At 59.4% G+C, this 57671-nt stretch carries 46 protein-coding genes (1 of these 46 running past the window's edge); 18 read left to right on the forward strand and 28 right to left on the reverse strand.

Features of this window, described 5'->3' with window-relative positions; genetic code table 11:
• The coding region (locus tag RRU01S_RS26370) for a hypothetical protein (RefSeq protein WP_045231922.1) at positions 1-259 on the forward strand (259 nt) is incomplete at its 5' end.
• Between the two features lie 62 nt (positions 260-321).
• Positions 322-2259, forward strand: a complete 1938-nt coding sequence (locus tag RRU01S_RS19650) for a M23 family metallopeptidase (protein ID WP_045232031.1) — start codon at positions 322-324, stop codon at positions 2257-2259.
• A gap of 17 nt (positions 2260-2276) precedes the next feature.
• Here RRU01S_RS19650 and RRU01S_RS19655 read toward each other — a convergent pair whose 3' ends face one another.
• The 7 genes from RRU01S_RS19655 to RRU01S_RS19685 form a co-directional block, all read right to left on the reverse strand.
• The gene (locus tag RRU01S_RS19655; RefSeq protein ID WP_045232032.1) at positions 2277-3194 is read right to left on the reverse strand and encodes a S66 peptidase family protein; all 918 of its coding nucleotides are present in this window, start codon (positions 3192-3194) and stop codon (positions 2277-2279) included.
• A 71-nt stretch (positions 3195-3265) separates the two neighbouring features.
• Entirely contained in the window at positions 3266-5884 is a 2619-nt protein-coding gene (clpB, locus tag RRU01S_RS19660; RefSeq protein WP_045231923.1) for an ATP-dependent chaperone ClpB, read from the reverse strand.
• 2224 nt (positions 5885-8108) lie between these two features.
• On the reverse strand, positions 8109-9020 hold the full coding sequence (locus tag RRU01S_RS19665) for a DUF4167 domain-containing protein (protein ID WP_045231924.1): 912 nt from the start codon (positions 9018-9020) through the stop codon (positions 8109-8111).
• 387 nt (positions 9021-9407) lie between these two features.
• Entirely contained in the window at positions 9408-10262 is an 855-nt protein-coding gene (prmC, locus tag RRU01S_RS19670) for a peptide chain release factor N(5)-glutamine methyltransferase (RefSeq protein ID WP_045231925.1), read from the reverse strand.
• On the reverse strand, positions 10259-11338 hold the full coding sequence (prfA, locus tag RRU01S_RS19675; protein ID WP_045231926.1) for a peptide chain release factor 1: 1080 nt from the start codon (positions 11336-11338) through the stop codon (positions 10259-10261). The genes prmC and prfA overlap by 4 nt, the downstream gene beginning before the upstream one ends.
• A 29-nt stretch (positions 11339-11367) precedes the next feature.
• Positions 11368-13635 carry a phosphoenolpyruvate--protein phosphotransferase gene (gene ptsP / locus RRU01S_RS19680; RefSeq protein ID WP_045231927.1) on the reverse strand — a complete coding sequence of 756 codons (2268 nt, stop codon included), beginning with the start codon at positions 13633-13635 and terminating at the stop codon, positions 11368-11370.
• Between the two features lie 168 nt (positions 13636-13803).
• On the reverse strand, positions 13804-15081 hold the full coding sequence (locus RRU01S_RS19685) for an aspartate kinase (protein WP_045231928.1): 1278 nt from the start codon (positions 15079-15081) through the stop codon (positions 13804-13806).
• A gap of 355 nt (positions 15082-15436) precedes the next feature.
• On the opposite strand from RRU01S_RS19685, the gene RRU01S_RS19690 reads away from it, so the two are divergent.
• Entirely contained in the window at positions 15437-17284 is a 1848-nt protein-coding gene (locus RRU01S_RS19690; protein ID WP_045231929.1) for a DEAD/DEAH box helicase, read from the forward strand.
• Between the two features lie 87 nt (positions 17285-17371).
• Here RRU01S_RS19690 and RRU01S_RS19695 read toward each other — a convergent pair whose 3' ends face one another.
• Entirely contained in the window at positions 17372-18211 is an 840-nt protein-coding gene (locus RRU01S_RS19695; protein WP_045231930.1) for an SH3 domain-containing protein, read from the reverse strand.
• A gap of 207 nt (positions 18212-18418) precedes the next feature.
• On the opposite strand from RRU01S_RS19695, the gene ubiG reads away from it, so the two are divergent.
• On the forward strand, positions 18419-19165 hold the full coding sequence (gene ubiG, locus RRU01S_RS19700) for a bifunctional 2-polyprenyl-6-hydroxyphenol methylase/3-demethylubiquinol 3-O-methyltransferase UbiG (protein ID WP_045231931.1): 747 nt from the start codon (positions 18419-18421) through the stop codon (positions 19163-19165).
• 4 nt (positions 19166-19169) lie between these two features.
• Here the strand turns inward: ubiG and RRU01S_RS19705 are convergent, their stop codons facing one another.
• From RRU01S_RS19705 to RRU01S_RS19720, 4 genes are read right to left on the reverse strand one after another with little or no spacing between them, the layout of a single operon-like run.
• Positions 19170-19598 carry a DUF1178 family protein gene (locus RRU01S_RS19705; RefSeq protein WP_045231932.1) on the reverse strand — a complete coding sequence of 143 codons (429 nt, stop codon included), beginning with the start codon at positions 19596-19598 and terminating at the stop codon, positions 19170-19172.
• Positions 19595-20455: a carbon-nitrogen hydrolase family protein gene (locus tag RRU01S_RS19710; RefSeq protein WP_045231933.1), complete on the reverse strand. Its 861-nt coding sequence runs from the start codon at positions 20453-20455 to the stop codon at positions 19595-19597. The genes RRU01S_RS19705 and RRU01S_RS19710 overlap by 4 nt, the downstream gene beginning before the upstream one ends.
• A 47-nt stretch (positions 20456-20502) precedes the next feature.
• The gene (gene grxC / locus RRU01S_RS19715; protein ID WP_045231934.1) at positions 20503-20757 is read right to left on the reverse strand and encodes a glutaredoxin 3; all 255 of its coding nucleotides are present in this window, start codon (positions 20755-20757) and stop codon (positions 20503-20505) included.
• Positions 20758-20803: 46 nt separating this feature from the next.
• Complete coding sequence (locus tag RRU01S_RS19720) at positions 20804-21535, reverse strand: ComF family protein (protein WP_045231935.1); 732 nt, start codon at positions 21533-21535, stop codon at positions 20804-20806.
• A 106-nt stretch (positions 21536-21641) separates the two neighbouring features.
• On the opposite strand from RRU01S_RS19720, the gene RRU01S_RS19725 reads away from it, so the two are divergent.
• Complete coding sequence (locus RRU01S_RS19725; RefSeq protein ID WP_045232033.1) at positions 21642-22535, forward strand: methyltransferase domain-containing protein; 894 nt, start codon at positions 21642-21644, stop codon at positions 22533-22535.
• 10 nt (positions 22536-22545) lie between these two features.
• Here the strand turns inward: RRU01S_RS19725 and RRU01S_RS19730 are convergent, their stop codons facing one another.
• Positions 22546-22743, reverse strand: a complete 198-nt coding sequence (locus tag RRU01S_RS19730; protein WP_045231936.1) for a Flp family type IVb pilin — start codon at positions 22741-22743, stop codon at positions 22546-22548.
• Between the two features lie 228 nt (positions 22744-22971).
• On the opposite strand from RRU01S_RS19730, the gene RRU01S_RS19735 reads away from it, so the two are divergent.
• On the forward strand, positions 22972-23712 hold the full coding sequence (locus RRU01S_RS19735) for a FadR/GntR family transcriptional regulator (protein WP_081880134.1): 741 nt from the start codon (positions 22972-22974) through the stop codon (positions 23710-23712).
• Here RRU01S_RS19735 and RRU01S_RS19740 read toward each other — a convergent pair.
• Together RRU01S_RS19740 and RRU01S_RS19745 are read right to left on the reverse strand one after the other, a co-directional pair.
• Positions 23709-24497 carry a DUF7402 domain-containing protein gene (locus RRU01S_RS19740; RefSeq protein ID WP_045232035.1) on the reverse strand — a complete coding sequence of 263 codons (789 nt, stop codon included), beginning with the start codon at positions 24495-24497 and terminating at the stop codon, positions 23709-23711. The genes RRU01S_RS19735 and RRU01S_RS19740 overlap by 4 nt on opposite strands.
• Positions 24498-24509: 12 nt before the next feature.
• Positions 24510-26288: a heparinase II/III domain-containing protein gene (locus RRU01S_RS19745; protein WP_045232036.1), complete on the reverse strand. Its 1779-nt coding sequence runs from the start codon at positions 26286-26288 to the stop codon at positions 24510-24512.
• A 222-nt stretch (positions 26289-26510) separates the two neighbouring features.
• Here RRU01S_RS19745 and RRU01S_RS19750 point away from each other — a divergent pair, with 222 nt between their 5' ends.
• The 7 genes from RRU01S_RS19750 to RRU01S_RS19780 all read left to right on the forward strand — a co-directional run bounded on the left by RRU01S_RS19750 (position 26511) and on the right by RRU01S_RS19780 (position 34538).
• Positions 26511-27455 carry a carbohydrate ABC transporter permease gene (locus RRU01S_RS19750; protein ID WP_045231937.1) on the forward strand — a complete coding sequence of 315 codons (945 nt, stop codon included), beginning with the start codon at positions 26511-26513 and terminating at the stop codon, positions 27453-27455.
• Positions 27456-27459: 4 nt separating this feature from the next.
• On the forward strand, positions 27460-28296 hold the full coding sequence (locus RRU01S_RS19755) for a carbohydrate ABC transporter permease (protein WP_045231938.1): 837 nt from the start codon (positions 27460-27462) through the stop codon (positions 28294-28296).
• Between the two features lie 4 nt (positions 28297-28300).
• Positions 28301-29473 (forward strand): glycoside hydrolase family 88 protein, encoded by a 1173-nt coding sequence (locus RRU01S_RS19760; RefSeq protein ID WP_045231939.1) that lies wholly within the window; start codon positions 28301-28303, stop codon positions 29471-29473.
• 15 nt (positions 29474-29488) lie between these two features.
• A complete protein-coding gene (locus RRU01S_RS19765) occupies positions 29489-30598 on the forward strand; it encodes an ABC transporter ATP-binding protein (RefSeq protein ID WP_045231940.1) in 1110 nt (369 codons plus the stop codon).
• An 18-nt stretch (positions 30599-30616) separates the two neighbouring features.
• A complete protein-coding gene (locus RRU01S_RS19770) occupies positions 30617-31306 on the forward strand; it encodes a DUF624 domain-containing protein (protein ID WP_045232037.1) in 690 nt (229 codons plus the stop codon).
• Between the two features lie 38 nt (positions 31307-31344).
• Entirely contained in the window at positions 31345-32625 is a 1281-nt protein-coding gene (locus RRU01S_RS19775) for an ABC transporter substrate-binding protein (RefSeq protein WP_045231941.1), read from the forward strand.
• Positions 32626-32690: 65 nt separating this feature from the next.
• Complete coding sequence (locus RRU01S_RS19780; RefSeq protein WP_045231942.1) at positions 32691-34538, forward strand: DUF2264 domain-containing protein; 1848 nt, start codon at positions 32691-32693, stop codon at positions 34536-34538.
• Positions 34539-34540: 2 nt separating this feature from the next.
• Here the strand turns inward: RRU01S_RS19780 and RRU01S_RS19785 are convergent, their stop codons facing one another.
• Genes RRU01S_RS19785 through kdpF form a run of 6 tightly spaced genes read right to left on the reverse strand, consistent with a single transcriptional unit; the run spans position 34541 to position 42392 of the window.
• Positions 34541-35227: a response regulator gene (locus RRU01S_RS19785; RefSeq protein WP_045231943.1), complete on the reverse strand. Its 687-nt coding sequence runs from the start codon at positions 35225-35227 to the stop codon at positions 34541-34543.
• Positions 35224-37917, reverse strand: coding sequence for an ATP-binding protein (locus RRU01S_RS19790; RefSeq protein ID WP_045231944.1), 2694 nt, complete (start codon positions 37915-37917; stop codon positions 35224-35226). Before RRU01S_RS19790 ends, RRU01S_RS19785 begins: the two co-directional genes overlap by 4 nt.
• Before the next feature lie 5 nt (positions 37918-37922).
• The gene (kdpC, locus tag RRU01S_RS19795; protein ID WP_045231945.1) at positions 37923-38492 is read right to left on the reverse strand and encodes a potassium-transporting ATPase subunit KdpC; all 570 of its coding nucleotides are present in this window, start codon (positions 38490-38492) and stop codon (positions 37923-37925) included.
• Positions 38493-38494: 2 nt separating this feature from the next.
• Positions 38495-40531, reverse strand: coding sequence for a potassium-transporting ATPase subunit KdpB (gene kdpB / locus RRU01S_RS19800; RefSeq protein WP_045231946.1), 2037 nt, complete (start codon positions 40529-40531; stop codon positions 38495-38497).
• Positions 40532-40544: 13 nt separating this feature from the next.
• Positions 40545-42254: a potassium-transporting ATPase subunit KdpA gene (kdpA, locus tag RRU01S_RS19805; RefSeq protein WP_045232038.1), complete on the reverse strand. Its 1710-nt coding sequence runs from the start codon at positions 42252-42254 to the stop codon at positions 40545-40547.
• 18 nt (positions 42255-42272) lie between these two features.
• On the reverse strand, positions 42273-42392 hold the full coding sequence (gene kdpF / locus RRU01S_RS25540; RefSeq protein WP_081880135.1) for a K(+)-transporting ATPase subunit F: 120 nt from the start codon (positions 42390-42392) through the stop codon (positions 42273-42275).
• A 335-nt stretch (positions 42393-42727) separates the two neighbouring features.
• On the opposite strand from kdpF, the gene RRU01S_RS19810 reads away from it, so the two are divergent.
• The 5 genes from RRU01S_RS19810 to ssuD are packed head-to-tail and all read left to right on the forward strand — an operon-like array spanning position 42728 to position 47961.
• Positions 42728-43693: an aliphatic sulfonate ABC transporter substrate-binding protein gene (locus tag RRU01S_RS19810; RefSeq protein WP_045231947.1), complete on the forward strand. Its 966-nt coding sequence runs from the start codon at positions 42728-42730 to the stop codon at positions 43691-43693.
• Positions 43694-43699: 6 nt separating this feature from the next.
• The gene (locus RRU01S_RS19815; RefSeq protein ID WP_052816132.1) at positions 43700-44542 is read left to right on the forward strand and encodes an ABC transporter permease; all 843 of its coding nucleotides are present in this window, start codon (positions 43700-43702) and stop codon (positions 44540-44542) included.
• Positions 44542-45297, forward strand: a complete 756-nt coding sequence (locus RRU01S_RS19820) for an ABC transporter ATP-binding protein (protein ID WP_045231948.1) — start codon at positions 44542-44544, stop codon at positions 45295-45297. The genes RRU01S_RS19815 and RRU01S_RS19820 overlap by 1 nt, the downstream gene beginning before the upstream one ends.
• Positions 45298-45330: 33 nt before the next feature.
• On the forward strand, positions 45331-46770 hold the full coding sequence (locus RRU01S_RS19825) for an FAD/NAD(P)-binding protein (protein WP_045232040.1): 1440 nt from the start codon (positions 45331-45333) through the stop codon (positions 46768-46770).
• A gap of 21 nt (positions 46771-46791) precedes the next feature.
• Positions 46792-47961: an FMNH2-dependent alkanesulfonate monooxygenase gene (ssuD, locus tag RRU01S_RS19830; RefSeq protein ID WP_045231949.1), complete on the forward strand. Its 1170-nt coding sequence runs from the start codon at positions 46792-46794 to the stop codon at positions 47959-47961.
• A gap of 57 nt (positions 47962-48018) precedes the next feature.
• Here the strand turns inward: ssuD and RRU01S_RS19835 are convergent, their stop codons facing one another.
• From RRU01S_RS19835 to RRU01S_RS19865, 7 genes are all read right to left on the reverse strand, one after another.
• Positions 48019-50751, reverse strand: coding sequence for a LuxR C-terminal-related transcriptional regulator (locus RRU01S_RS19835; protein ID WP_234936225.1), 2733 nt, complete (start codon positions 50749-50751; stop codon positions 48019-48021).
• 63 nt (positions 50752-50814) lie between these two features.
• Complete coding sequence (locus RRU01S_RS19840; RefSeq protein WP_045231950.1) at positions 50815-51903, reverse strand: S-methyl thiohydantoin desulfurase family protein; 1089 nt, start codon at positions 51901-51903, stop codon at positions 50815-50817.
• Between the two features lies 1 nt (position 51904).
• The gene (locus RRU01S_RS19845) at positions 51905-52993 is read right to left on the reverse strand and encodes an S-methyl thiohydantoin desulfurase family protein (protein WP_045231951.1); all 1089 of its coding nucleotides are present in this window, start codon (positions 52991-52993) and stop codon (positions 51905-51907) included.
• Positions 52994-53004: 11 nt separating this feature from the next.
• On the reverse strand, positions 53005-54546 hold the full coding sequence (locus RRU01S_RS19850; RefSeq protein ID WP_045232042.1) for a hydantoinase/oxoprolinase N-terminal domain-containing protein: 1542 nt from the start codon (positions 54544-54546) through the stop codon (positions 53005-53007).
• A gap of 104 nt (positions 54547-54650) precedes the next feature.
• Positions 54651-55709: an ABC transporter ATP-binding protein gene (locus tag RRU01S_RS19855; RefSeq protein ID WP_045231952.1), complete on the reverse strand. Its 1059-nt coding sequence runs from the start codon at positions 55707-55709 to the stop codon at positions 54651-54653.
• 73 nt (positions 55710-55782) lie between these two features.
• Positions 55783-56886: an ABC transporter substrate-binding protein gene (locus RRU01S_RS19860; protein WP_234791212.1), complete on the reverse strand. Its 1104-nt coding sequence runs from the start codon at positions 56884-56886 to the stop codon at positions 55783-55785.
• 64 nt (positions 56887-56950) lie between these two features.
• On the reverse strand, positions 56951-57671 hold the 3' portion of the coding sequence (locus tag RRU01S_RS19865) for an ABC transporter permease (RefSeq protein ID WP_045231954.1). 83 nt of this gene lie beyond the right edge of the window; only the last 721 of its 804 coding nucleotides appear in the window; its start codon lies beyond the right edge, outside the window; its stop codon occupies positions 56951-56953.

A 57671-nucleotide genomic window follows, 5' to 3' on the forward strand; every position in this document is an offset into this window, starting at 1 on the left:
GGGGCCTAACAAGAAAAATACCTTTTTTAATAGACACCTGATTTTACAACATAATTTCAAAATGAGCGTGATATTCCGCCTCAAAACCCCTGGCGACCTTACCCATAGGCAGCGCAAATCACGCTTTCTCAACAATCCCTTAACGACCGCCACGTTTTGGACATTAGCGCATCATATCCCGAAATGGCACGAAGCTGACACTATAAAGGCGGGGAACACTCAACTGAGCGCATCGCTCTCGTTTGACTCCGGACTTTGAAAGTTGCACATCTTCGGCTTGAAGGTTTCTGGAGATCCAATGAACGACTGGTCGCGACAGGCATGATGACGGATCGAGACATGGTCCGCTCGCTTGGAACCGAGCCGCCTATTCTGGCGGAAGGTCGGCGAGCTCCTGACCGGCGTGAAATCTCCCTGCGCTGGTTGAGCGGAACGTTTCTGACAGGCATCACCTCTTCCATTCTTATGGGTGTTGCTCTTTTTGCAGCACTTGATGGACGCCAACAGCTTGCCATTCCAGCCGAAGCCTTTGCGCGGGCTGATATGGAGCAGGACGCGTCCGAGACCGTTCGGCGTGGCACACGGTTGCTGGGTCAAAATATAGCCGCACGTCCCTCGGACCGTTCCGTGATGGAAGTCTCGACCGTCATTCATGACGGTGACAAGGAAGTGGTGCGCAAGGTCCCCTTCTCCCACGTGAAAATCGCGCTGGCTGCCAATTACAACAATCAGGAGGATTACCCTCCTTTCGATCCGCTGAATATCTTTGCAACGAATGACGACGCCTCGCCTGCTGCCAGCAAGACCGGCACGATCTATGGTTCCGAGGTGGAATCCGAAGTTAGCTTGAAGACAGTGGCCTTTCCGACGAAGAACAGCCCCTTTGCTTTTGCCGGTTCGATGAGCTTCGACGAAGTCGAAGAGGCAGTTCGGTCAAATGGTTCGATGTTGACCGATGGCAACGAACAGTTGTCTGCGCTCTATTATATCGATCCGCGCCGCTTTGAGGCCACAGAAGATGTGGACATGACCGCTGGTCTCGCGGCGCGCGTGGTCGAACAGAACATGTCCGTGTCGACGCCTCAGGCTTCGACGGTCAAATTTCAGGAATATGCCGACGACGTGATACCGGTTCGCCAGGCCGAAACGATGGAGGAAGCGCTGTTTGGTGCCGGTTACTCCAAAGAGCAGGCCAAGCAGACCGCGGCTGTTCTGAGTGTTGAAAACGGATCAGCCGATGTGCAGGCGGGGGACGTGCTGCGGATCGGCATTCTTCAAAGCGACGAGAAGAGCGATATCGTCCGCGCCAGTCTCTACCGCAAAGGCCGCCATATGGTGACCGTGGCGACCGACGATACCAAGCAATTTGTGCGGGCCAGCGAGCCGCCGCATCTGGATGCCGTTGCGACAGCCTTCGACAGCAGCAATGCACCATTGACGGCCAACCGCGATCTGCCGCGGGTCTATGATGGTGTCTACCGCGCCGCCCTCACCTATGGCATGAACCAGACCATGGTTGCGCAGCTCGTCAAGCTTCTGGCCAGCAGCGTCGATTTCCAGGCCCAGCTGAAACCGACGGATTCACTTGAAGCCTTCTTCTCGGTTCAGGGACCAGACGGAAAAGCGACGGACCAGTCCGAACTGCTTTATGTCAACGCCAAGTTCGGCGACAACGAGACGCGCTTTTATCGTTTTCAGAACCCGGATGATGGCAGCGTCGATTATTTCGATGGTCAGGGGAAAAGCATTCGCCAGTTCCTGATCCGCAATCCCGTGCCGAACGGTCGCATGACCTCCGGCTTCGGCATGCGTCGTCACCCGGTTCTGCGCTTCAGCCGCATGCACACCGGTACGGACTGGGCGGCCCCACGCGGAACGCCGATCATTGCGACCGGCAACGGCATTGTCGAAAAATCGGGCTGGGCATCCGGTTACGGAAACCAGACGCTGATCCGCCATGCCAATGGGTATGTTTCCTCGTACAATCACCAGAACGCCATTGCCAAGGGCGTTACCGAAGGGGCGCGTGTGACGCAGGGGCAGGTGATCGGCTATGTTGGATCGACGGGTCTTTCGACCGGCGCGCATCTGCATTACGAGCTTATCGTCAATGGCACCAAGGTGGATGCCATGAAGGTACGCCTGCCGGGCGGCAAATCGCTTTCGGGCGAAGCGCTGGCGCGCTTTTCCGATGAACGGCGCCGTATCGATACGCTGCTGAACATCGAAACCAAGCCAGACCAAGTGGCGAGCCGTTAAGGCTTTCCTGAACCCGCTCAGTGGGCGACAGTCAGCGTACCCGCAGCTGCGTCTAGTCGTGCGAGGGTGCCAAGCGGTATGCTCAACGGTTTGTCGCCGTGACCGAACGGTAGACCGCCGAGCACGGGAACATCCAGTTTTTCGAAATGATCCCGCAAAAGAGAGACGAGGCGTTTGGACTGTGTGCCATCCGCTGTCGTGAACTGACCTATGGCAACACCAACGATGCCCCTGAGATGCCCGCCTTTCTGAAGCGTTGTCAGCACACGGTCTATTCGTCCAGGCGTACAATCGACCGCTTCGATGAGGAGTATGTAGCCAGACAGATCTGGCAACCCCCAGCCGGCCATGGTTCCGATGATATCGAGATTGCCACCAATCAACCTGCCTTGCGCCTCACCCTCCGTCGTCAGAAAGGCCGTCGGCTCTTCAGGTCGTGTTTTGAAGACCACTTCTCCGTTGCTGGTCAACATCCGATAGAGCAAATCGAGATTGTCTTGGTCGATGCCGCTCGTCTCATCACCAAACACCGCGCCGTGAAATCCCACCGATCCACACTGCTTCGACAACATCAGGTGCAACGCGGTGATATCGCTGAAACCAAGCAATGGTTTAGGATCACGACGAACCGCATCGAAATCCAGCAGATCGGCAATCCTGTACGATCCTTTGCCGCCGCGTGTAGCGAAGACGGCCCTCACCTGTGGATCGCGAAAAGCATTGTTGAGATCGGCGATCCGTTCATCGTCTGTGCCAGCCATCGAGGCATATTTCGAAAAGGCATGCGGCCCGAAATCGACCTGAAACCCCAGAGCCTCCAGGGCCTGCGCACGTTTTAACGTCGTCTGCTTTTCCGGTGTGCTGGCGGGAGAAACATACCGGATCAGATCACCATCTCTTAGTTTTCCGCAGGCAAGTATCGATGTTTCACTCACGACAGACGGCTCCGCTTGTTGGCGACCTGTGACGAAAAAGGGCTCCATCGCTGGAGCCCTTTTCATTGTCATCATGCCGCGTCGGCGGTTTCGACATCCAGATGCTGCGGCTTGACCTTGAACAGCAGCCTGTCGGTGCCGGAGGTGACCTTGACGCGTGAGCCATCAGGGATTTCGCCACTGAGGATCAGCTCGGCTAGACGGTCCTGCACGTTTTTCTGGATAACGCGCTTGAGCGGACGAGCGCCGTAAGCGGGGTCGTAACCCTTGTCGGCCAGCCAGTTGCGCGCATCCTCGTCCAGTTCCAGCAGGATCTTGCGATCGCTGAGCAGCGCCACCAGGCGGTGCAGCTGGATTTCGACGATGGCACCCATTTCATTGCGATGCAGGCGATGGAACAGGATGATGTCGTCGATGCGGTTGAGGAACTCCGGCCGGAAGTGGCTGCGAACGCGTTCCATCACCAACTCGCGCACCGAGCCCACATCGTCATTGTCGCCCATCTGCGTCAGGAACTCCGAACCGAGGTTCGAGGTCATGATGATGATGGTGTTCTTGAAATCGACGGTGCGGCCCTGCCCGTCGGTCAGACGGCCATCATCCAGCACCTGCAACAGAACGTTGAAAACGTCCGGATGCGCCTTTTCGATCTCGTCGAACAGCACGACTTGATATGGCCGACGTCGAATGGCCTCCGTCAACGCGCCGCCTTCTTCGTATCCGACATAGCCAGGAGGCGCACCGATCAGCCGGGCCACGGAGTGCTTCTCCATATATTCCGACATATCGAGGCGAACCATCGCGGTCTCGTCATCGAAGAGGAAGCGTGCCAGCGCCTTGGTCAATTCGGTCTTGCCGACGCCGGTTGGGCCGAGGAAGATGAAGGAGCCAATCGGGCGATTGGGATCCTGCAAACCGGCGCGCGACCGACGAACCGCCTTCGACACAGCCTGGACCGCCTCGCCCTGCCCGACGACGGACTTGGCAAGATCGTCTTCCATGCGCAGCAGCTTTTCGCGTTGACCTTCCAGCATTCGGTCGACCGGAATACCCGTCCAGCGGGACACGACATGGGCGATGTTGTCGGCCGTCACCACTTCCTGAACCATGGACGCAGCACCGCCGCTATCGCGAGCTTCGGCATCTGCCAGCTCTTTTTCAAGGCCGGGGATAATGCCATAGGTCAACTCACCAGCACGCTGGAATTGGCCGTTGCGCTGGGCTGTCGCCAACTCGTTGCGGGCTTCGTCCAGTTGCTTCTTCAGGTCTGCGGCAAGGCCGAGCTTCTGCTTTTCCGCCTGCCAGCGGGCCGTCAGCGCATCCGCCTTTTCTTCGGTGTCGGCCAGCTCATCCTCGAGCTTCTTCAACCGATCAGCAGATGACACATCGGTCTCCTGCTTCAAGGCTTCGCGCTCGATCTTGAGCTGGATGATCCGGCGATCCAGTTCGTCCAGTTCCTCGGGCTTCGAATCCACCTGCATGCGAAGGCGTGACGCGGCTTCATCCATAAGGTCGATGGCCTTGTCCGGCAGGAAACGATCGGTGATATAGCGGTTGGACAGCGTTGCCGCTGCCACAAGTGCCGAATCCGAGATGCGGACCTTGTGGTGCTGCTCGTATTTTTCCTTCAATCCGCGCAGGATCGAGATCGTGTCTTCGACCGTCGGCTCGCTGACGATGACCGGCTGGAAACGACGGGCCAGCGCCGGGTCTTTTTCGACGTGCTTGCGATATTCATCCAGCGTGGTCGCACCCACGCAATGCAACTCGCCGCGCGCCAAAGCGGGTTTCAGCAGGTTGGACGCATCCATCGCGCCATCCGCCTTGCCCGCACCAACCAGCGTGTGCATTTCATCGATGAAGAGAATAATGCCACCGGCTTCAGCCTGCACTTCGTTGAGAACAGCCTTCAGACGCTCTTCGAACTCACCGCGATATTTCGCACCGGCAATCAGCGCGCCCATATCGAGCGCCATCAGCTTCTTGTCCTTGAGGCTTTCCGGCACGTCGCCATTGATGATGCGCAAGGCGAGACCTTCCGCAATCGCGGTTTTACCGACGCCGGGTTCACCGATCAGCACGGGGTTGTTCTTGGTGCGGCGCGACAGAACCTGCATGGTGCGACGTATCTCATCGTCGCGGCCAATAACCGGGTCAAGCCGACCATCGCGCGCTTCCGCCGTCAGGTCACGCGCATATTTTTTCAAGGCGTCAAAGCCCTGTTCGGCATTGGCACCATCGGCCGTGCGGCCCTTGCGGATATCGTTGATGACCTGATTGAGGGCTTGGGCGGTGACGCCAGCCTTCTTCAGCGACGCGGAGGTCGATGCCGACGTTTCCACCGACAGAGCCTGCAGCAACCGCTCGACGGTGACGAAACTGTCTCCAGCTTTCTTGGCAATGTCTTCAGCGGTGGAAAACACCTTGGCAAGCGGGCCGGTCAGCGACAGGCCACCATTGCCACCGGAGACCTTCGGCAATTTGGCGAGAGCCGCGTCATTGGCAAGGCGCGCTTCCTTGGCATTACCGCCAGCGCGCTCGATCAACGCCGCAGCCATGCCCTGGTCATCATCCAGCAGCACTTTCAACACGTGTTCGGCTGCAAATTGCTGGTGGTTTTCGTTGAGCGCATAGGTCTGCGCCGATTGCAGAAAACCGCGAACACGCTCGGAATATTTTTCAATGTTCATCTCATAACTCCTTTTACCGCCCTGCCCGTCTTCGGCACAGTTTGGAATGTTAGGGTTGAAGCTCCCTGAAGCGGCGAGCCCCGCTACGATAACAGGCCTTGGTGTGCCTGCATCGCCTCGAACGGATGGCCTGGCGCCTGATCCATTCTTATGGGTTTGATATGGTGGGGGAAATGGTGGGTTTAAAGAGGTGGTGAACGGGGGCTGGGTGATTTTTTGGGTTGGCGACGGTGGCGACAGCTATCGCCGGCGCTGGAGCAAGCCCGCCCCCCCTCTGGCCTGCCGGCCATCTCCCCCACAGGTGGGGAGATCGACTCGTGGATGGCGCTCGATCATCTCTGCCGCTTCGGACAGAGTGGGGAGCATGCGCCCAGCCGATCTCCCTCCTCGTGGGGGAGATGGCCGGCAGGCCAGAGGGGGGTGAGCGGCGTACTCTGACTTTTGTATATTGGCGGCCGCCACACCCTCCAACCTCATGCTGAGGTGGGAGCGAAGCGACCCTCGAAGCATCCGCCGCGGACTCCCGCCCCAAGCCCGCAACCCTCGTCCTTCGAGGCCCCTGCGGGGCACCTCAGGATGAGGGTTGCTGCGTAGTGGCCCGCAGCCCAGTACCTTGTACCCTGTACCCAGCATCCAGCCACACCCACCAAAATCCAATTCTATCAAAAACCCCGGCCACCGCTTACGCAAGCTTCGCCGTTCACGCGGCAGCACCTGCCCGTGGTTTGCTTTATTCTCTGGTCCCATAACCATTCGCGGCCACGGGTATGTCGGACGGGGCGCTGCAAGCTGCCTCGTTGGGTAGTCTAAGAATGGCACCTTTCAGCGCCCCGTTCGGCTCTTTTGGCCAAACAGCAATCCACTTGCCACGGCTGGCAGAGCCCGGACGGCGAAGGGGGAACCTTGCCGGAGAACCGGTCGGACGTGTTCAAGGTTCGACCCTTCCCATCCGGGTGGCGATGGCCTGTTGCCAGATCATCGCCCTGCCAGTTCGGCTGCATCTGCCTTCGATTTGCCTCCGCGCCGATAATCGAGGGGCGGAAGGATCGATCCGTTTTTCGCAAGCTCTTCATCCGCCAGACCCGGCCAGGTGCGCCCCTTGCGATCCGTCCGCACTGTTTGCCGACAGTGCGGGGCAGATGCAGCGTGTTCCTGTGTACCGCATGACTTTCGCTTCAATCCCTTATGGTCGCGTTCGACCAGGGGACGATGAGCTGTCGGTACACCCGGCGACTAAGTTCCTGGCGGATGCATCGCGGGTCAGCAAGACGGTCAGTCTTGGCACCCGTGATGCGGCCAGGTCGGGCATCGGGAGATGACACCGGCCGGTCCGAAACCGGTGTCATCCTCCCGTGCCGCCGGGGGAATTGCTGCTCGACCCCGATGGCAAAGAGGATGCGTAACCTCTCTCCCACCAGCGCCGGTCCCGCCTCGCCGCAACCCCTTGCGGTGTATCCGAGGGCGGAACGGAGCAATTGTGCGGGTGATTCGCGCGCCGTGGAGAAAGTTGCGGGGGGACTTTTGGTGTTTTTTGCGGATTTTCGGGTAAGAGATTGATTTGGTTGGGAAGTATTTTTGTTGCGGGCGGTTTTGGCGGCCTGTTGTGAGACCTGAGGGTGCCGCTTACCCCCCTCTGCCCTGCCGGGCATCTCCCCCTCAGGTGGGGAGATCGGCTGGGGGCTCGCTTGCCGGTCATCTTGAGCGTTGCGCTGCTGCACTGGGTACGTCGTGTATTGCCGACCAACCGTCTAACGGCTGCGATTGGAGCGATGATGGCGCCTCTTGCCGATCTCCCCCCTTGAGGGGGAGATGCCTGGCAAGGCAGAGGGGGTGAGCGGCATACTCCGCTCTCATGCATCATCCTAAGCTTGTCGAAGAAGAGGTGGCACGTTGTGCTTTCGAAGCATCCGCCGCGCACTCTGCCCCAAGCCCGCAACCCTCGTCCTTCGAGGCCCCTACGGGGCACCTCAGGATGAGGGATGCTACCAATGCGACCTGCGGGGCACCTCTCTCCTTCGACAGGCTCAGGATGATAGATAAGGGTTGCTATCGTTGTGTCCGTCCTGCCGCCGTCTCTAGCAGCTAGGGCCAAAGCCGCCGCACTCACATGCCATACCGAGTTTACCGAAGGAGGTAACTCGTGGCGCCCTTGAAGACTCCATCCAAACGAAAAAACCCCGGCGAACCGGGGTTTCTCAATAAATGACATGACAAAACGCCCGGACTATTCGGTGGCGTTTTCCAGGGTTGGGGCTTCGCCGCCTTCCGCGCCTTCGGGGGCTGCTTCGCCATCTTCGCTGCCGGCCGTGCGGCGGGGGCGACGGGGGCGGGGGCTGGTGCTGCGGGCGCGGCGCGGGGCGCGCTCGGTTGCAGCCGTGCTGACCTGCTGTTCCTCTTCGACGGCAACTTCCTTCGGTGTGCCTTCGATGACGGGCTGCGGAGCCGAGCTTGCGTCGTAGACGGGGGCTGCGGCAACCGGAGCGGCAGCAACAGGAGAAACAGTGGTTTCATCCTGCTCTTCGCGCGGCTGGCGTTCCTGGCGGGCAGGACGCTCGCGACGGTCGCGGCGTTCGTTGCGGTCCTGACGCTCGGGGCGATCTTGACGCTCAGAGCGTTCCGGGCGGTCCTGTCTGTCCTGGCGATCCTGCCGTTCCGGCTGGTCATTGCGCTGGGACTGATCGTTGCGCTGCGCGCGCTGCTGATCCGGCTGATCATAGGAGGCGGGCATGGATACGACGACGTCGTCGTTATCATCGCCGTCGATATCGTCGCCGTCACGGTCCTGCTGGAACTCGCCGCGCTCATCGCGCTGGAAGCGTTCCTGCATCTGGGCCTGGGCAGAGGCGATGATGCGGTTATAATGTTCGGCGTGCTGCAAATAGTTTTCAGCCATGACGCGGTCGCCGGAGCTTTGAGCATCGCGGGCAAGCGTCGAATATTTCTCGGCTATGTGCTGAGCCGTGCCACGGATCTTAACGTCCGGGCCGGAGCTATCGTAGCTTCTGGTGAGCGGATTGCCGCCCTTGCGGTTGAAGTTGTTGTTACCGCCACCATTGTTGCTGCCGCCACCGCCGCCGCCATTGTTGTTGCTACCACGCCCCCGGCCGCGCTTGTTTTGCTGCTGTCCTGGCCTCATCAATTGCTCACCTGAATTCTGTTTTGCTGATAATTTCGTTGTTTCGATACAATGACGGAAGGACGCATATCAAAGTCCGGTTTTCCGTGATTGCTCCCATTACGCGACTTGCACCAAAGGACAAGACCTCGCGTATAATGCCCGGATGCGCAAATGCTGCATCGAGCCGCCTGCGAACAAAGTTTCCTGAATCACATGCCGGGAATGCCCAGCCTTCAGGGTTTCCATAAAACCCGCTTCGGGACTGATCCATACCCTGGCGAATCTAAATTCGCCCTCAGCCACCCAACATGTGGCGGCAAACTAGCCCGCTTCCTGCAGAAATCCAAGCCTTTTCTTTTGCTGTGCAAAATATCCTTGCACAAAACCAATATTAACCTGAAAGCTTCAGGTTCCAAAGATCAAAGCGCGGTCATTGCCGCCATAGTCTTTGAATGCATTGAGCAGATCATAGCCTTCATCTGCGAATATTGCTGTGACGTCGATCTTCTGGTCGTAACCGATTTCCACACCGATAATGCCGCCAGCGTTCAGGAAACGCGGTGCACCCCTGGCAATGGCACGGTAAGGATCAAGGCCATCCTCGCCGCCATCCAAAGCGGCCATCGGATCGAACTGCCGGACATCTCGCTCCAGCGTTGCGATCACGTCTCTTCGAATATAAGGCGGATTTGACACGATGATGTCGAAGCTGTTTTCGATGGCGTCGAACCAGTTGCTGAGCTGCGTTTTGAAACGGTCTGCAAGCCCGTTACGCTTTGCGTTTTCAGCGGCCGTGACCAGTGCGCCCTTAGAAATATCCGTTCCCACTCCGGTCGCGGCGGGACATTCGTTGAGCAAGGCAAGGCAGATGGCGCCGGTGCCGATGCCCATATCCAGAATGCTGGCCGAGCCATGCAGGTTGACGATATCATCGAGGTAAGGCAGCACGGCATCGACAAGGATTTCGGTATCCGGCCTCGGCTCCAGCGTTTCGGGAGACAGGAGGAGATCGAGGCTGTAAAACTCTCGGTGGCCGAGAATGCGGTGAACCGGTTCGCCATTTTCGCGCCGGGCGATCATGGCCTCGATCGTCGAGAGCTGATCATCGCTTAAAAGGCTGTCGCCCTTCAGAACGAAATCCGTCAGCGAGAAGCCGGTGGCAGCCCCGATCAGCAGCCGTGCATCGGTGACGGGGTCTGCGACGCCAGCGGTTGAAAGACGCTGACGCGCAGTCGTCAGGTGATGGGCGAGCGTGGTCACTGCTGTTCGCCGAGCTGGGCCAGCTGGCCTGCCTGATAATCGGCGATCAGTGCATCGACCATCTCATCGATATCGCCTTCGATCATGCGGTCGAGCTTGTAAAGCGTGAGGTTGATGCGGTGATCGGTGACGCGTCCCTGCGGGAAGTTATAGGTGCGGATTCGCTCGGAGCGATCGCCGGACCCAACCTGGCTCTTGCGGTCAGCCGAGCGTTCATTGTCGACCTTCTGGCGTTCGATATCATAAAGGCGCGAGCGTAGAACCTGCATGGCTTTCGCACGGTTCTGGTGCTGCGATTTTTCCGACGAGGTGACGATGAGGCCGGTGGGCAGGTGGGTGATGCGCACCGCCGAGTCCGTGGTGTTGACGTGCTGGCCGCCGGCACCCGACGCGCGCATCGTATCGATGCGGATGTCTTCGGCGCGGATTTCGATATCGATCTCCTCGGCTTCCGGCAAAACAGCGACGGTTGCTGCCGATGTATGGATGCGGCCGCTGGCCTCGGTATCGGGCACGCGCTGCACGCGGTGGACGCCGGATTCGAATTTCAGCTTCGAGAACACGCCGCGACCGGTAATCGTGGCGATGATTTCCTTGTAGCCGCCCGCCTCGCCTTCGCTGGCCGAGAGGGTCTCGACCTTCCAGCCCTTGGTGCTGGAAAAGCGCTCATACATGCGAAACAGATCGCCGGCGAAGAGTGCCGCTTCCGAGCCGCCGGTGCCAGCGCGGATTTCAACGATGGCGCTTTTTTCGTCGGCGGCATCCTTGGGCAGAAGCAGGATCTGCATGTCTTTTTCGAGCTGCTCAATGCGCTCATTCAGCTCCGGCAGCTCGGCCTCGGCCAGATCGCGCATGTCCTTGTCGACAGATTTGTCGGCGAGGATGGCTTCCAGATCGGAGGTCTCGGCCAGCGCCTTTTCATATTCGCGGATGGTTTTGACGACCGGCTGCAGTTCCGAATATTCCGAGGCGAGCTTGACATAGACATCGGCGGCAGGGCCGGACGCCATGCGCGCTTCGATTTCACCGAAACGACGCTCAAGCTCACGCATTTTTTCGACGGGGAGCTTGGCCACCTGTCAGACACTCCAATTACTGTTGGCTTTCAGATAGGGATAGAATGGGCCGCGGCAAAGCGCAAAAGCAGCTGACGCGGACTTTCCACCGACTTTTGGTCGTCCAGTGCCGCTTCCAGCGCCTCAGACAGGGTCGCAACGTCAAGACCCAGCAACATGGCCTTGACCGGACCGATGGCGGTTGGCGACATGGACACCGAGCGGAAGCCGAGCCCGATCAGGGCCATGGCCGACAAGGGCTTGCTGGCCATTTCTCCGCACAACGTCACCTTCGTGTTGTTGCGAATACCGGCGCGAACGATATCGCGCAGGATGCGCAGGAAGGGTTTGCTCAGTGTGTCGAAACGATCCGACACGCGCGCATTGCCGCGATCCACCGCCATGGTGAACTGGAAGAGGTCGTTGGAGCCGACAGAGACGAAATCGACCTCGGCCATCAGCTCATCCAGTTGCCACATCAGCGAGGGCACTTCGAGCATGGCACCGAATTGCAGCTTGCGCGGCAGGGAGTGGCCGAATTTCGAAAGGTGCTGGACTTCCTTCTGGAAGAGTTCGCGGGCGGCACGGATTTCGGCCACTTCCGTAATCATCGGCAGCATGATGCGCAGCTCGGCACCGGATGCGGCACGCAGGAGCGCCCGCATCTGGGTGCGCATGAGGCCGGGACGGTCCAGCGACAGGCGGATGGCGCGCCAGCCGAGAGCCGGGTTTTCCTCTTCCTGACCGCGCATATAGGAGACGACCTTGTCGCCGCCGATATCGAGCGTGCGGAAGGTGACCGGCTTGCCCTTGGCGTTGCGCAGAACGCTGCGATAAAAGGCTTCCTGTTCCTCGCCCTTGGGCATGGTCGAGGCGATCATGAATTGCAGTTCGGTGCGGAAGAGGCCGATACCATCGGCACCGGATTCTTCCAGCTGCGGCAGATCGACGAGAAGACCGGCATTCATCTTCAGATCGACGCGCACGCCATCCTTGGTGACGGGCTCGACATCGCGCAGCGCCCGGAACTGTTCCTGGCGCTTGGCGCGCAGGCGGACTTTTTCCTCATAGGCGCGCTGCAAATCGATGACGGGGCGCAGGTGCACCTGCCCGTCATCACCATCGATGATGATCGGGTCGTTGTTTTCGGCCAGCGCGACGATACCGGCAGCCTGACCGATGATGGGGATGCCCATCGCGCGGGCAACGATGACGACGTGGCTGGTGACGGCACCGTCTTCCAGCACCAGACCGCGCAGCTTTTCACGCGGGTAATCCAAAAGTTCGGCAGCACCCATGGCGCGGGCGAGAACAATGGCATCGGCTGGAAAATCTTCCTCCGGCGGGCGTCCGCCATAGCCGATCAGCTGGCGCAGCAGGCGGTTGGCCAGATCGTCGAAATCGTGCATCCGCTCGCGCAGATAAGGATCGGTCAGGCGCATCATGCGCGCCTTGGTGTCGCTCTGGACCTTTTCGACTGCGGCTTCCGCTGTCAGGCCGTTACGGATCGCCTCTTCCATGCGCCGCACCCAGCCCTGATCATGGGCGAACATCCGGTAGGTTTCCAAGACTTCGCGGTGCTCACCTTCGGTGGCGACATCACGGCGATTTAGCATGTCGTCGATGGACAGGCGCAGAGAGCCGATAGCCTCGGCCAGACGCCGGATTTCAGTGTCGGCGTCTTCGTTCAACAGATTGGTGACGACGATGCGCGGATCGTGCAGCACGACATGGCCGAGGCCGAGGCCTTCGCCATAGGCATCGCCATCGATGGACACAGCCCTTGTCAGGTCCAGTTCCACGCCGGGACGGGTAATGGTTTTCAATTCACCGCTCGCTACGATTTCTGCAATGAGCATCGCGGTTGTTTCGAGTGCCTCAACTTCATCCTCCCGGTATGTTCGGCTGGTCTTGTTCTGGACGACAAGAACGCCAAGAGTGCGACCGGATCTCAAAATCGGTACACCAAGGAAGGAATGATAAATTTCTTCGCCAGTTTCAGGCAGATAGCGGAAAGCGGGGTGGGCCTGCGCGTCGGAAAGATTGAGCGGCTGGGCCGATGCGGCGATGGTGCCGACCAGACCTTGCCCCATTTTCAACTGGGCAAGGTGGACTGCGTCCTTATTCAAGCCTTCGGTGGCATAAAGCTCGAGCACGCTGTCGGACCGCAGCACGTAGACGGAGCACACCTCCGCCACCATGTTACTGGCAATCTGCCGGACAATCTGGTCGAGGCGCTCCTGCGGCTCAAGATGCTCCGCCATCATTTCGCGAAGCCGCTTGAGAAGAACGCGTGGACCTGCGGAAAGGTCTCTCATCGCGGTGCTCCCTGACACCTTCACATGCGGGGCGAGATGACCCGCATGAAAGGATCCACCAAAACAAAGCCTGCACAGCAAGCCTGACGGCAGGGATGCGCAGTCGATGCACCGTCAACCACCCAACGTCACCAAAAGAATCGGATGACGTGTATCGACGTTACAGAATCAACTCTTATCCAGACCGTAAGCAGAATGCAAAGTACGAACTGCAAGTTCCGCATAGGCGCCGTCAATAAGAATGGAAATCTTGATTTCCGAAGTCGTGATAGCCTTGATGTTGATATTTTTTTCAGCAAGTGCCTTGAACGCACTTGCGGCAACACCGGCGTGGCTGCGCATGCCGATGCCGATGACCGACACCTTGGCAAGGCCGGTCTCGTTCTGCACGACATCAAAGCCGATCTGCGCCTTGTTGTCTTCCAGAACCTTGATGGCTTTCGGCATATCGCCCGACGGCACCGTGAACGTCATGTCGGTGCGCGAACCATCTTCCGAGATGTTCTGCACAATCATGTCGACATTGATATGGGATTCTGCGAGCGGCCCGAAGATGGCGGCAGACACACCCGGCCGGTCCGACAGGCGGCGCAGCGAAATCTGTGCTTCATCCTTGGCATAGGCGATGCCGGTTACGACTTCCTGTTCCACGATTTCTTCCTCGTCACAAATCAAAGTACCGGGCGGATTGATAAGGTCACCCATGCCCGGCGCATCGGGATCCTCGAAACTGGAGCGCACGAAGGTTCGAACCTTGTGCACCATAGCAAGCTCGACCGAGCGAACCTGCAAAACTTTTGCACCGAGAGATGCCATTTCGAGCATTTCCTCGAAGGCGACCTTCTTCAGGCGACGTGCCTTTGGCACGATGCGCGGGTCCGTGGTGTAGACGCCATCGACATCGGTATAGATATCGCAGCGATCAGCTTTCACGGCAGCGGCGATGGCAACGGCAGACGTATCGGAGCCGCCACGACCGAGGGTCGCGATGCGGTTATCCGGGCCCAAACCCTGGAAACCGGCAACGACGGCGACCTGTCCCTCGCCCATGCGGCGAACGATATCGGAACCATCGATTTCCAGAATGCGGGCAGCGCCATGGGCGTTATCGGTGCGAATGGGGATCTGCCAGCCCTGCCAGGAACGGGCGTTCACACCCATGGACTGCAAGGCGATGGCCAGAAGGCCCGATGTGACCTGTTCGCCAGACGCGACGATCGCATCATATTCGCGCGCATCGTAAAAGGATGTTTCCTTCGAACCGGCCACCTTGGGCGTGTTCTGGACCCAGTCCACCAGCTCGTTGGTCTTGCCGGACATGGCGGACACGACAACGGCCACTTCATGGCCAGCATCCACCTCACGTTTCACATGCCGGGCGACATTATGAATTCGTTCTAGATTTGCGACGGATGTACCGCCGAATTTCATGACAATGCGAGCCATAGTTTGACCAGTACCATCCCATTTTGCCGCCTGATACGACGGACAAGAGCACAACCCAGTCGGCCCCTCGTTAAAAAAGGCCTCAAGTTGCGGGTCTCATAGCGAAAAGGCATGGGCCACGCAATGCCGTTTATGGACTGCGCGGTACGCCTTTTACGGCAGGCTGGACCTCACGAAGGGCGTTTCGATGCCACGAGCGTACCGCTTTGGTCTGTACAAACGCCGCTATTCACAGTATGAGCGCGTCAATTCAACTGGCTGAATGGCCGAAATGGCCCGTATCGGCTGCTTTATGACCCTTATGATCTAATGGTTTTTAGCGGATGCAGGCAGCCCAATATCCGAAAGACGGTAGATGACAGAAACCCAGGGTATCGCCCCGGCGATTGCACAGGCGTTGGAAAAACGCGGCTACAAAGATTTGACCCCTGTTCAGAAGGCAATGCTTGCCCCTGAGCTGGACGGACAGGACGCGCTGGTTTCCGCCCAGACCGGCTCTGGCAAGACCGTCGCCTTCGGGATGGCTATTGCGCCGACGTTGTTGCAGAAGAATGGCCGCTTCGCTCAGGCCGGTGCGCCGCTTGGCATAGCAATCGCCCCGACCCGCGAACTGGCCATGCAGGTGATGCGCGAGCTGGAATGGCTTTATGAATTTACGGGCGTTTCCATTGCGTCCTGCGTTGGCGGCATGGACATCCGTGCCGAGCGCCGTGCGCTGGAGCGCGGTGCCCATATCATCGTCGGTACGCCGGGTCGCCTTTGCGATCACATCAAGCGCAAGGCGCTGGACCTCTCGTCCATTCGCGCCGTGGTGCTGGATGAGGCCGACGAAATGCTCGACCTCGGTTTCCGCGAAGATCTGGAATTCATTCTCGAGGAATCACCATCCGACCGCCGCACACTGATGTTTTCGGCAACGGTTTCGCGCAGCATCGCCAAGCTTGCAGAGAGCTACCAGAAGAACGCCGTGCGCGTTGCGACGACATCCGAGCAGAAGCAGCACGTCGATATCGAATATCGCGCCATGGTGGTTTCGCCATCCGACCGCGAAAACGCGATTATCAATGCGTTGCGTTTCTATGAAGCCCGCAATGCCATCGTGTTCTGCTCCACCCGTGCAGCCGTCAACCATCTGACAGCGCGCCTGAACAATCGCGGTTTCTCCGTTGTGGCCCTGTCTGGTGAATTGAGCCAGAACGAACGTACACATGCGCTTCAGGCCATGCGTGACGGTCGTGCCCGCGTTTGCGTGGCAACCGACGTTGCAGCACGCGGTATCGATCTGCCAGGTCTCGAGCTCGTCATTCACGCTGACCTGCCGACCAACTCGGACACGCTTCTTCATCGCTCGGGCCGTACGGGCCGCGCCGGACAGAAGGGCATCAGCGCGATTATCGTGCCAATGAGCCAGCGTCGCAAGGCCGAGCGCCTGTTGGAAGGTGCCAAGGTCAGCCCCGCCTGGGTTCGCCCACCGTCTGCCGAAGAAATCACCCAGCGGGATGGCGAACGCCTGCTGGCCGATGCTTCGCTGACGGAAAACGTCAATGATGACGAGCGCGATTTTGTTGCCAAGCTTCTCGAACAGCACGGTGCCGAAAAGGTCGCAGCTGCTTTCGTGCGTCTCTACCATGCGGGTCGGTCCGCACCGGAGGACATTGCCGAGGTTTCGATTGATGGCGCCCGCAAGCCGCGTCGCGACGGTTTCGAAACCGTTGAAAACAACGAGCCACGCCGGGATCGTTCAGACTTTTCCGATAGCGGTTGGTTCACGCTCTCCGTTGGTCGCAAGCAGAATGCCGAGCCACGCTGGCTGATCCCCATGCTGTGCCGCTTCGGCAAGCTGACGCGTCAGGATATCGGCGCGATCCGCATGCAGCAGACGGAAACCTATGTGGAGCTGGCCGCCGATGCTGTGGACCGTTTCACCTCCGCGCTTGGCAAGGACATGATGCTGGAAAAGGGCATCCGCGTCAAAGCCATGGAAGGCAAGCCGGACATGACCGGCGGCAACCGCGAAGACACGCGCCCTGCAAAGGCACAGCGGAAATTCGCCGCCAAGCCTGCAGCCGGTGGCGAACGCCGCACGGAAGACAAGCCCTGGAAAAAGAAGCCCGCCCCTGCCGGTGACAGACCGGCGCAGTTCGATGGCAAAAAAGACAAGCCCTTCGAAAAGCGCGCGCCTAAGAAAAAAGATCGCACCTAACAAAAACCCGGCGGAGATGATCCGCCGGGTTTTTTCGTTTTTTGGTCAAGCTGTATCGCCAGGCTCAGATCGCCCGACGTTCATCGCTTATTGGCCATCTGACGGCAGAATGCGTCGCACATCGACGTCCGGCTGGCGACCTGCATTATCGTCCTCACGCAGCTTCTGCCACTCACGTGCAGCGGCGCGCCCACTGTTCTGATCATTCTGGCCGCGCTGTGGCTGCTGGTTGACCTCGCGGTTGCGATCTCCGTTGCCATCACGATTGCGGTCGCGCTCGGCATTGCGATCCCGATCGCCGCCGCGATTGTCATTATCCCAACGCTGGCGGTCGCCATCACGATCGCGCATGGGTGGGCGCTGACGGTCGTTCTGGTTCCAGTCGCCGTGGCGCTGTTCCCAACGACCATCGTTCGGACCCCGGTCACGGCGGTCATCACGGCCACGATCGTCGCGCCAATCGTCACGCGGACGTGGGCGGTTGAAATCACCGCGTGGTGGCGGTGCGTTCCAGTAACCGCCGGATGGACGGCGCCAGCGATCACGCTCGCGGTAGAAATCGCGGTCGCGGTAGTTCTGGTCCCAATAGCGTCCAGCCTCGAACGTGATGATGGGAACGCCGAGGTCACGGTAATAGCGCGGCTCTACATAGACGCGGTTCTGACGGTAGACGGCCTGAACATAACGGCCGGCAACCCAGCCACGACCATAGCTGAACGATACGTCGCACCACGGCGTATCCGACAGGCAGCCATGGATGGTCAGCGGCGCGCCGTTGGGAATGACCACGACGGCGGGATAGGCGGTGCTGGGACCGGAGCGCATATTGACGTTTGCGGTGGAAAAACCTTGTGTCGCCGCTTCGGCGAGCGCCGGGGCGGCGACAAGCGCAAGCAGCGCTAAGGCACCAAACAGTTTCTTCTTCACGTTTATTCTCCCTCAAGCAAAGGCTTGGTCACCGATATCGGCATTTAACTCTTTGAAAATACGCGCACGATGATGAACGCAGCATGAAACGAGATTCCCACGATATCGGTTCCTTCACGTAGCCACCGGCGCCACGGGCGAGCGGGCCCCTTGACTTCGCGGGTCAAGCATCCGACTTCAGGGGCAGGATATGAAGGAGCAAGACCCATGAGCGAAGCCGCAAAGACGACCGTCGACCAGAGCGAAGTGGACCGGTTTTCCGCCATGGCTGCGGAATGGTGGAGCCCGACGGGTAAGTTCCGGCCTTTGCACAAGTTCAACCCGGTGCGGCTGGACTATATTCGCAACCGCGCCTGCGAAAATTTCGGCCGCGACGTGAAGGCGCATCGCCCGCTTGAAGGCCTGCGCGTGCTCGACATCGGCTGTGGCGGCGGGCTTTTGTCCGAACCCATGGCGCGCATGGGTGCGGATGTGGTGGGCGCCGATCCTTCCGAAAAGAACATCGGCATCGCCTCCACGCATGCGCGGGAAAACAATGTCAGTGTCGATTACCGCGCCGTGACGGCAGAGCAGCTTTTCGAAGCGGGCGAGACCTTCGACATCATCCTCAACATGGAAGTGGTGGAGCATGTGGCCGATGTCGATCTGTTCGTCGGCACCTGCGCCAAGATGGTGCGCCCCGGCGGCCTGATGTTTGCCGCCACCATCAATCGCACGCTCAAAGCGCGTGCGCTGGCAATCTTTGCCGCCGAAAACGTGCTGCGCTGGCTGCCGCGCGGTACGCACCAATATGAAAAGCTGGTGCGCCCGGACGAACTGGAAACGCCAATCGTTGCCAACGGCATGCACATTATCCACCGCACCGGCGTATTCTACAACGTGTTACAGGACCGATGGAACCTGTCGCCGGATATGGACGTGAACTACATGGTGCTGGCGAAACGTCCGGCCTGACGCGTCAATTCACATCATCGGGCAGAACGGGGAGTGGCGCGACGGCGATGCCCTCCTCGATCAGCGCCTTGGCTTCCTGAGGAGATGCCTGGCCGATGATGCCGCGCTCTTCCGTCTCGCCATAGTGGATCTTGCGCGCTTCCTCGAAAAATTTATCGCCGACATCGTCCGCATTGGCGCGAATGCTAGCGAGCGTTTCCTTGATTTTCGCGAAGGCCTGTTTCTGCGCCGCATCCATGGCGAGCGTGCGCGTGGCTTCGCGTTCGCGTGCGGTGGAAACGGATGGTGCCATCAGCATCTTGCCGACGTTGGGTGAACCGCAGACCGGGCAGGTGATCAATCCGCGCTCGAGCTGCGCATCGAAATCGGCGCTGCCGGAAAACCAGCCCTCGAATTCATGGGCTTTTTCGCAATTGAGCGCGTAGCGGATCACTGCGAGGGCACCCCGAGAACGACGGTGTTTTTGACCGTGTCCATATGGAACTCGCGGGCATTCTTGAGGTTGGGGATTTTGCCGCGCGCGCCTGTGACGGCGGCTGGATCGATATCGGCAAGCACGATCTGCTCGCCCTCCCCGCCTGCACTTGCCAGCACATTGCCCCAGGGATCGATGATCATGGAATGACCGTAGGTTTCGCGGCCGTCCTCATGCGTGCCGCCTTGGGCGGCGGCAATGACGAAGGCACCGTTTTCGATGGCGCGCGCCCGCAACAGGATTTCCCAATGGGCCTCGCCGGTCTGCTTGGTGAAGGCGGCGGGGACGGTGAGAACCTCGGCACCGGCCATGGCTTCTGCGCGGAACAGCGCAGGAAAACGGACATCGTAGCAGATGGCAAAGCCGAATTTAGCGAGCGGCAGGTCTGCGACGCGCGCTTGCGTGCCGGGCTCGTAGGCGGAGCTTTCGCGCCAGCTTTCGCCATTGTCGAGATCGACATCGAACATATGGATCTTGTCATAGGTGCAGATGCGCTCGCCATCAGGGGCAAACAGGAAGCCGCGATTGGCGATCTTGCCATCGGTGCGGGCAATGGCCGTGGAGCCGACATGGACGTAGATGCCGAGTTCACGCGCAAGCTTGCCCGCCGTCAGGACGACGATGTCGCCCTTCTCGTCTTTGAGCCAGGCACGCAGGGCATCGCGATCCTTCTGGATCGCACCGGTCATCTCCGGTGTCTGCACATAGACCGCGCCCTGCTGTGCCGCATCACGAATAAGGCGTTCCATATTTTCGGCATTGGTCTTGGGGTCTACGCCCGAGCACATCTGGATTGCGGCTGCCTTGAAGCTCATTTCGTCTTGTCCCTATCTCGTCTTTGTCTTCAAACGTCGTCGCGGTCTCAAGCGGCCAGAAGCGGGTCCAGCTTGCCATCGCGGTCGAGCGCGTGGAGGTCATCGCAGCCGCCGACATGGTTTTCGCCGATGAAGATTTGCGGAAAGGTATTGCGGCCGGATTTGTCGATCATCTCCTGACGATAGTCTGGATTTGTGGTCGCATTGTATTCGGTGAAATCCACGCCCTTGCTGTCCAGAAGGGACTTGGCGCGGGCGCAAAAGCCGCAGAAATCGCGTGTGTAGATCGTGACGGATGCCATTGTTCTCAAACCCTTGCCATATCGAGGAAATCAAATTCGTGAGGTGTCATATAGGACCGGAAATCGCCATTGCAAAGGTCAAAACGGTCACATCCGAGGCACCTGCCTTTTTGAGGCGGCGGGCGGCGGCGGCAACCGTGGCGCCGGTGGTGTAGACATCGTCCACCAGAACCACGCGCTTGCCGATGATGTCGGCCTCTCGGCCCGGCGCAATGGCAAAGGCACCGCGCACGTTCTGTTTGCGCGCCCGTGCCGACAGCCCGACCTGCCGGCTGGTGGGTTTGATGCGCACCAGCGTGGAGGCGAGAAACGGCTTGTTCGATAGGACAGACAGGTGGCGGGCAAGTTCGGCGGACTGGTTGAAGCGGCGCGCCAGAAAACGGCGCCGATGCAAGGGAACGGGCACGATGCAATCGCATGCCGCGACCGTGCCATCACTTGCCCGCAGCATCCATGATGCCATGAGGTGGGCAAGGTCAGTCCTGTCGAGATATTTCAGTTGATGAACGAGCCGTCTGGCGGGGCCATCATGGACGGCGGCGGCGCGCAGGCGGGCAAAGGGTGGCGGTTCGGCGATGGCTTCGGCACTGAGAATGCCCGGTCCATGATCTCGTGCAAAGGGAATGCCCAGAACTTCGCAATAGGGCCGCTCGATGAACTGCACACCCGCCCAGCATTCGACGCACAGCGCGCCGCCCGATGTCGTCTTGCGCCCGCATCCGACGCAGGACGGCGGATAGACGACATCGGCCACCGCAGGCCATATAGCGCGCAGCATCGCTACGCCAGCATCGCTCGAAAATGGCTTTTCCCTTGGGATCATGAGGTTGACAATAGGCGCGAACGGGTGCCTTTGCGACAGCAAAGTTTGGATGGATGACGGCATGGATATTGTTTTCGACGCGGCGCTGATCGAGCAGAACCGCAAGCGCGCCTTGCGTTCCAGAGACGACAAAGCCCTGTTTCTGCTGGATATCGCCGCAGAGGAGATCGCCGACCGCATTGCCATCGTTGAGCGACACTTCGACAGCGCCGTCGAACTGCATGGTGCGACGGGCATAACGGCGCAGCGCATCAAGGAGACCGGCAAAGTCGGCACTGTTACACGTGTGGACATCGATGCGGCTTTCGCAACGAACAACGAACCGCTTGAGATCGCACCCATCGAGCACCTGCCGCTTGAACCATCATCCGCCAATCTGATCGTTTCGCCGCTCAGCCTGCACCTGACCAATGATACGCCCGGCACACTGATCCAAATTCGCCGCGCATTGAAGCCCGACGGTCTGTTCATGGCCGCCATTCCCGGTGCTGGCACCTTGCAGGAGTTGCGCGACGTGCTGCTATCCACGGAAGCGGAATTGAGCGGTGGGGCAAGCCCGCGCGTCATTCCCTTTGCCGATGTTCGCGATGTCGGCGCCCTGTTGCAACGGGCGGGCTTTGCGCTGCCGGTAACGGACACGGAAACCTATACGGTGCGCTACGATTCGATTTTGCCGCTGATGCGCGATCTCAGGGCCATGGGGATGTCCAACCCGCTGGCGGGGCGAAGCCGAAAACCGCTGAACCGCCGGTTCTTCATGCGTGCGGCCGAACTCTATGCCGAAAAATACAGCGATCCCGATGGTCGCATCCGCGCGACGTTCTCGATCATCTATGTCTCGGGATGGGCGCCGCATGAGAGCCAGCAGAAGCCGTTGAAACCCGGCTCTGCCAAGGTGCGTCTGGCCGACGCGCTGAAGACGGCCGAAATAAAGCTACCGTCGAAGGACGAATGAAACGACGCGCTCAGGCCATGGCGTTGGTGAAGGTATCGGCCAAGAACTGAAAGATCGCATTGATATTGGTGCCGATGGCTTGCATGCCCAGAATGACAGCCGTCGAAATGAGCGCGACGATGAGGCCGTATTCGATGACGGTCGCGCCTTGCTGATCCGCGTAGAGCGCGACGAGCTTTTGCACCACAAACTCCGCCCTGCCTGCCATTCGTACACCCTTCAAACCGCCGGTATATTCAATGGGGTGAATGTTAGCGCAATTGTATGTCCAATTGGTTACGGCTTGCGTGCAATGCCGCTCACAGGGGCAGCGAGCCCTGCCTACGGCTCAAAACAATCAATCATCTGACAAATATAACAATGATTGATATTCATCAAAATTCATCATATGTATTTCTGCACATACATCTGTCTTTAACGCCGAGCGATCCTTAATATGCGTCAAATTGGAAAAGAGCGTCCGAAAAACGGAGCCTCGCTCGTCAGCCAGCTCAGCGGCATTCTGCGTGACGTAATCGCCTCTGGGCGATACGGCCCTGGCGACAGACTGCCCAGTGAGATCGAGTTGACCGAGGAGCACGGCGTTAGCCGCACGGTTGTGCGCGAGGCGGTCGCTGCCTTGCGCCATGACGGGCTTGTTGAGGTGCGCCAAGGGGCTGGCATCTTCGTTTTGAAGACGGACAAGGGTACACGCCCCACCATCAGCGTGGATAAGGCGAGACTCTCTTCGGATCTCGAAGTGTTGGAAATTCGCACCCCGCTGGAAATCGAGGCTGCGGGGCTTGCTGCACTTCGCAGGTCGCCGTCTCAGGAAGAGGCGATTTTCGAGTGCCACGCCAAAGTGCTGGACTGTCTCGAGAACAACCAGTCCATCCGCGAGGCGGATCTGGCGCTGCATTTTGCGATTGCGGCGGCGACCAACAATCCGCTGTTTACGCAGTTTCTGGAGCTGCATGGACCCGCGGCCATCCCGCAATCCCGCTTCGTTCCCAAGCAGCAAGAGGTCGACCAGACCGCCTATCGACGCCTGATCCACAGGGAACATGAGGCGATCATCGTTGCGATTTCAGACCGGGACGAGCAGGCGGCAAAGCTGGCCATGCAGGAGCATCTGCGCGGCAGCCAGCTTCGCTACCGCGAGATGATGCGCGATCTGCGCGGTATCGCCGCTAACTAGGACACGTCCGCGCCCCAGACCTCGAATTGGGTAAGCGCCGGAAAAGGCGATGGATCGCCAGCCTTTTTCAGGTCGTGCAGGCGCACCCATTCCACCGTGCGCGGCGGCATGGCGAAGGCTTGAGCGGCACCGGATTTGACCAAGGGGACCGTCAGCACGTGGCCATCTGAAAAGGTCATGCTGGCCTCATTCCACCAGGCATCATGGGGAAAATCTGCCCTGAGATACAACGTGATCTGATCAATCCGCACGGGACGCCCGAACGCCAAAGTGAGCGTTGCCGCCGGGTCCTGATTGATGCCCCAGCTGGTATAGGGCCAGAAGCCGTGATCCGTATTGGCCTTTTCACCATCGATGGCATTGCGGGCGGCAAAGACGGCCTCGCCGCGCGTTTCCACATTGGCTTTCGCATGGGGAAAGAGCGTCGTGTTGTCGTGATGATCGAAGGGATTGAAGGCGAGGTTTCGACGTATCGAAGCCTCATCTGGGTGAACGCGACAGGCGGATATGCGGTGGAGGTTACCCAGGAAAGCCTGTGGCGGATAGGTCTTGCGTGTGAGTCCGAAGGGGACAGGAAGGGAGAAATTCGTGCCCGCCAGGAAGACACGGGCGGGCGGGATGCCGGCATCGAGACTGAGATCGATATGGCCTGATTCTGCCGCTTCGACCACGATCCTGTCACCTTCAGTATATTCGCTGCGATAGACCAGAAAAACTTCGTCGTCGGAACTCGCTTGCGACAGGACCGTGCCAGCGGCGTTGATGACTTTCAGTGTGAGCTTCATCGGCATTCTCCCTTAGCGGATGACGAGGCGAAGGCGTTTGCCTTGGAGCGGAATGAGGGTGCGGTGGATGGCGTTCGGCCATGACTGGCGCAAGCGCGGATCATCGATCTCGATCGTTTCGATAGTGGGCACCGCCGCACCTTCGATATCGATGGAACCGAGGTCACCCAGAACCAGCGCGTCGCCAGCAATGCGGGGCTTTTCGACCGTCATGAGCGACAGAACGGCATCACGCTCGCCTTCATGATTATCGATAATTTCGACATACTGACCACGGACAAGCCTGATGGTTCTGGTGTAGCTTTGCACACCCGCCGCCGGCGGATAGGCATCGGCGAGATCAAGAGAGATTTCGGCATGCTGTTCGGTGAAATCGACACGGAAATCGCGGGCCGCGAAGGCTTCGCCATCCATTTGCATCATGCCACCGAAACTCGGCAGGTTGTGGAAGGCCGATTGCATGGTCCAGATGTCGTAACGCTGCGGCGAAAAGGTTTTGGCCGTGTAGGTCTCGACGCCGACATCGATGAGGAAGGGACGCCCATGCTTGTACAGCGTGATGCTGCCGACATCATTGTGGTTATGGCTTTCGCCATTGTTGCCGCCTTTGACGGCGAGATCGAAGATATCATCGCGGGCGATGGCGAGTTCTATGCCGGGGTAGAACATATCGACTTTGGCGGGTGGCGGGAGAGATGCCTCGGACAGTTCCTGCTCTGACAGAACCGCTTGTACGCGATACCAGAGGTTCCACTCATCCTGCATCAAGCGCTTGGACGAACGCTGCCAGCAATCTACGGCGAAGACCTGAAGCGCAGGGGATGCGATGGTTTTGCCGACGAGATACTCACGCAGGCCACTCGTCTCGAACCGGGCGGGGGCGTCTGCGAAGTTGAAGAACTGGTCATCGGCGACATTCATATGCCGGATGAATTCGGCCATATTGCGCAGCTTCTTTTCGCGCAGCAGGGGGCCGGTCACGCCGGGAGCCGACTCCTCCAGAACCGCGAGCCCCGTGAACATGCAAAGTGTCGCATGGCCGTAATAGAGTGCGCCCTCTTCACAGGCCCCGTCCTCCGCATAGTCCTTCTGGAAGGCATCGAGGCTCTTAAAGGCTTGCTCGGCAACGGCGCGGCGGGTCGGTTGATCGGTGGGCTGCAGGAATGTGGATAGGAGGACGTTCTGCGTGATCCACGCCGTCCAGTTGTTCATCCGCTCATCGCCATTGCCCATCCACCAGAAGTGGTGCGAGAGGTAGGGCCGGGTGATGCGCTGGTCGATTTCGCTGGAAATCCGCGCGACAAGGGTGGCGTCCAGTTGGGGGGCGAACAGGTGCGAGACCAGCGCCAGATTGGCCGCCGTCTCGGCTGCGAAGAGATCGATCACCGGGTTTTGCGGATCGGGAAGTGGGGTGCGCGAACCGCCACGGACATGGGAATTATGCGCGGGCAGCTGCCAGCCGCTTTCCTCGCAGATGAGCCATAGGCCGTTGGCGATCTCGGCTAAGAAACGCCCCTCGCCTTCGATGCATTCTCCCAGAACCAGCGCGTTCAGCTTGAGGCGGCGCGCAAAATAGAGCGCTTCGAAGCGCGAGCGGTTGCCGTTCTGGGTATATTCCATGTAGTCGCTGGCGAGGATGATGGACCATGACTCACCAAGCGCCTTCACGGCAGCATCGATCAGCTCTGCGCGGCTGGTCTGCGATGCGGAGCAGCGGATGCGTTCAGCCGTGACAGCGGCTGCAAAATCACCCAGCCTGCCCGGCAGGAGCGCTATCAACTCTGCAAACACGCCCTGACCTCCCGCGCGTTCGATATTCGTTAGCAAGGTTCCTATCATACGTCTTTTCGAATCTCCAGAGAATTTGTCTGACTTTAAGTGAGGTTGTTTGACCAATGCGAATTTTGTGCTATCAAAACGGCAGGAGGCATCAGGTGAAAATCTGATGGCAGGAGATGTTGCAGCGGTCTGCGCCGGTCATGACGACGGCTGGCCGACAATGGGAGGAATGCCGTGGCCATTGTGACCGCGTCCGACACACAGGCGGCCCCATACCGCAAGAAAAAGGTGCGGATCGTTTCCAAGAGACGACGCCGGATCGAAAATGCGCTGATCGCCTATTCCTTCATTGCCCCGAATTTTCTCGGCTTTGCCATCTTCACGCTCGGCCCCATTCTTTTCGCCTTTGCGCTCGCCTTCATGCATTGGGATGGCTCCAATGCCATGAGCTTTGCGGGACTGGATAATTTCTGGCGCTTGTTCGAAGACAAGGCGTTCATCTCCGCCTTCTGGAATACGATCGTCTATACCGTCGTGTCCGTGCCTGCGACGCTGGCCTGCGCGCTGGGACTGGCCGTCCTTCTCAACCAGAAAATTCTCGGTCGCGATTTCTTTCGCACCGCGATGTTCTTTCCCTATGTTGCGTCGCTGGTGGCGGTGGCCGTCGTCTGGAACATGATTTTCAACCCCGAAATGGGGCCGGTCAACATGCTGCTCTATACGCTGGGCATGGACCCCGCCGATATGCCCGGCTGGGCGGCGGACCGGCACTGGGCAATGGTCACCGTCATTCTCTTCGGCATCTGGAAGAGCATGGGTTACTACATGGTGATCTATCTGGCCGGGCTTCAGGGCATCAATTCCGAGCTTTACGAAGCGGCCGGTCTGGATGGCGCCAATGCCTGGCAGAAGTTCATCCACGTCACGCTGCCGCAACTGGCACCGACGACGTTTTTCGTCACTGTCATGCTGACCATTCAGTCGTTCAAGGTGTTCGATCAGGTCTACATGATCACGCAGGGCGGACCCGGCACCTCCACGCTCGTTCTGGTCTACCACATCTATAACGAAGCCTTTATTTCCTGGGATCTCGGCTATTCCAGCATGATTGCGCTCGTTCTGTTCTTCCTCGTGCTGGCCGTGACGGTCGTCCAGTTCAAACGGCAGCGGGAGGACTGAGGCGATGCGCATCATGGGCCGGAAAGTGACCGTTGGAACGATTGCCGTCTATGCCACGGTCATCGCGATCACCATCGTCATGCTGTTGCCGTTTGCGTGGATGCTGTCGGCATCGCTCAAGCTCAGCCGCGATGTCTTCGCCTTTCCCATCGAATGGATACCGGCACAGCCGCGCTGGGAAAACTACACGGAGATATGGACGAAGATACCGCTGGCGCTGTTCATTTATAACACGTCCAAGCTGACGATCATCGTCACGATCATGCAGTTGCTGACATCGAGTTTTGCGGCATACGCATTTGCCAAGCTGCACTTTCCCTACAAGAACACGCTTTTTTTAGGCTACATCGCCACCATCGCCATGCCGTGGCAGGTCTATATGGTGCCGCAGTTCCTGCTGATGCGCGAATTCGGCCTCAACAACACCCATCTGGCGCTGATCCTGTTGCAGGCTTTCACCGCGTTTGGCGTGTTTCTGATGCGCCAGTTCTATATGTCGATCCCCAACGAGTTGTGCGAGGCAGCCCGCATTGATGGCATGAACGAATACCAGATCTGGGCGAAGATCATGCTGCCGCTATCCAAGCCCGCGCTCTCGACGCTGACGATCTTCACCTTCGTCACGACTTGGAACGACTTTCTGGGGCCAATGATCTATCTGACGAAAACGGAACTGAAGACCATCCAGATCGGGCTTCGCATGTTCATTTCGCAATATTCGGCGGAATACGGACTGATCATGGCCGCGTCAGTGGTGGCGCTGATCCCGGTTCTCATCGTTTTTCTGGCGCTGCAACGCTTCTTCGTCGAAGGCGTCGCTTCCTCGGGGATCAAGGGTTGATATCATGCTGAATTTTACCGACACCCAACCGAACCCGATTACCTCTGCCGAAATCGATGCGGCGATGGCAACGGCTGTCGAACAGGTGCGGCGCAACCTGCCGGAGTTTACCTACAAGGCACAGAACCATTCCAGCGTCGGCAATTTTTATCCAGCCGTTGCCAACGACCAATGGACCGCCGGTTTCTGGCCGGGGCAGATCTGGCTCGCCTTCGAGCATACGGGTGATAAGGTTTTTCAACACGCCGCGCAGATACAGGTGCAGAGCTTTCTGCACCGGATCGAAAACCGCATCGAGACCGACCATCACGATATGGGCTTTCTCTATTCGCCCTCCTGCATCGCTGCGTGGAAATTGGTGGAGGATGAGGATGGCAAACGTGCAGCCCTGATGGCTGCCGACCAATTGATGGAGCGGTTTCAGCCCGTAGGCCAGTTCATTCAGGCATGGGGCCGCAAAGGCAATCCGAATGAATATCGGTATATCATCGACTGCCTGTTGAACCTGCCGCTGCTCTACTGGGCCGCTGAGCAGACGGGTCGCGAGGATTACCGCGATATTGCACTAGCGCACGCCCGCACCACGCTTGCGCACTCCGTTCGGGCGGACGATTCCACCTATCACACGTTCTATATGGACCCGGAGACCGGCGCGCCGGTACGGGGTGTGACGAAGCAGGGTTATAGCGACGAGAGCTATTGGGCGCGCGGACAGGCCTGGGGCGTTGCCGGAATGGCGTTTTCTTATCGCTACGAGCGCCTGCCCGCCTATCGCGACGCTTTCGAGCGGCTGCTGACCTTTTATCTGAAGCGACTGCCGCCCGATCTCGTGCCCTATTGGGACCTCGTCTTTACGGAGAAAGACGGCGAGCCGCGTGACAGTTCGGCAGCGGCCATTGTTGCCTGCGGCCTGTTGGAAATGGCCGATCTGGAGGAGGCTGAGAAGGCCGAGCAGTATCGCGACCTCGCGCGACGCATGGTGAAAAGCCTTGTCGATTCCTACTCGGTCAAGGACCCCACGGTTTCTAACGGGCAGCTTCTGCACGGCACCTATTCGAAGAAAACGCAGCACAACACCTGCCGCGGCGAAGGCGTCGATGAGTGCGTGTCCTGGGGCGATTATTATTATCTGGAAGCACTGACGCGATTGTCGCGCAACTGGGCATCCTACTGGTGAGCGCGTGAGGACGATATGGCAAGTATTTCGCTGAAAAAACTCAACAAGACCTTTGGTGCGCTCAAGGTCGTCCACGATATCGATCTGGAGATTGCCGACAAGGAATTTATCATTCTGGTCGGCCCATCCGGCTGCGGCAAATCCACGACGTTGCGCATGATTGCCGGGCTGGAGGAAATCTCCGGCGGCGAACTTCGCATCGGCGAGGACGTGATGAATGACGTGCCCTCCAAAGACCGCGACATCGCCATGGTGTTCCAGAATTATGCGCTCTATCCGCATATGACCGTTTACAAGAACATGGCATTCGGGTTGCAACTGAGAAAGGCACCGCGCGACTTCATCGATGAAAAAGTGAAGGAAGCCGCCAATATTCTCGACATCACCCACCTGTTGAACCGTAAACCGAAAGCGCTTTCCGGTGGGCAGCGGCAGCGTGTGGCGCTGGGCCGCGCGATGGTGCGAAACCCCGAAGTCTTTCTTCTCGACGAGCCGCTCTCCAACCTCGACGCCAAGCTTCGCGGCACGATGCGGGCTGAGATCAGCAAGCTCCACAAGCGGCTGAACGCGACCTTCATCTATGTGACGCACGACCAGATCGAAGCGATGACGATGGCCGACCGTATCGTGGTGATGAAGGACGGCCACATTCACCAGGTGGATACGCCGCAGCAGCTTTATGACCGGCCTATCAATATGTTCGTTGCCGGTTTCATCGGCGCGCCGCAAATGAACATGCTGCCGGTGACCTTGAAGCGCGACGGTGAGCGTTTCACCGCCGTGTTCGATGGCACGCCGATGCCTTTGCCTGCCAGCATCGATATTGAGCGGCTGCGCCCTTACGAGAACAAGGATGTTATTCTCGGCATTCGCCCGGAGAATTTTCACGAGTTTGCACCTGCTGACATCGACGCGGCCAATACCGTGCCATTCAATGCCACGCTGGAACTGGCCGAGCCGATGGGATCGGAGGTTCACCTCAATCTCGTTGCAAGCGGAAAGGCGCTGATCGCGCGCGTGTCTCCACGCTTCAAGGGCAGACTGGGCGACGATATCACCCTCATTGCCGACCTGACTGGCGCGCAGGTGTTCGACCCGGAAACGGAACGCTCCATTCTCTACTAACCCGCTGGGAGGCGCATGATGCAATGGCTTGAAGGACTGTGGACAAGGGAGGGAGCCGGGATCGACAAGGATGCCCCGCGTCCCACCGGCCTTGCCCTGTTCTTCGACATTCTGAAACGCGAATGGTGGGAGCTGGTGAAGCTCAATTTGCTGTTCCTGATCGCCAGCCTGCCATTGGTCACGATTCCTGCGGCGACGTTCGCCATGGCGCGAGTGTCCCGCTCCATCGTATCGGATGAAAACACCTATCTGCTGCGCGATTTTGTTGAGGCGTTTCAGCGCTATGCGGTGCGTGGAACGGTGCTGATGGTGGCCTGTGCCGCCATACTAGCCGCCAGCACCTATGCCGTTATCACCTACGCAAAGGCGATGCCGGATGGGCTGATCTACAGCCTGCCCTTGGCGATCAGCATTGTCATGACGCTGTTTGTCAGCCTCTTATCCGCCTATGCCATCGTGCTGACAGTGACACGCGATCTGCCACTTTCCAGCCTGTTTCGGCAAGCGGCATTGCTGGCGCTGGTGAAGCCGCTGCCGATGTTGGCGGCCTTTGCTTTCGTCGTAGCGCTATGGCTTGCGCATATCCTGTTTTATCCGGTGTCAGTGTTCATGCCTGCCACCATTAATTTCTCGCTTGGCATCTTCGCTATCTGCTTTGCAGCACGGCATATCGAGACCTTTGACCTCAAAGGGACGCGCTACCGATAAGATCAATAAACTACACACAGTCCGGGAGGAAACCGACTATGGAATTCAACACGACACGACGAGCCTTCGCTTTGGCCACCGCAGGCATTGGCCTTGCCATGAGCATGGGAGGAGCGGCGTTTGCGCAAAGCGATGCGCCGGTGACGCTCAAATGGGCGCTGTGGGATCTCGACAAGGGTGCCTACTTTAAACCGCTGATGGATGCTTACAAAGCCAAGCATCCCAATGTGAGTTTCGAGCCTGTCGATCTCGGGTCGCAGGACTACACGCAGATGATTTCGACGCAATTGACTGGCGGCTCCAAAGACATCGATATCGTCACCATCAAGGATGTTCCTGGCTATGCCAACCTAGTGCGTGCTGGCAACATCACCGATCTCAGCAGCTATATGAAGGACCAGAAGATCGACCCGGCAGGCTACGGCGGGCTAATCGAGGAGCTAAGCGTGGATGGCAAGATTTACGCGCTGCCGTTCCGCTCCGATTTCTGGATCGTCTATTACAACAAGGACGTTTTTGATAAGGCAGGCGTCCCCTACCCCACCAATGATATGACATGGGCGCAGTTCGATGAGATCGCCACCAAGCTCAAGGGCGGCATGGGCCAGAACCGCGTTTACGGCGCTCTGCTGCACACATGGCGCTCCACGGTGCAACTGCCCGGCATTCAGGACGGCAAGCAGACGCTGGTCGATGGCAACTACGAGTTTCTGAAGCCGTGGTATGAACGGGCGCTTGCCCTGCAAAAAAGCGGCGCAATCCCGTCCTATGCATCGCTGAAAACCTCCAACACCCATTATTCCGCGCTGTTCTTCAACGGCACCATTGGCATGATGCCAATGGGAACGTGGTTCATGGGCACACAGATCGCCAAGGTGAAATCGGGCGAATCCAAGAGCGCCAATTGGGGTATCGTCAAGTTTCCGCACCCCGATGGCGTAGAGGCAGGCACAACGGCGGCGCAGATTTCCGGCCTGTCGGTGAACTCCAATTCGGCGCACAAGGAAGCGGCGCTTGATTTCATCAAGTTCGTGACCGGGCCTGAAGGCGCTGCCATCGTCGCCTCCACCGGCACCTTCCCGGCGCTGAGATCGGATACGGTTGCGCAGACCATTGCAGCTCTTCCCGGCTTTCCGCAGGACCAGAACAGCAAGGATGCGCTGAAAGCCGGTAAGGCCTATCTGGAAATGGCCGTCAATCCGAATGCTGCTCGCATCGAGGTCGTGCTGAACCGCGTCCATGATGCGCTGATGACAGACAACATCTCCATCGATGACGGCATCAAGGACATGGACGACGGGGTCAAAGCCATCAAGTAAGCGCCAGGCGGTCGCAGGTCTCTTGCGACCGCCTCTCTTTATAATCCAGTTTTGGAAGACATGCCGTGCATCACGATAGCGCTAGGGACAACCCGCTTTTCAACAATCCACTGCTGACCAGAGACGATCTTGCTAAAGCGGTCATGGATTTGTTCAACCCGCTTCTTCCGTATTTTTCCGAAGGTGGGGCGCGGGTCCGGCTGAGTGCTACTGGCGCGATCTTCGATTATCCGGCAGCGGAGCTGGAAGGGTTTGCACGCCCGCTTTGGGGCATCGTTCCGCTGGCGGCTGGCGGCTATGACTTCCCGCATTGGGACTTGTACCGGCGCGGTCTGGCTAACGGCACCAACCCGGATCATGCCGAATATTGGGGCGATGTCTCGGACCGCAATCAGCGGCTTGTGGAGCTAGCGGCCATCGGTTTTGCACTGGCCATGGTGCCTGAGCACATCTGGGAACCGTTGAGTGAAGCCGACAAGGAGATCGTTGCCGCCTACCTGCTTGCGGCGCGCGAACGGGAATTCGTCGATAATAACTGGAAGTTCTTCCGCGTTCTGATCGATCTCGGTCTGGAGCGCGTGGGCGTTGCTTTCGACACATCCAAGACACACGCCTATCTCGACGAGCTCGAGGCCTTCGACATTGGCGATGGCTGGTACCGCGATGGGCCGGTGCGGCGGGTGGACCACTACGTTCCCTTCGCCATGCATTTCTATGGGCTGATCTATACGGTGCTCGCCAAGGGCGACGATGCGCGCAAAGCCCGGCTGCTTCAGCGCTCCAAACGCTTCGCCAGCGATATCCGCCACTGGTTCGGACCGGATGGTGCTTCGCTCGCCTTTGGGCGCAGCCAGACCTATCGTTTCGCGGCGGGCGGTTTCTGGGGTGGGCTTGCCTTTGCCGATCTTGAGGCGCTGCCGTGGTCTCAGGTCAAAGGCTATTATATGCGCCACATCCGTTGGTGGGCGAAGCTGCCGATCTGTGATCGCGACGGCGTTTTATCCATCGGTTACGGCTATCCCAACCTGTTGATGGGCGAGAGTTATAACTCTCCCTGCTCTCCCTATTGGGCGCTGAAGTTCTTCCTGCCACTGGCACTACCGGGCGACCATGCATTCTGGGCTGCGGAAGAAGCAGAACCTGAAACATTCGCCGAGCCTGTGCCCTTGCCGAAACCCGGCATGGTCGCTTTCCACACGCCGGGCAATGTCGTCGTTCTCTCTTCGGGCCAGCAGCATGACAAGATGCGCGGTGCGCAGGAGAAATATTCGAAATTCGTCTATTCGACGCGCTACGCATTCAACATCGAGGCAGACGACCGGCATTTTGCGGCGGCCAGCTTCGATGGGATGTTGGGGCTATCGGACGACGGCGTGCACTTCCGCACCCGCGAGACGATGGAAGAGGCTTTAATTGCGGGCGATTACCTGTATTCCCGTTGGCGGCCATGGCGGGATGTGGTGGTGGAGACGTGGCTCGTGCCGCACAATCCTTGGTATATCAGGGTTCACCGCATCATCACGCCACATGCGCTGGACACCTCCGAAGGCGGGTTTGCCATCGAGCGGGCCGATTTTAACCGCGACACCAGCGAGACTGGCAACGGTCGCGGCGTCTGCTTCGGCCAGCAAGATATAAGCGCGATTGTCGACCTGTCGCCTGGTAAGGTGCGTGATGGCATAGCGCATCAGGCGATTGCCAACACCAACCTCATCCATGCCCGAACGCTGGTGCCTCAACTGCGTGGCACAATCGCCGCTGGTGAGACGATTCTGATGACGGCGGCCATGGGATTGCCTGTCGGGGAGGAAACGACAGCGGCGTTGGCCGATATCCCGCATGCGCCTGATCTTGCCGCGTTGGAAAAGCTTTTCAGCCGCGAGGGTAAACGCGTGGATGCATTTGCGATTTAAACCTAGTCGCTGATCAGCCGGTAGCCGACACCGGGTTCTGTTTGGACAATTTTCGGCTGCGCCGGGTCGCGCTCGATCTTCTGGCGAAGCTGACCGATGAAAACGCGCAGATAATGCAGGTCTTCTTCGTGCGCCGGGCCCCAGACCGAAGTGAGCAATGTGCGGTGGGTGACGACGCGGCCTGCGTGGTGGGCCAGCAGGGTCAACAGGTCGTATTCCTTCGGCGTCAGGCGGATGGGCAGATCGTTTCGCGACACGATGCGCTTGATCACGTCGATGACAAGACCATCGGCATGGACGAGCGACGGTGCCTTGCCTGCATTTGCCCGGTGGCGCATGGCAGTTCTGATGCGGGCGGTGAGTTCGCCGATGCCGAAGGGTTTTTCGATGTAATCGTCGGCACCCAGATCGAGCGCTGCAATCTTTTCCACCTCACGATCGCGCGCGGACAGGATGATGATGGGGATGGTGGACCAGCCGCGAAGGCTTGTGATGACATCCTTGCCGTCCATATCCGGCAGGCCGAGGTCGAGAATGACGGCATCGGGGGCTGCCGTTGCCACCGCTTTCAGCGCATCCGCACCATTTTCAGCCTCGATGACATCGTAACCCGCAGCAAAGAGTGCGGGGCGCAGGAAACGCCGGATCTGAGGTTCGTCATCAACGACGAGAATGCGGGCTAGTGTCATGGTGATCCCAAAGTCTGGTCTTTCTCCTCTACCGGGAAACGCATGACAATACGAGTGCCTCTCTTTCTGACCGCCGGGCTTTCAGCATGAATGCGCCCGCCCAGCGCCTCCACGAACCCACGGGCAATGGAGAGGCCGAGCCCCGTGCCGGGCGAGCGGCCATCGGTCTTGGAGCGGCGATAGAATTTTTCGAAGATGCGGTCGAGATCGACGGTGGGGATGCCTTTGCCCAGATCGGTGACTGACAGAACAAGTTCTTTTCCGTCCCTTCGGGCATAGATGTTGACAGGCTCCCCGCCACCATATTTTGCGGCATTGTCGAGAAGGTTGAACAGGACCTGTTCCAGAAGCACGCTGTCTCCGCGCAACAGCGGCAAGTCCGTGGCAATCCCGGTTTCGAAGGTGTGAGCTGGGAAATATTTGCGGGCGCGCTCCGTCGCGGACCGCACGACATCGCTGACGTCAACCCATTCGCGTTTGGCTTGGAGAGTGCCGGTGGAAATCCGCGTCATGTCCAGGAGATTGGCGACGAAACGGCTCAGCCTCGCCCCCTCCTCCTCGATGGATTGCAGGAGATCATCGCGGCTTTCCGGCGTCATGCGTTCGCCCAGCTCGCGCAGGCTGGTGACGGCGCCGGTGATGGTGGCCAGTGGCGTGCGCAGGTCATGCGAGATGGAGGATAGCAACGCCTCGCGGTATCGTTCGCTTTCCAGTCGCACGACCTGTTTGGCGCTTTCCGACGACAGGCGGGCGCGGTCGATGGCCGTGGCCGTCTGATCGATGATGGCGGAAAACATGCGTTCAGCGTTGGAATCCAGCGCTTCATCGCCAACCTCATAGCCGCAGACACCGACTACGCCGTGCGGAGTCGTCAGTGGCCGGAACTGGAAACGGCAATTGGGCAGTGTACCGGTGCCTGCGCCTGCCGGTTCCTTGCGAGTGTTGGCCCAGCGTGCGGCGGCAATTTCGGAAATGCCAAGCTCGGTGTCCGGCGGCCATGCGGCGGCGGTTTCCAGCGTGTCACCATTGGGGCGCAGGAAGACGATGTTGCGGTTGATACCCGCATGCAGTTGCGTAACGGACGCCCACAGCACCTCATCGACATCGACGGTGCCAGAAAGCTTGCGGGCGAAATCATAGAGCGCCTGCATGGCGGCGGCGCGCGACCGTGCTGTTTTGGCTTGCTCACGGATACGCGAGCCGAGACTGCCCGCCAGAATGGCTGCCACCACGAAGATGAAGAGCGCAAAGACCTCATGCGGCGAAGCGATGGTGAAGGTGTAGAGCGGCGGGATGAAGAAGAAATTATAGGCGAGCGCCGAGAGCAACGCTGCCATGAGGGCCGCGGCAAAACCGGCATAAATCGCGGCACTCAGAACGGCAATCAGAAACAGCAGCGAGATGTTCGGCAGGTAGACGATGCGGTCGATCAGCGCGCCGATCAAGGCGGCGGGCAGCACGCATATGAAGGCGATGCCGAAGGGCTTGGCGAGCGTGGGCAGTCGCGGCCAGACCGGTTTTTGCCTTGTACGATGCGGCGTCTTTTCATCGGCGGTGACGAGGTGAAGGCCGATGCCGCTGGTTTCCTGCGTCAAGGCATCGGCAAGGCTCGTGCGCAGCGGATTGCGCAACCATGTCCGGCAATGCGATCCGATGACGATCTGGGTTGCGTGTTCGCGCTTGGCGAGCTTCATGATCTCGGTGACGAAATCGCTGCCGGTGACGCGGCGTGTTTCGGCACCCAGCTTTTCCGCCAGACGGAAGGTATCGTCTATGCGCCGCAAATCCTCGTCGTCCATGGTCTCCCGGTCGGAATGGGAAATGTTGACGACCAGCCACGGCGCATTCAGACCCGAGGCTAGGCGGCTGGCGACACGCACCACCTTTTCCGACAGGGTGTCCGGGCCGATACAGACAAGGAGACGCTCGGCGGTGGCCCATGGACCTTCGATGGCGTTTTGGCGCAGGTAATCGATCATCTGATCGTCCACCCGGTCTGCCGTGCGGCGAAGCGCCAGTTCTCGCAGCGCCGTGAGATTGCCGAGCCGGAAGAAACGGTCTGCGGCGCGGCGCGCGCTGGCGGGCAGATAGACCTTGCCATCCTGCAGACGCGTGATCAGCTCAGCGGGGGGAAGATCGACCAGCAAGACGTCATCGGCCTTTTTCAGCACCGTGTCGGGAATTCTTTCGCGCACATTGACGCCGGTGATCTGGGCGACGAGATCGGACAGGCTTTCCAGATGCTGGATATTGAGCGCCGTCCATACGTCGATGCCCGCCTCGATGAGCTCGTCTATGTCCTGATAGCGCTTGGGATGGCGAAAGCCTTCCGGGTTGGAATGGGCCAGCTCATCGACGATGATGATGCGCGGCTTGCGGGCCAGTGCCCCATCGAGATCGAACTCCTGCAACTCCTTGCCGTGATAGGAGACCGACAGGCGCGGCAATATTTCCAGCCCCTCCAGAAGAGCAGAGGTTTCGGTGCGGCCATGGGTTTCGGCAAGCCCGACGACAACATCGGTACCATCTGCACGCAATCTCTGGGCGCGGTTCAGCATCGCATAGGTTTTGCCCACACCGGGGGCGGCGCCCAGAAAAATCGTCAGCTTGCCCCGGCGGTCTTTATCCGCCAGGGCAAGCAATGCATCGGGATCGGGACGGTTCGTCTCGTAGGGTTCGTTTATCGGCATCCGTATCAGCTCTTGAGCGCATCCAGCGCAAGGTTCAGCTCTAGCACATTCACGCGCGGTTCACCGACAATTCCAAGGGCGGCACTCTCGGTGTGCTTGAGCAGCAAATCCTGCACTTGCGGCACTGGCAACTGCCGGGCAACCGCCACACGGTTGACCTGCGCCTGGGCAAAATCCGGCGAGATATGCGGATCGAGACCGGAGCCGGACGTTGTGACTGCGTCGGCTGGAACGGCTCCCGTCACGCCCGCCGTTTTGAGCCGCTCGATATCACCGGCCACACGATCCTTCAGCTTGGCCGATGTCGTGCCGAGATTGGAGCCGGACGAGGCGGCAGCATTGTACGGGTCTGGCGAGGTTGCCGACGGGCGCGGCCAGAAGTAGCGCTCGGAGCTGAAATTCTGGCCGATGAGGACAGAGCCGACAACGGCATCACCGCGGCGGATGACGCTGCCATTGGCCTGCTGCGGCATGACGACTTGCGCAATGCCGGTGACCACGAGCGGATAGATAACCCCGGTGACGAGCGTCAAGAGAACAAGAACGACAAAGGCTGGTCTGAGAAGTTTGAGCATGATTACACCAGGTGCAGGGCCGAAACGGCGAGATCGACAATCTTGATTCCGGCAAAGGGCAGCAACAATCCACCCAGGCCGTAAATCAAGAGGTTACGACGCAACAACGCGGCAGCGCTGGATGGCCGGTAGGCGATACCTTTCAGCGCCAAGGGAATGAGCGCGATGATGATGAGGGCATTGAAGATGACAGCCGACAGGATCGCCGATTGCGGCGTCGACAGCCCCATGATGTTGAAGGCGGCGAGCGCCGGGTAGGTCGTGACGAACAAAGCCGGGATGATCGCGAAATATTTGGCGACATCGTTGGCGATGGAGAATGTCGTCAGCGAACCGCGCGTCATCAAAAGCTGCTTGCCGATTTCGACGATCTCGATGAGCTTGGTCGGGCTGGAGTCGAGGTCGACCATGTTGGCGGCTTCACGTGCGGCCTGGGTGCCGCTTTGCATGGCCACGCCCACATCGGCCTGCGCCAGAGCGGGCGCATCGTTGGTGCCATCGCCACACATGGCAATCAGGCGACCGCCCTGCTGCTCCCTACGGATATAGGCCAGCTTGTCTTCCGGCGTTGCCTCGGCCAGGAAGTCGTCGACGCCGGCTTCGGACGCGATGGCGGCGGCGGTGACCGGGTTGTCGCCGGTGACCATGACGGTGCGAATGCCCATGGCGCGAAGGGCGGCGAATCGTTCCTTGATACCGGGCTTGACCACGTCCTTCAGGTGGATGACGCCAAGCAGGCGCTTGCCGTCTGCCACGCCGAGCGGCGTGCCGCCCGATCGTGCCACGCTGTCCACCGCCTGCATGAATTCGCGCGGGGCGTCCTTGTCAGTCAGGCCGGTGAATTTCAACACGGCGTCGATCGCGCCTTTGCGCAATTGATGTGCGCCCATGTCAACGCCGGACAGGCGGGTCTGTGCGCTGAACGCAATCGTGTTATCGACCACAGCCTTTGGCGTGGCGAGACCAAACTCGCCAGTGGCAAGGGCTGCGATGGAGCGACCTTCCGGTGTTTCATCCGACAGGCTGGCCAGAAGGGCCGCCTCCGCCAGCTGATGCTGGGTGACGCCGGGTGCGGGAATGAAATCCGCCGCCATGCGGTTGCCGAAGGTGATCGTGCCGGTCTTGTCCAGAAGCAGTGTATCGACATCGCCCGCCGCTTCGACGGCACGGCCAGAGGTGGCGATGACGTTGAAGCGCACGAGACGGTCCATACCGGCAATACCGATGGCCGACAGCAACCCGCCGATGGTGGTGGGAATGAGCGTGACGAGCAGAGCTGCCAGAACCGTGACGGTCAGCACGGTGCCGGAATAGCCGGCAAGACCCCAGATGGTCACGACGACGATCAAGAAGATCAGCGTCAAGCCGGAAAGCAGGATCGACAGGGCGATCTCGTTGGGCGTCTTCTGGCGTTCAGCCCCTTCGATGAGCGCAATCATGCGATCCACAAAGCTGGCACCCTGCGGGGTGGTAATGCGGATCTTGAGCTGGTCGGACAGAACCTGTGTACCGCCCGTAACCGCCGAACGGTCACCGCCGGATTCGCGGATGACGGGCGCGGATTCACCGGTGATGGCGCTTTCGTTAACCGAAGCGACACCTTCGATGACTTCCCCATCGCCGGGGATGAGTTCGCCCGCATCGACCACGACGACATCGCCCACCGCAAGCATGGTGGCAGGAACGTCCTGCGCCACGCCATTGGCATCGAGGCGACGTGCGGTCAGATCGGAGCGGCTGCGCTTCAGGCTTTCTGCCTGGGCACGACCTCTGCCTTCGGCTACGGCCTCGGCAAAGGTGGCAAACAGCACCGTGAACCAAAGCCATGCGGCGATCTGGCCGGAGAAGCTGGCTGTGCCGTTGCCGGTGATGAGATCGCGGACGAAGATGATGGTCACCATGGCGGCCACCACTTCGGTCACGAAGATGACGGGTGTGCGGTAAAGTTGTCTCGGATCGAGCTTGACGAAGGCCTGCTTGATGGCGGGGCCGATGATGGCTGGATCGAAAAGACCAGGTTTTGCTGGCTTTTGTGACATGAAGAGTTTTCCTTTAGAAGGTCTGACCGGCCAGCATCGCGAAATGTTCGACGATGGGACCGAGCGCCAGAGCCGGGAAATATTGCAGCCCGCCGAGGATGATGATGATGCCGATGAGAAGGCCGACGAAAAGCGGGCCATCGGTGGGGAACGTACCGCTGGAGGCGGGAACACGAACCTTTGCGGCCAGCGAACCGGCAATGGCCATCACAGGGACGACATAGGCGAAACGACCCAGCAGCATGGCGAGCCCAAGCGTGGTGTTATACCACGCCGTGTTGCCGGAAAGACCGCCGAAAGCCGAGCCATTGTTGCCCGCAGCCGAGGTATAGGCATAAAGGATTTCCGAAAGTCCGTGCGGGCCTGCGGTACCGATGCTGGCAACGGCCATGGGCAGCACGGCCGACACCGCCGAAAAGCCGAGGATGGCGACAGGCAGGATGAGAACGGCCAACATGGCGCATTTCATTTCCCGTCCCTCGATCTTCTTGCCCAGGAATTCCGGTGTGCGTCCCACCATCAGGCCAGCCACGAAGACGGCCAGAAGCGCAAAGACGAGCATGCCGTAAAGGCCGGAGCCGACGCCGCCCGGCAGAATTTCGCCAAGCTGAATGAGGAACATCGGCACAAGACCACCAAGCCCGGTAAACGAACCCAGCATGCCGTTGACGCCACCGTTCGAAAGGCCTGTCGTCACGGCCGCATAGAGAGCAGTCATGGCCTGGCCGAAGCGAACTTCCTTGCCTTCCATATTGCCCTGGAGAGCATCGACACCCAGTGCGGTCAAAATGGAATTACCCGAAGCTTCCGCCCAGTAGATGACGACGACGCCTGAAACCAACAGAATGGCCATGGCTGACAGCAGCACCCAGCCCTGACGGCGGTTGCCCACCATCTGGCCAAACGTATAGATCAGCGCCGCAGAGACGCACAGCATCGCGAAGATGTTGACGTAGTTTGCGAATGCCGTCGGATTTTCAAATGGATGAGCAGCATTGGCGTTGAAGAAACCGCCACCATTGGTGCCCAATTGCTTGATGGCTTCCTGGCTTGCAACGGGGCCAAGCGAAATGACCTGTTGTGCACCTTCGAGCGTGGTTGCCGTGACACTGGCATCCAGCGTTTGCGGCACGCCGGTCCACACGAAGATGAGTGCGATGACGATGGCCAGTGGCACAAGCACATAGAGCGTGGCTCTGGTCATATCGACCCAGAAATTGCCGAGCGTGCTGGCCTGCGAGCGCATGAAGGCGCGGGTAAAGGCCATGGCAAGCGCAATGCCGACAGCCGCCGACAGGAAGTTCTGCACCGTTAGGCCAACCATCTGGCTTAGATGGCTCATGGTCGCTTCACCGGCATAGTTCTGCCAGTTGGTGTTGGTGACGAAGCTGACGGAGGTGTTGAAGGCAAGGTCAGCCGGCACATTGGCAAAGCCCTGCGGATTGAGCGGCAGATAGGCTTGAAGACGCAGGATGGCATAAAGAACGAGGAAGCTCGCCAGCGAAAAGGCGAGCATGGACAGCGTATAGGCCAGCCAGGTCTGTTCCTTGTCCGCGCTGGTGCCAGCCGCGCGATAGATGCCGCGCTCGATGGGGTTTAAGACAGGCGAAAGAAAGGTTCTCTCGCCGGAAAATACCTTCGCCATGTAGAGCCCCAGCGGTTTGACGACGCAGAGGACGGCGAGGAAAAGGAGGCCGATCTGCAGCCACCCGATAATGGTCATGGACATTCTCCCGAAAGGTCAGAAGCGCTCGGGACGCAACAGCGTCACGACGAGATAGACGACAAGAGCACCGGCAACGGCCAGCGCGAGCAAAGCTTCGATCATGTCGCCCTCACAGCTGGTTGAGCGCGCGTGCATAAAAGGCAAAGCCAATCAGCACCGCGCAGCCGACGAGGACGAAAACGAGGTCGGACATGTGGGTTTCTCCGTGTGTTCGAGGAGATCACCCTACGCCCTCAACGCGTCAGGGTTCGATTGGGAAAACAGGTGGGGCGCATAAGGAAAACATAAAGACGCCATGACATGAGACCTGAGGACCGGGACGCCTGAAAACCCGGCGCCAGAAAATTCCGCTACGCGAGCGCATCCAGACAGCGGCGATATTCCCCTGAACGCGCAAAATTTGGAAAGCGTGCGGATTACAAATTCGGTGAAATTGCCGGAAGCTGTGCCTCTAATTTGGAGATTGAGACATGAGAGCATGGATTGCGTCGGCGTTGGGTGCATTGGCAGGACTTGTGGCGCTGGGCCAGGCTCATGCCGCAGACATTTCTGAAATCCGCATCGACTGGGCGACCTACAATCCCGTCAGCCTCCTTCTCAAGAGTGATGGGCTGCTGGAAAAGGAATTCGAGAAGGACGGTATCAAGATCACCTGGGTGCAGTCTGCCGGTTCCAACAAGGCACTGGAATTCCTCAATGCCAGTTCGCTCGACTTCGGCTCCACGGCGGGTGCCGCAGGCCTCGTCGGTCGCATCAACGGCAACCCCATCAAATCCATCTATGTCTATTCAAAACCGGAGTGGGTGGCACTTGTGACCCGCAAGGACACTGGCATCACCAAGGTCGAGGATTTGAAGGGCAAGTCGGTCGCCGCGACACGGGGTACCGACGCCCATATTTTCCTCGTGCGTGCGCTGGCCGACAAGGGCCTGACCGAAAAGGACATCAAGCTGGTGCTGTTGCAGCATGCCGATGGGCGTCTAGCCTTGCAGCGCGGTGATGTGGACGCTTGGGCCGGTCTCGACCCGATCATGGCATCTGCCGAAATCGAGGATGGCGATACGCTGTTTTATCGCAATCCCGCCAACAACTCCTGGGGCGTGCTGAATGTGCGCGAAGAGTTTGCCAAGGAACATCCTGAGATCGTCAAGCGCGTTCTGGCAACCTATGAACGCGCCCGCGACGAGGCTCGCAAGGATCCGGCCAAGCTGAAAGCAGCACTTGTGGCTGCGACGAAACTGCCGGACGCCGTAATCGCGCGTCAATTGGAACGCACCGATCTCAGCCAGTCGAAAATCGGTGACGAGCAGGCCCAGACCATCGAAGAGGCCGGTCTGGCGCTTCAGAAAGCGGGTGTCGTGAAGGCCGATGTTGATGTGAAAGCAACGGTCTCGGACCTGATCGACACGAGCTACGCCCCTGCGGCGGGTCGGTGATATCCCATGGCTTTGCTGGATAGTGTGCTGCTAAAGCGGCAAGATGACATCGACAGACCTGAAAACCGGCATCGCCGGTTTTCGCTGCTTGATCACCCCTTGATCGGTATCGTGTTTCCGATTGCCGTTATTGTGGGCTGGGAGCTTCTGGTACGCGCCGGTATTATCGGCGGGCGGCTGATGCCGCCGCCGTCGCGAATATTGGCGACGGTTCAGGAGCTTGCGCTATCAGGCGATCTCCTCACCCACATTTGGGTCACGCTGAAACGGGTATTGTTCGGGTTTGCCCTGGGTGCTGCTACCGGAACGGTGCTGGGTGCGCTGACGGGCTTTCTGCCGCGCGTCGCGCGCATTCTCGACCCGACCCTGCAGGCGCTGCGCGCCATTCCGTCCATCGCCTGGGTGCCGCTCTTTATTCTCTGGTTCGGGATTTTCGAAGCCTCCAAGATTGCCTTGATCGGCGTTGGCGTGTTCTTTCCTGTCTACCTCGGCGTCTATGGTGCCGTTGTCGGTGTGGACCGGCGGATCGTCGAGGTCGGTCGCATCTACCGTCTTTCCGGCTTTGACCTCGTGCGCCGCATTCTCTTGCCATCGATCCTGCCCGGCTATGTACTGGCACTGAGATCGGGCCTCGGCCTTGGCTGGATGTTCGTCGTTGCCGCCGAATTCATGGGGGCATCCGAGGGGCTTGGTTATCTCCTGGTCGATGGGCAGCAACTGGGAAAACCGGACCAGATTCTGGCCGCCATCCTGATCTTTGCCATCGTCGGCAAGGCGACAGACAGCATTCTCATTCTGGTCAGCGCGCCCTTCCTGCGCTGGCAGGACACGCATGGTGGGCCGCGGTGATGCTGGATATTCGCAATCTCTCCAAAGTCTACCCCAACGGAACGCATGCGCTCGATGGCTTTTCGCTGAGCGTGCGCGAAGGCGAGGTCGTCGCCGTGATCGGTGGTTCCGGTTGCGGCAAGAGCACGCTTCTGCGCCTGCTGTCGGGGCTGGAAAGCCTAAGCAACGGCGACATACGTCTGGACAACAAGCGCCTGGTCGAGCCGGACCCGCTGGTCAACATCGTCTTTCAGGAGCCACGGCTGTTCCCCTGGCTGACGGTAGCCGACAATATCGGCTTTGGCGTGTCGTCGCTCGATGCCGACCAGCGCCGGGACCGCGTGCAGCAGGTACTGAAGAAAATCGGGCTTTCAGGCTACGAGACACGGTGGATCAAGGAGCTTTCCGGCGGGCAGGCGCAGCGCGTTGCACTGGCGCGAGCGCTGGTCACGACACCATCGGTGCTTCTGCTCGACGAGCCCTTCTCCGCGCTTGACGCCATGACCCGCGCCGAGCTCCAAGACCATCTGGTCGATCTGTGGAGCGAGGCGGGTTCGACCATGCTACTCGTCACCCACGATATCGAGGAGGCCATCATCATGGCGGACCGTATCGTTGTCATGCAGCCTTTTCCAGGCCGGATTCTTGAGGAAGTCTCTGTCGGTCTGCCGCGCAAGCGAGACCGGACATCGCCGGAGTTTGCGGCCCTGCGCAAGCATTTGTCCGAGCTTCTGGCCTTGTCTCTTTCCGATGCCAAACGCAGTGCAAGTGCATGAGCGCAACGTTGAAATTCGATGTTGGAGTTTGAGATGCCGCAAGTGTCCGAGTTGCCGGTCGTTGCCGTTATCGGCGGTGGCTTCAGTGGAGCGGCTTTCGCGCTGCATTTGAACGCTCTCAGCGCCGGTCAAGCGCGCATCGTGGTCTATGAACCGCGCGAGCGCCTGGGGGCGGGCGTTGCCTACAGCACAGAAGACGCCGCGCATCGCATCAACGTGCCTGCCGGGCGCATGTCTATGTACCCCGACGATCCCGAGAGTTTTCTCCGGTATCTGGCGACGACGGATGAAGATGTCTCAGATGCAGGTCTCATCGGACGCGATGGCCTGCCCTATCCCCGCCGTCAGGTCTTTGGAGATTATGTTGCATCGGAACTCGCACCCTTGCTGGTATCAGGCGCCGTCGAACACCGCCGATCGGAAGTCATCTCCATCACATCCTCGGGCTCGGACTGGCATATCACGGACAGTCAGAACGCGGAGTTGCAGGCGCAGTTCGTGGTATTGGCGGCCAGCCATCCCTCGCCTGCGCTGCTTCGCCCGTTGTTGCCCTTTGCCAACCACCCGAAACTGGTTGCTGATGTGACTGTGCCCACAGCTCTTCTTGCGATTGAACCCGATGACCGCGTGCTGATCCTCGGAAACGGGCTGACCGCTGCCGATGTCGTCGCGTCACTGGAAAAACGGGGGCATCGCGGCACGATCCTGTCGGTGTCGCGTCGGGGTCTGCGCTCGCGGGGCCACGCGCCCGCCGTGCAGGAGCCGTTCGGCGATTTTTCGTCTCAGCCTTCGACAACGGCCTCGGGGCTGCTGCACACGATCCGCCGTTCTATCAGAGAGGCGGAAGCGCAGGGCTTGACGTGGCATGCGGTTCTGGATGCCGTGCGTGCGCAGGCCTTTGCCATCTGGCGGGCGCTTACCGTCACCGAGCGTCGGCGCATCGTTCGGCTTGCGCGTCCGTTCTGGGATGCACACCGTTTTCGCATCGCGCCGCAAGTGGAAGATGCGCTTGACCGGGCTATTGCAGCCAGGCGTTTGAGCATTCGCGCAGCAAGGCTCAAGCAAGTGGCGCAGGAGGGCGACGCCTTCCGCGTTAGGCTGTCTCAACGCAACAAGCCTGACCTCGAAGAGCATCTATTTGATGCCATCGTGGTGACGACAGGTCCGGCGCATGACCATATTTTGCAGTCTCAACCGTTTCTGGCAGGGCTTGCAGAACAAGGCCATATCGGCGCCTGCGAAACCGGTCTCGGCATCGCCTGCAATCTCGATGCCCGCGCGCTGAACAGCGAAGGCAAGCCGGTCGAAAACCTGTTGGTCGCCGGACCGCTGGCGCGTGGGACCTTCGGGGAACTGATGGGCCTGCCGCAGGTGACAGAACACGCCGTCTTCGTTGCCCGACAGGTGGCCGACGCCCTCGCCACCACACATCACACGATTTCAGAACCTCATTCCCGTCGTCTGGCGGTTTGATTGACAGTAAGGACAGGTAATATGGCCAAGACCCAACAACCTCTCGATTTTCTTTGGTTCATCCCGTCGTCCGGCGACGGTTCCTACCTTGGGTCGGACGATCTCGCCCGCCCCTCGGACCCCGCCTATTTTCGCGAGATCGCGCAGGCAGTGGATCGTCTCGGCTATTCCGGCGTGCTGATCCCAACCGGCGTGGCGTGCGAAGAATCCTTCATTCTGGCCGCCAATCTGGCCGCCTATACCGAAAACCTCAAATTCCTCGTTGCCATCCGCCCGGGCGTGGCATCCCCCGCCTATTATGCCCGTCTTGCCGCAACGCTGGACCGCGTTTCCAACGGCCGGCTGCTTCTTAACATCGTGGTTGGCGGAAGCGCGCAGGAACTGGCGGGCGACGGCATTTTCCTGCCGCATGACGAACGATACGACCATGCGGACGAATTCTTCCAGGTGTTCAACAGGCTGATCGAAACCGGAAGCGCGCATCTGGATGGCAAATATATTCAGGCTCACCATGCCGAACTCGGCCTGCCGCCAGTGCAGGAACCACGCCCGCCGATCTATTTCGGCGGCTCATCCGATGCGGCCATCGATTTCTCGGCTGGCATCATCGACAAATATCTCACCTGGGGAGAGCCACCGGCACAGGTCGCCGAAAAGATCGAAAAGGTTCGTAAAGCCTCTGCTGCGGTCGGTCGCGAGGTCACTTTCGGCATTCGCCTGCATTTCATCGTGCGCGAGACGGACGAGGAAGCATGGGAGGCGGCAGATCGGCTGATCTCCAAACTCTCCGATGAAACGATTGCCGCCGCACAGCAGGTCTTCCTGAAAAACTCCGATTCCGTCGGTCAGGCCCGCATGGTTGCCCTTCATGGTGGGCGACGCGACAAGCTGGAAGTCTCGCCAAACCTGTGGGCCGGTATCGGCCTCGTGCGTTCCGGCGCGGGTACGGCGCTCGTGGGTTCACCGAAGACCATCGCAGCGCGCCTGCGCGAATATCAGGATATCGGGATTGATACGGTCATCGCATCAGGCTATCCGCATCTGGAAGAAGCCTACCGGGTCTCCGAACTTCTCTTCCCCGAAATCGGCCTGGAAGGCCCGCGCGGCCAGATCCGCTCGTCCTTCGGTAAAGCCCAGGTCTTCGGCGGCGGCGGCCATGGCGGCAACGTTAAGGTTAGCGCAGGCGGTTGATAGAAGACGCAGCACGGGTGTGTGATCCCGTGCTGCGGCCACACGCTGTGACCGTCGCTATGAACCTCCTGTCAGATTGAGCTGGTTGCTGACCGATACGGCCATCCCCCGCCGACTGACGCCTAGTTTGGCATAGATATTTTTCAGGTGAAACTTGACGGTGGCTTCGGAAATATCCAGCGAGCGTGCCATCTCCTTGTTGCTGCGGCCATCTGCCAGAAGTTTCAAGACACTGGTCTCCCGGCCGCTCAACAGGCCCGCAGAGGGTTTCACGCCGTCTATCCTCTCCTGCATGGCAATCGCGGTTTTTGGCTGGCGCTGGAAGCCATGGCCGACGATGCGGCTCATGAAGTCCACGGCATCAACACTGAAGGCTTTCAGTCCGAAGCGGCGCACGATGGCCCGCAACGTGACCGCAAACTCCGGGCCTTCATCAATGAAAAACTGGGTTGCCTCGTGGGCACGGGCAAGAGCGATGGCCGATTGCATGTAGGACAGGGCCTTGTCCTGCTGTCCAGCGTTCCATGCCGCACGCACGGCGATGATTTCGGCAATCAACCGGTGATAACCCTGCCCGTCACGTGAACTCTTGGCGATCAGTGTTTCCAGCGCATCGAGCGCCGTTTGCGCGTGACCAAGAACAAGGACCAGCCGGGCTGATGCGATCTCGTAATCATAAGCCTCCCTCCACGTCCAGTTATTGGGATCCACCCTCCCCCGCATGGCCACCACTTTTTCACTGGCCTGCACTGCAGACTCGATCATGCCGACCCTGACGAGAAGGTCGATGCGCATGATGCCAGCTGCAATCTTCAGACGAGGCATGGCCCGTTCGACGGCAACTTCCTCTGCCTTGTCGATGGCGGCAATGGCGGTATCAAAACCACTGACATGCAGGCGGCTGCGGGCAAGCAGCGAAAACAGGCGCGTGAACAGATCGACCCAACTTTCTCCACGCACCATAGGCTCCATGCATTCGCTGAGCATGGTCTCGACAAGCTGGACCTCGCCTTGATGATAGAGCACATCGGCGCAGGCAAGTCGGGTGATGGCCAGGAGATTGCGGTCGCTCCAGTGTTTGCTTTCGACAAGAGCCTCGGCCTCCCTGCAAAATTGCAGCGCGGACGAAAACTCGCCGCTGAGCGACCCGACGAGGCCGAGATGCACCAGCATGAAGACCTGCGCGTAGGCCGCCTTTTCCTCGCGGTAATAGCCGAGTGCCTTCAGCGCCGTGCGCCGTGCGGCTTCAAGATCGCCCAGCCGCGTATAGATGATGCACAGATGATTGTGGATCCAGGCCAGTTCCCAGGTCGCATGCGGCGGCAGCGTTGCGGCCACTTGTTCCCAATGGTTGGCCCTAGCCGTATCCATGCGACGATCCACATAGACGTCGATCAGGCTGTCGATGTGATCCAGAACATCGCGGGGAACGGCGGCCAGTGCAACCTCCGACCAGTCGCCATTTTCCTTCAACAGGTCCAGCCGCTCCCGTCCAGCTGTGCCATTTCCACGCTTGGAGAGGACGACGGCGTAACACACCACGAGGCCGGGAGAAGCATGCAGAACGTCTGGCGGAAAGTTGTCGATCAGGTGTTCCAACACCTTGTGTCCGGCGCGCAGAAAGATATCGACACCGCCTGCCTGATCGATAATCTCCTCGGCCATTCGAAAGTCGCCACTCCGTGCCGCATGAGAGACGGCCTGCTCCAGAAGGCCACGGGTCGCAAACCATGTGGCGGCGCGTCGGTGCAGCGCTCGACCATTGTCTGTTGGCTTTGTCGCCATATCGTCGGTGAAGCAGGACCGCAGGACCGGATGAAGCGAAAGCCACCCGCCGGCATTTTTTTCAACGACCGGGTTCAGTGCTTCCAGAAAGGCGAGATCATCAGACGACACCGGCTCGGCGCCGAGATCGGTGGCAAGGTCCAGGCGAAATTCATCAAAGCTCGCCATTTTCTGGAGAACATCGCAGAGAGCAGGCGATAGCTGGCTGATGATCGTTTCCCGCACGAAGCCCATCATGTCTGCGTGCTGTTCGGTCAAAAACGGTTCCGTCTGCGCAGATACGCTAGAACCAAGCTGTGCCAGCGCGGGCCAACCTCTTGTCACCTGCATCAGTTGATCGACAGAGGCCGCCGTCTGTGAGCGGGACAGAAGGCGCTGAAGTTCAGAACGCCCGAAGAGCAGGTCGCTTGCCGTGATTTCACTCAGCGTGCCGCGTGCCTTCAACCGGGCAAGCGGTATCGCCGCAGGGCGGAAGGACGCGACGGCGATACTCAGATTATCCGGCGCGGATAGCACCATCTGCTCTAGAAACGGATGCTGCCCAACAGCGGCATCGGCATTATCGAGAAACAAAACGGTCACGCCACTGCGCCGCCCGACCGCTTCCATCGTGTCCAGCAAGGCATCGGCAGTGTCTGCTCTCTGCGGAAGATCGAGCGCTTGCCGCAGATCGGCGACGAAATCCTCTGGTGATTGCGGCGAAGACAGAGTTAGCCACGAGCAGTGCGCAATGGGTGTTTCACGCATACCGGGGAGAAGCAACGTTCCAGCCAGGATGCGGTCATAAGCGGCCTTCATCAGCGCCGTCTTGCCGAAGCCGGGGGGGGCGCGCAAGACGACGATCTGGCGCGCCAGCCCGTCCATAAGCTTCGAGAGCAGATAAGGGCGCTCTATGGCATTGAACAGCATGCGTGGTGGGCGAAAGCGCAATCCAGCTCTGCCACGCTCCACGCCAGTTTCGACAGATTTTGTCTTTTCGCTCAAACCTGGGTTCTGCATCGGCATGCTCTTTTTCGATCGCAGGCGGGCCTGCTTGTGCCTCCATCAGGTCCGCAAGTCGATCATTCGTCAAGCCCCCAGCGGTCTGTAGGTATGGGGCAGACCAAACGCTGAAGGACCGAACACCGCAAGCGCTTCCGGCGTGCGCATGATCGGCGGCACTCTGACCGCGAGCACATTGACACGCTGACCGTAGCGAAGCCGTTCGGTGGTGATGGCTTCCGCCGTGTCCAGATCCAGCACCGTTATCAGGTCCGGAACGATGGCCAGCACCTTGCCGTCCTTTTCTTCCGCCACCAGATTTTCATTCTGAATACGGATTTTTACGATCGGTGTTGACGGATCGAAGGGCTCGATCGTCACGATACCGACCGACCAGCCGTTTTCCTCCTTGCGCACGACATCGATGATCTTGCCCGACGCGATGATCTCCGCATGGCCGTAATGGGTGCCCGCGAAAAATTCGATCAGTGCTGCCACGGGATCGCGGTGGCTGCCAGAGGCCTCGCGCAGGGTGCGACCGATGCCGATGGCAAGCGACATGGTGGCAGGCACGGAAACCCGCTTTGCCGTTTTGCCGTCCATGCCGTAATTGACGATATAGGCCTGCCCGCCCATGCGGATCGTGACGCCGCGCGCGAGCCACTCGGCCTTTGCAGCGTCTTTGGTCTCGATCAGAACGCAATTGCCGCGCTCGTCGGCGACGGCGACGGGACTGGCCGATACGCCATAGACATTGAAGGTTTCCATTTCGAGCTGCGGGAAGGCGCGGCCCATGCCATCGGCATCGATGACAGGTATGCGCTTCTTGGCGGCCATGATGATCGGCACCATGGAATTGATGCCGCCCGCCTCGAAGGGAATAAGGGCATCGACATCAATATCGGTGTGATCCTCATAGCATTCGAGCGCGAGATCGCCTTCGTCGCCGGAAGGTATCTTCTCGATGAGGATCGTCGGCGCTCCCATCGCACCGCAGGCGACGATGGCGATGTCGTCGGGGACATCCTCCAGGGGCACCAGATAGACAGGCCCGTATTTTGCGATTGCAGCCTTTGCCAGCAGTTTGCCGATATAGGGGTCGCCACCGCCACCCGTCCCCAGCACAGCTGCACCAACCGCAAGGTCATCGAGATCCTGATCCGTGATGATGTTCATGTCAAACGGTCTCCTCTATCGAGGTAAAGGGTTCTTTCAGCCCGAAGCAGGAGGGGCCGAAAACGGCAAGCGCTTCCGGTGTGCGCATAATCTCCGGCACGGATACGGCAACCACGGTCACTCGCTGGCCATAGCGCAGGTTCTCGTTGGTGATCGGCTCTGCGGTTTCGGTGTTCATGATGCAGATCAGGTCCGGCACGATGGCCTTCACCTTGCCATCCACCCGTGCGATCAGGTTTTCGTTCTGTATCTCGATTTCCATCTGCGAGGAAAAGGGAGCGATGCCATCGATGCGTGCCCGTCCCATGGTAAAGCCCGCCCGCGTTTCGCGCATGACATCGGTGATCTTGCCGGAAAAGATGATGCGACCGTAACGGTAAAGCGTCGAGGGCAGAAACCCCAGCAACGCCTCGATGGGGTTGCGGTGTTCGTCACGCGCCTTACGCATCACTTCGCCGATGCGAATGGCGAGCGTCAGCGTGTTGGGGATGGCAGTGCGTTTCACCTCCGCACCGCTCATGGCATATTCGGCGATATAGGCGCAGCCACCCATGCGCATGGCGACGGCGCGCGACAGCCATTCCATCTGGCGGTTATCGACAGCCTCGATCAGCGCGCAATCGCCCCACTCGTTGCTGACGGCCATGGGCGAGCCGGAAATGCCATAGACACCGAAGGTTTCCATTTCCAGATAGGGAAAGGCGCGGCCCATGCCGTCGGCATCGACAATCGGAAGTCCAAGCCGTGCTCCGACGACGAGGGGAATCGTCGAATTGATGCCGCCGATTTCGATTGGCATCGTAAACGACGCTTTCTGATCGAGCCGTTTTTCCAGCCGGTGCAACGAGGCGATGGCTTCGTCCCCAGACGGTATCTTTTCCACCAGTACGGTCGGCGCACCCATCATGGCAGTTGGAATGACAAGGCTGTCGTCGGGTATGTCTTGCGGGTCGACTAGCTCGACCTCGCAGCCTTCATCCAGGCATTGCTGCACCATGAGACGACCGACATAGGGGTCGCCACCGCCACCGGTGCCGAGGAAAGCGGCGCCGACGGCAAGATCGGCAAGATGTTCGCGTGTGAGTTTCATCGCAGGGCTCCTCAGCCAATCACCAGTTCGCCGACAGCCTTGACGCGGATGCGTGTGGCACTGCCGGGCAGATAGGCGAGCGGTACCTCTTCGATATCCATGATCTTGACGGATGCCGGTGCTGCACCCGCCTTGATCGCCCGCTCGGCGGCTTCAGCCTTGGCCCCTGCCAGCACGACGTCACGCGATGTGCCTTCCAGCGAAAAGATGCGGTCGATTTCTCCCCCGACCTGAGCAATAGCTGCGCCGATGGCGTTTGCGACGGAAGCGTTTTCCGGTCTGATGACCTTGGAGGCCGACGGCAGATCACGCGATACGAGAATGGAGCCACCACCAACGAGGATGACCGGAAGCGGTTCGGCACTGGTTTTCATGCGGTCCACAGCTTCGTCCACCATCCGATGCATGGTGGCTATCGCCGCCTCGATGGTGCTGGCCGGGATGTGGGCGACGCGGGAACGGTCGCCGATATCTTCCAGCCCAGCCGCGACGACAATATCCGTTGTGGTCAGCATATCGCCGCCGAACACCATCGCCTTCGAGGTGATTTCATAGCCGACGGAGTCAGGCCCGATACGGGTGCCGTCATCGCGCACCAGCGAGCCGCCGCCAAGGCCGATGGCCAGCACGTCCGGCATGCGGAAGTTGGTGCGCACGCCGCCAATATCGACCGCAACGGCGGATTCGCGCGGGAACCCCTGCATCAGCATACCGACATCGGATGTCGTGCCGCCGATATCGACCACCATGGCTTCTTTTTCTCCAGCCAGAAGCGCTGCGCCGCGCATGGAGTTGGTGGGGCCGGAAGCGAAGGTCAGCACCGGGTAACGCTCGACATAATCGGGTGCCATCAGCGTGCCGTCATTCTGGCTGACGTAGAAAGGCGCCGTGATCGACAGCTCCTTCAGGGCATCGCGGAACGACGACACGACCTTCTTCGACAGGTCGGCCAGCGACGCATTCATGATCGAGGCATTTTCGCGTTCCAGAAAACCGACGCGGCCGATTTCGTGGCTGAGGGACAGAGCGATGCCCGGAACTTCCTCGCGCAGGATCTCTGCGGCACGAAGCTCCATTTCCGGCGTAACCGGCGAAAACACCGAGGTGATGGCAGCCGTTCTCAAGCCCCGCTCGCGGATGGTCCGCGCCACATCCATCAATCCTTTTTCGTCCAGCGGCGCGATCTTGCGTCCGTCGAACTCATGGCCGCCATGCAGCATGAAGGTGTGACGGCCGAGCGTATCGGCAAGGTCCTTCGGCCAGTCAGTGAGCGGCGGCAATCCTTTAGTGGCAGGCAGGCCGAGCCTGACGGCGGCGACTTCGAGCAGGCGTTTGCGCTCCACGACGGCGTTGGTGAAATGGGTGGTGCCGATCATGACCGCCTGGATTTGTGTGACCGATACGCCGGTCATGTCCAAAAGCTTTTTCATGACGGCAACGATGCCCGAGCCGACGTCCGCCGTCGTCGGGCTCTTGCATGCGCCAATCACGGCGGCTCCGTCCATCAGAGCAGCGTCCGTGTTGGTGCCGCCCACATCAATCCCTATACGCATGTCTTTCTCCTGACTTGTCTTCAGACAATAAGCGCCCGTTGCTGCGGACATTGCCCGCACGCCGGTTCGCCTCATCGATGGTTTGTTTCAGCGATTGCGGCCCTTTAGGCCATCAATGCCTCCGATCTTTCCGGGTCCCAGCTCACGCCCACCGCCTGTCCAGGCGAGAAGCGCTCCACATGGGACTGATTTTGTCTTTCGGAGATGATCTCCTTGGTGCCGATGGAGAGCCGGTAACGGACCAGAGCGCCTTGATAGGTCTCAGAGATCACGGTTGCGGGCAGACCGGTTCCGGCTGGGCCGACGATCACATTTTCAGGCCGCACGACGAGTTTGACTGCCGTTCCCTCGGCCATGTCAGTCGCCGGTGCACGGGTCAACGCGGTGACATCACCAAAGCCAACACGCAACCGCTCGCCTTCGCGTCCTTTGACGGTGACATCGATCACGTTCGATTGGCCGATGAAGGTCGTCACGAACAACGTTCTCGGGCGCTCGTAGATTTCCTGCGGTGTTCCGACCTGTTCGACACGGGCTTTCTGCATCACGCCGATGCGGTCGGACATGGTCAGCGCCTCATCCTGGTCATGGGTGACATAGACCGTGGTGATGCCGAGCTTTTTCTGCAAATCCTTGATCCAGTATTTCATCTCCTCGCGCAGAGCCTTGTCGAGTGCCGACAGCGGCTCGTCCAGAAGCAAAATGCGCGGTTCGGTCACCAGCACGCGCGCCAGTGCCACGCGTTGCTGCTCGCCACCAGAAAGCTGGCGCTGATAACGGTTTTCATAGCCCACGAGGCCGACCTGGCTGAGAGCGAAGGCCACGGCCTTGTCGATCTCTGCGGGCGACTTTTTGCGCAGCTTGAGGCCAAAACCGATGTTTTCGGCAACATTCATATGGGGAAAGATCGCATAGTTCTGGAAGACGATGCCGATATCGCGTTTTTCCGGTGGCAAGCCCGTCACGTCATCCGAGCCGATCAGGATTTGGCCGGCACTGGGGCGGATAAAGCCCGCGATCATGCGCAGCGTCGTGGACTTGCCGCAGCCCGAAGGCCCGAGCAGGGAAAAGAACTCCCCCTGCTTGATGTGCAAGTCAACACCCGCAACCGCCACCGTGTTGCCATACGATTTGACGAGGTTTTTTAACTGGATATCCGACATCGTCCTGTATTTCCCATCTGTCCGTTGGCTGGTGGCCGCGCAATGCGGCCACCGGTTCCATCGTCTATCTTGATCAGCCTGCGAAGATTTCGTTCACGGTCTCGACGATCTCGTCTTCGTTCTCCAGATAGGCCTTCCAGTCCGGCAACCAGAAATCCTTGATGGCATCGGCGCTGTTGACGATGCCCGATTTGACGAGATTATCAGGCAGAACCGCGTTGGAAACCGTCGGGCGCAGATAGAATTCCTTGCCCATATTGGTCATGAAGGATGGCTCCAGCGCGCGGTTGAGCAGCGCATAGGCCAGTTTCTTCTGGGTCGGTTCGGAATAGCGGCTGATCGTGTAGGTCTGTGTCAGAATCGGCTGCAATTCCTTCCAGTACATGACAGCAAACGGCGCACCCTTGTCATGCGCCTGCATGGGTTCTGCGTCGCTCTGCACGGCTATGACCACCTCGCCGCGATCCATCAACGTCTGCATGTTGCCGGTGAAGTCGGAAATCTTGGCGGGCATCAAGGCGCGCATCGCCTCATAACCGGCGTCCAGATCATACTGATCCTTGCCGAACAGGCTGCACGCCACGAGGAAGAAGTCCATCTGCAAGGTGTTGGACGTGATGTAGGTTCCGCGCTTGCCGGCAAATTCCGGCTTCCACATATCCTTAAAGCTCGTGGGTGGCGGTGTGACGAGATCGGTGCGGTAGGCGTGAACATACTGGTTGAACGCCCAGGTGACGCCGACGCCGTTGGAGGTTGCGAATGGCCAAAGGTTCTTGCCGTTTGGAAGGTTGGGAAGGATTTCCTCGATCGTGTGGAAGAAATCACCTGCCGCCGCTGTCTTGAACATTTCCGGCAGGTTCCAGTTCGTTACGTCAAGCGGCGGCTTTTGTGGGCCATTGGCGACGAATTTCGGGAACCACGGCCAGGTCGAGTCATATTCGATCTTGCAGTTGTAATCCTTGGCGAAATCCGTGAGCAGATATTTGTGAACGAGCTCGCCCCAGGGACCGCCCCATTCGCCGATGCGCAGGACAGCGCCACCGGCATCGAAAACGGAGCCATCATAGGTCACGTCCTGCGAAAACGCATGATTGATGTTGAACAGCGGCAGCGTGGCTGCTGCGGCACCCAGTTTCAGAAGCTTGCGGCGATTGGGATCGAATGTCTTTCCAGTCATGTCCATGTTCCCCTTTTTTGAACTTATGGATGCGGGATCGGTCTTTTCAGTCTCTGGCAGCGGTTCAGCCGCCGAAGATACGTTTCAGATTGACGAGTTTGGAGGTCGCGATCATCGAGACCACCACGAGCAGGATGGCGAAGATACCGGCAGCCGCTGCCGTCGGCTCGAAGGCGTAACGAAGCGCCACATACATCGCCATCGGCAAAGTTTGCAGGTTCGGCGTCGACAAAAACAGCGTCACTTCGAACTGGCCGAAGGAAATGATGAAGGCGAAGATCGTGCCCGCGGAAATGGCCGGTGCGATGATCTTCAGCGTGATCAGCCTGAAGGCCGTAAACGGAGACGCGCCGAGCGAACGGGCCGCCTCTTCCAGGCTGCGGTCGAAACCGACGAGCGATGCCGTGACCGTTGCGATTACGAATGGGCAGGTGACGATGACATGGCCGATGACGAGGCCGGTCAGACTGCGCGCCAGCCCGATGCCGGAGGTGACATAGAAGACATAGAGCGCGAGGCCAAGCACGACGCCGGGCAGAACGATGGGCATCATGAAGAAGGAGCGCAACATGCCGATCAACGGGCCGGTGGCGCGCGACAGGAAAAGTGCTGCCATGGTGCCGAGCACGGTGGAGATCGCCGTCGAAATCGCGGCAACCATGAACGACACACCATAGGCTGACAAGAAAGCGGGGGACGTCAGGAAGGCGTAGACCCAGCGCAGCGAAAAGCCCTGCGGAGGAAAGGTCAGATAATCCCCCGAATTCAGCCCGGCCAGCACCACG

It is taken from the genome of Agrobacterium rubi TR3 = NBRC 13261 (assembly GCF_000739935.1).
Lineage (GTDB): Bacteria > Pseudomonadota > Alphaproteobacteria > Rhizobiales > Rhizobiaceae > Agrobacterium > Agrobacterium rubi.

Bases quoted from the DNA above. Each gene is read 5' to 3' on its own strand.
- RRU01S_RS19665 (WP_045231924.1), bottom strand. From the start codon at position 9,020: ATGAGGCCAGGACAGCAGCAAAACAAGCGCGGCCGGGGGCGTGGTAGC.
- RRU01S_RS19735 (WP_081880134.1), top strand. From the start codon at position 22,972: ATGCGTCAAATTGGAAAAGAGCGTCCGAAAAACGGAGCCTCGCTCGTC.
- RRU01S_RS19850 (WP_045232042.1), bottom strand. From the start codon at position 54,546: ATGCGTATAGGGATTGATGTGGGCGGCACCAACACGGACGCTGCTCTG.
- RRU01S_RS19770 (WP_045232037.1), top strand. From the start codon at position 30,617: ATGCAATGGCTTGAAGGACTGTGGACAAGGGAGGGAGCCGGGATCGAC.
- RRU01S_RS19710 (WP_045231933.1), bottom strand. From the start codon at position 20,455: ATGAGCTTCAAGGCAGCCGCAATCCAGATGTGCTCGGGCGTAGACCCC.
- RRU01S_RS19845 (WP_045231951.1), bottom strand. From the start codon at position 52,993: ATGAAACTCACACGCGAACATCTTGCCGATCTTGCCGTCGGCGCCGCT.
- RRU01S_RS19775 (WP_045231941.1), top strand. From the start codon at position 31,345: ATGGAATTCAACACGACACGACGAGCCTTCGCTTTGGCCACCGCAGGC.
- RRU01S_RS19860 (WP_234791212.1), bottom strand. From the start codon at position 56,886: ATGACTGGAAAGACATTCGATCCCAATCGCCGCAAGCTTCTGAAACTG.
- RRU01S_RS19725 (WP_045232033.1), top strand. From the start codon at position 21,642: ATGGATATTGTTTTCGACGCGGCGCTGATCGAGCAGAACCGCAAGCGC.
- RRU01S_RS19650 (WP_045232031.1), top strand. From the start codon at position 322: ATGATGACGGATCGAGACATGGTCCGCTCGCTTGGAACCGAGCCGCCT.
- RRU01S_RS19820 (WP_045231948.1), top strand. From the start codon at position 44,542: ATGCTGGATATTCGCAATCTCTCCAAAGTCTACCCCAACGGAACGCAT.
- ptsP (WP_045231927.1), bottom strand. From the start codon at position 13,635: ATGAGAGACCTTTCCGCAGGTCCACGCGTTCTTCTCAAGCGGCTTCGC.
- RRU01S_RS19690 (WP_045231929.1), top strand. From the start codon at position 15,437: ATGACAGAAACCCAGGGTATCGCCCCGGCGATTGCACAGGCGTTGGAA.
- ssuD (WP_045231949.1), top strand. From the start codon at position 46,792: ATGGCCAAGACCCAACAACCTCTCGATTTTCTTTGGTTCATCCCGTCG.
- RRU01S_RS19855 (WP_045231952.1), bottom strand. From the start codon at position 55,709: ATGTCGGATATCCAGTTAAAAAACCTCGTCAAATCGTATGGCAACACG.
- RRU01S_RS19685 (WP_045231928.1), bottom strand. From the start codon at position 15,081: ATGGCTCGCATTGTCATGAAATTCGGCGGTACATCCGTCGCAAATCTA.
- clpB (WP_045231923.1), bottom strand. From the start codon at position 5,884: ATGAACATTGAAAAATATTCCGAGCGTGTTCGCGGTTTTCTGCAATCG.
- kdpF (WP_081880135.1), bottom strand. From the start codon at position 42,392: ATGCACGCGCGCTCAACCAGCTGTGAGGGCGACATGATCGAAGCTTTG.
- RRU01S_RS19840 (WP_045231950.1), bottom strand. From the start codon at position 51,903: ATGAACATCATCACGGATCAGGATCTCGATGACCTTGCGGTTGGTGCA.
- RRU01S_RS19825 (WP_045232040.1), top strand. From the start codon at position 45,331: ATGCCGCAAGTGTCCGAGTTGCCGGTCGTTGCCGTTATCGGCGGTGGC.
- RRU01S_RS19835 (WP_234936225.1), bottom strand. From the start codon at position 50,751: ATGCCGATGCAGAACCCAGGTTTGAGCGAAAAGACAAAATCTGTCGAA.
- kdpC (WP_045231945.1), bottom strand. From the start codon at position 38,492: ATGCTCAAACTTCTCAGACCAGCCTTTGTCGTTCTTGTTCTCTTGACG.
- RRU01S_RS19740 (WP_045232035.1), bottom strand. From the start codon at position 24,497: ATGAAGCTCACACTGAAAGTCATCAACGCCGCTGGCACGGTCCTGTCG.
- ubiG (WP_045231931.1), top strand. From the start codon at position 18,419: ATGAGCGAAGCCGCAAAGACGACCGTCGACCAGAGCGAAGTGGACCGG.
- RRU01S_RS19720 (WP_045231935.1), bottom strand. From the start codon at position 21,535: ATGCTGCGCGCTATATGGCCTGCGGTGGCCGATGTCGTCTATCCGCCG.
- RRU01S_RS19790 (WP_045231944.1), bottom strand. From the start codon at position 37,917: ATGCCGATAAACGAACCCTACGAGACGAACCGTCCCGATCCCGATGCA.
- RRU01S_RS19755 (WP_045231938.1), top strand. From the start codon at position 27,460: ATGCGCATCATGGGCCGGAAAGTGACCGTTGGAACGATTGCCGTCTAT.
- RRU01S_RS19760 (WP_045231939.1), top strand. From the start codon at position 28,301: ATGCTGAATTTTACCGACACCCAACCGAACCCGATTACCTCTGCCGAA.
- RRU01S_RS19810 (WP_045231947.1), top strand. From the start codon at position 42,728: ATGAGAGCATGGATTGCGTCGGCGTTGGGTGCATTGGCAGGACTTGTG.
- RRU01S_RS19765 (WP_045231940.1), top strand. From the start codon at position 29,489: ATGGCAAGTATTTCGCTGAAAAAACTCAACAAGACCTTTGGTGCGCTC.
- kdpA (WP_045232038.1), bottom strand. From the start codon at position 42,254: ATGACCATTATCGGGTGGCTGCAGATCGGCCTCCTTTTCCTCGCCGTC.
- kdpB (WP_045231946.1), bottom strand. From the start codon at position 40,531: ATGTCACAAAAGCCAGCAAAACCTGGTCTTTTCGATCCAGCCATCATC.
- RRU01S_RS19730 (WP_045231936.1), bottom strand. From the start codon at position 22,743: ATGGCAGGCAGGGCGGAGTTTGTGGTGCAAAAGCTCGTCGCGCTCTAC.
- grxC (WP_045231934.1), bottom strand. From the start codon at position 20,757: ATGGCATCCGTCACGATCTACACACGCGATTTCTGCGGCTTTTGCGCC.
- RRU01S_RS19815 (WP_052816132.1), top strand. From the start codon at position 43,700: ATGGCTTTGCTGGATAGTGTGCTGCTAAAGCGGCAAGATGACATCGAC.
- RRU01S_RS19785 (WP_045231943.1), bottom strand. From the start codon at position 35,227: ATGACACTAGCCCGCATTCTCGTCGTTGATGACGAACCTCAGATCCGG.